Annotated in this window: 53 protein-coding genes (2 of these 53 cut by a window edge); 26 read left to right on the top strand and 27 right to left on the bottom strand. The window is 58.1% G+C overall.

The window, feature by feature from the left end; all coding sequences use genetic code 11:
* A protein-coding gene (gene leuS / locus QPM17_RS13115) for a leucine--tRNA ligase (protein WP_285391462.1) crosses the window boundary here: on the bottom strand, window positions 1-1395 show its 5' portion. Its footprint begins 1191 nt before the window's first position; 1395 of the gene's 2586 nt are visible here — the first part of the coding sequence; it begins with the start codon at window positions 1393-1395; the stop codon falls past the left edge of the window.
* A 250-nt stretch (window positions 1396-1645) separates the two neighbouring features.
* On the opposite strand from leuS, the gene QPM17_RS13110 reads away from it, so the two are divergent.
* Window positions 1646-2194 (top strand): zinc ribbon-containing protein, encoded by a 549-nt coding sequence (locus QPM17_RS13110; RefSeq protein ID WP_285391235.1) that lies wholly within the window; start codon window positions 1646-1648, stop codon window positions 2192-2194.
* A 253-nt stretch (window positions 2195-2447) separates the two neighbouring features.
* Here QPM17_RS13110 and lnt read toward each other — a convergent pair whose 3' ends face one another.
* The 5 genes from lnt to miaB form a co-directional block, all read right to left on the bottom strand.
* Entirely contained in the window at window positions 2448-3998 is a 1551-nt protein-coding gene (gene lnt, locus QPM17_RS13105; RefSeq protein WP_285391234.1) for an apolipoprotein N-acyltransferase, read from the bottom strand.
* Window positions 3988-4839 carry an HlyC/CorC family transporter gene (locus tag QPM17_RS13100; RefSeq protein WP_285391233.1) on the bottom strand — a complete coding sequence of 284 codons (852 nt, stop codon included), beginning with the start codon at window positions 4837-4839 and terminating at the stop codon, window positions 3988-3990. The genes lnt and QPM17_RS13100 overlap by 11 nt, the downstream gene beginning before the upstream one ends.
* The gene (gene ybeY / locus QPM17_RS13095; RefSeq protein WP_285391232.1) at window positions 4836-5309 is read right to left on the bottom strand and encodes an rRNA maturation RNase YbeY; all 474 of its coding nucleotides are present in this window, start codon (window positions 5307-5309) and stop codon (window positions 4836-4838) included. The genes QPM17_RS13100 and ybeY overlap by 4 nt, the downstream gene beginning before the upstream one ends.
* Window positions 5306-6289 carry a PhoH family protein gene (locus QPM17_RS13090; RefSeq protein ID WP_285391230.1) on the bottom strand — a complete coding sequence of 328 codons (984 nt, stop codon included), beginning with the start codon at window positions 6287-6289 and terminating at the stop codon, window positions 5306-5308. The genes ybeY and QPM17_RS13090 overlap by 4 nt, the downstream gene beginning before the upstream one ends.
* Window positions 6290-6784: 495 nt before the next feature.
* A complete protein-coding gene (miaB, locus tag QPM17_RS13085) occupies window positions 6785-8131 on the bottom strand; it encodes a tRNA (N6-isopentenyl adenosine(37)-C2)-methylthiotransferase MiaB (protein ID WP_285391229.1) in 1347 nt (448 codons plus the stop codon).
* 388 nt (window positions 8132-8519) lie between these two features.
* Between miaB and trmH the strand changes: the two genes are divergently transcribed.
* Window positions 8520-9260, top strand: coding sequence for a tRNA (guanosine(18)-2'-O)-methyltransferase TrmH (gene trmH, locus QPM17_RS13080; protein WP_285391227.1), 741 nt, complete (start codon window positions 8520-8522; stop codon window positions 9258-9260).
* Window positions 9261-9414: 154 nt separating this feature from the next.
* Here trmH and QPM17_RS13075 read toward each other — a convergent pair whose 3' ends face one another.
* The 4 genes from QPM17_RS13075 to QPM17_RS13060 all read right to left on the bottom strand — a co-directional run bounded on the left by QPM17_RS13075 (window position 9415) and on the right by QPM17_RS13060 (window position 13903).
* Window positions 9415-10431: a nucleoid-associated protein gene (locus tag QPM17_RS13075; protein WP_285391226.1), complete on the bottom strand. Its 1017-nt coding sequence runs from the start codon at window positions 10429-10431 to the stop codon at window positions 9415-9417.
* A 343-nt stretch (window positions 10432-10774) separates the two neighbouring features.
* On the bottom strand, window positions 10775-12433 hold the full coding sequence (gene cysN / locus QPM17_RS13070; protein ID WP_285391225.1) for a sulfate adenylyltransferase subunit CysN: 1659 nt from the start codon (window positions 12431-12433) through the stop codon (window positions 10775-10777).
* A 1-nt stretch (window position 12434) separates the two neighbouring features.
* Complete coding sequence (gene cysD / locus QPM17_RS13065; RefSeq protein WP_285391224.1) at window positions 12435-13343, bottom strand: sulfate adenylyltransferase subunit CysD; 909 nt, start codon at window positions 13341-13343, stop codon at window positions 12435-12437.
* A 155-nt stretch (window positions 13344-13498) separates the two neighbouring features.
* Window positions 13499-13903, bottom strand: a complete 405-nt coding sequence (locus QPM17_RS13060) for a PilZ domain-containing protein (protein ID WP_285391223.1) — start codon at window positions 13901-13903, stop codon at window positions 13499-13501.
* A 413-nt stretch (window positions 13904-14316) separates the two neighbouring features.
* Between QPM17_RS13060 and rimO the strand changes: the two genes are divergently transcribed.
* Entirely contained in the window at window positions 14317-15660 is a 1344-nt protein-coding gene (rimO, locus tag QPM17_RS13055) for a 30S ribosomal protein S12 methylthiotransferase RimO (protein ID WP_285391221.1), read from the top strand.
* A gap of 477 nt (window positions 15661-16137) precedes the next feature.
* Here the strand turns inward: rimO and gatB are convergent, their stop codons facing one another.
* The 3 genes from gatB to gatC form a co-directional block, all read right to left on the bottom strand.
* A complete protein-coding gene (gatB, locus tag QPM17_RS13050) occupies window positions 16138-17589 on the bottom strand; it encodes an Asp-tRNA(Asn)/Glu-tRNA(Gln) amidotransferase subunit GatB (protein ID WP_285391220.1) in 1452 nt (483 codons plus the stop codon).
* A 21-nt stretch (window positions 17590-17610) separates the two neighbouring features.
* Window positions 17611-19068: an Asp-tRNA(Asn)/Glu-tRNA(Gln) amidotransferase subunit GatA gene (gatA, locus tag QPM17_RS13045; RefSeq protein ID WP_285391219.1), complete on the bottom strand. Its 1458-nt coding sequence runs from the start codon at window positions 19066-19068 to the stop codon at window positions 17611-17613.
* 73 nt (window positions 19069-19141) lie between these two features.
* Window positions 19142-19429: an Asp-tRNA(Asn)/Glu-tRNA(Gln) amidotransferase subunit GatC gene (gene gatC, locus QPM17_RS13040; protein ID WP_285391218.1), complete on the bottom strand. Its 288-nt coding sequence runs from the start codon at window positions 19427-19429 to the stop codon at window positions 19142-19144.
* Between the two features lie 384 nt (window positions 19430-19813).
* On the opposite strand from gatC, the gene QPM17_RS13035 reads away from it, so the two are divergent.
* The 7 genes from QPM17_RS13035 to QPM17_RS13005 all read left to right on the top strand — a co-directional run bounded on the left by QPM17_RS13035 (window position 19814) and on the right by QPM17_RS13005 (window position 29145).
* Window positions 19814-20854 carry a rod shape-determining protein gene (locus QPM17_RS13035; RefSeq protein WP_285391217.1) on the top strand — a complete coding sequence of 347 codons (1041 nt, stop codon included), beginning with the start codon at window positions 19814-19816 and terminating at the stop codon, window positions 20852-20854.
* A gap of 183 nt (window positions 20855-21037) precedes the next feature.
* Window positions 21038-21862 carry a rod shape-determining protein MreC gene (mreC, locus tag QPM17_RS13030; protein ID WP_422732768.1) on the top strand — a complete coding sequence of 275 codons (825 nt, stop codon included), beginning with the start codon at window positions 21038-21040 and terminating at the stop codon, window positions 21860-21862.
* Window positions 21862-22338 (top strand): rod shape-determining protein MreD, encoded by a 477-nt coding sequence (gene mreD, locus QPM17_RS13025; RefSeq protein WP_285391215.1) that lies wholly within the window; start codon window positions 21862-21864, stop codon window positions 22336-22338. The genes mreC and mreD overlap by 1 nt, the downstream gene beginning before the upstream one ends.
* 65 nt (window positions 22339-22403) lie before the next feature.
* On the top strand, window positions 22404-23009 hold the full coding sequence (locus QPM17_RS13020; RefSeq protein WP_285391214.1) for a Maf family protein: 606 nt from the start codon (window positions 22404-22406) through the stop codon (window positions 23007-23009).
* Window positions 23002-24483, top strand: coding sequence for a ribonuclease G (gene rng / locus QPM17_RS13015; protein ID WP_285391212.1), 1482 nt, complete (start codon window positions 23002-23004; stop codon window positions 24481-24483). The genes QPM17_RS13020 and rng overlap by 8 nt, the downstream gene beginning before the upstream one ends.
* Window positions 24484-24538: 55 nt before the next feature.
* Window positions 24539-28261: a YhdP family phospholipid transporter gene (locus QPM17_RS13010; RefSeq protein WP_285391211.1), complete on the top strand. Its 3723-nt coding sequence runs from the start codon at window positions 24539-24541 to the stop codon at window positions 28259-28261.
* Between the two features lie 23 nt (window positions 28262-28284).
* Window positions 28285-29145 carry a carbon-nitrogen hydrolase family protein gene (locus QPM17_RS13005; RefSeq protein WP_285391210.1) on the top strand — a complete coding sequence of 287 codons (861 nt, stop codon included), beginning with the start codon at window positions 28285-28287 and terminating at the stop codon, window positions 29143-29145.
* Window positions 29146-29197: 52 nt separating this feature from the next.
* On the opposite strand, the gene yjgA is transcribed toward QPM17_RS13005, so the two are convergent.
* From yjgA to QPM17_RS12945, 12 genes are all read right to left on the bottom strand, one after another.
* On the bottom strand, window positions 29198-29734 hold the full coding sequence (yjgA, locus tag QPM17_RS13000; RefSeq protein ID WP_285391208.1) for a ribosome biogenesis factor YjgA: 537 nt from the start codon (window positions 29732-29734) through the stop codon (window positions 29198-29200).
* A 227-nt stretch (window positions 29735-29961) separates the two neighbouring features.
* Window positions 29962-31323, bottom strand: coding sequence for a magnesium transporter (gene mgtE, locus QPM17_RS12995; RefSeq protein WP_285391207.1), 1362 nt, complete (start codon window positions 31321-31323; stop codon window positions 29962-29964).
* A gap of 106 nt (window positions 31324-31429) precedes the next feature.
* Complete coding sequence (locus QPM17_RS12990) at window positions 31430-31699, bottom strand: HPr family phosphocarrier protein (protein ID WP_285391206.1); 270 nt, start codon at window positions 31697-31699, stop codon at window positions 31430-31432.
* Window positions 31700-31706: 7 nt separating this feature from the next.
* Entirely contained in the window at window positions 31707-32588 is an 882-nt protein-coding gene (rapZ, locus tag QPM17_RS12985; RefSeq protein ID WP_285391205.1) for an RNase adapter RapZ, read from the bottom strand.
* 28 nt (window positions 32589-32616) lie between these two features.
* The gene (ptsN, locus tag QPM17_RS12980) at window positions 32617-33087 is read right to left on the bottom strand and encodes a PTS IIA-like nitrogen regulatory protein PtsN (protein ID WP_285391204.1); all 471 of its coding nucleotides are present in this window, start codon (window positions 33085-33087) and stop codon (window positions 32617-32619) included.
* A gap of 89 nt (window positions 33088-33176) precedes the next feature.
* Entirely contained in the window at window positions 33177-33485 is a 309-nt protein-coding gene (gene hpf / locus QPM17_RS12975) for a ribosome hibernation promoting factor (protein ID WP_285391203.1), read from the bottom strand.
* A 26-nt stretch (window positions 33486-33511) separates the two neighbouring features.
* A complete protein-coding gene (locus QPM17_RS12970; RefSeq protein ID WP_285391202.1) occupies window positions 33512-35044 on the bottom strand; it encodes an RNA polymerase factor sigma-54 in 1533 nt (510 codons plus the stop codon).
* 109 nt (window positions 35045-35153) lie between these two features.
* Window positions 35154-35879 carry an LPS export ABC transporter ATP-binding protein gene (lptB, locus tag QPM17_RS12965; protein WP_285391201.1) on the bottom strand — a complete coding sequence of 242 codons (726 nt, stop codon included), beginning with the start codon at window positions 35877-35879 and terminating at the stop codon, window positions 35154-35156.
* Window positions 35857-36459, bottom strand: a complete 603-nt coding sequence (lptA, locus tag QPM17_RS12960) for a lipopolysaccharide transport periplasmic protein LptA (RefSeq protein WP_285391200.1) — start codon at window positions 36457-36459, stop codon at window positions 35857-35859. The genes lptB and lptA overlap by 23 nt, the downstream gene beginning before the upstream one ends.
* On the bottom strand, window positions 36443-37033 hold the full coding sequence (lptC, locus tag QPM17_RS12955) for an LPS export ABC transporter periplasmic protein LptC (RefSeq protein WP_285391199.1): 591 nt from the start codon (window positions 37031-37033) through the stop codon (window positions 36443-36445). Before lptC ends, lptA begins: the two co-directional genes overlap by 17 nt.
* The gene (locus QPM17_RS12950) at window positions 37033-37602 is read right to left on the bottom strand and encodes a KdsC family phosphatase (protein WP_285391198.1); all 570 of its coding nucleotides are present in this window, start codon (window positions 37600-37602) and stop codon (window positions 37033-37035) included. Before QPM17_RS12950 ends, lptC begins: the two co-directional genes overlap by 1 nt.
* The gene (locus QPM17_RS12945; protein ID WP_285391197.1) at window positions 37602-38582 is read right to left on the bottom strand and encodes a KpsF/GutQ family sugar-phosphate isomerase; all 981 of its coding nucleotides are present in this window, start codon (window positions 38580-38582) and stop codon (window positions 37602-37604) included. The genes QPM17_RS12950 and QPM17_RS12945 overlap by 1 nt, the downstream gene beginning before the upstream one ends.
* Before the next feature lie 204 nt (window positions 38583-38786).
* Here QPM17_RS12945 and QPM17_RS12940 point away from each other — a divergent pair, with 204 nt between their 5' ends.
* The 11 genes from QPM17_RS12940 (at window position 38787) to QPM17_RS12890 (ending at window position 47689) form a co-directional block, all read left to right on the top strand.
* The gene (locus QPM17_RS12940; RefSeq protein ID WP_285391196.1) at window positions 38787-39599 is read left to right on the top strand and encodes an ATP-binding cassette domain-containing protein; all 813 of its coding nucleotides are present in this window, start codon (window positions 38787-38789) and stop codon (window positions 39597-39599) included.
* On the top strand, window positions 39599-40378 hold the full coding sequence (mlaE, locus tag QPM17_RS12935; RefSeq protein WP_285391195.1) for a lipid asymmetry maintenance ABC transporter permease subunit MlaE: 780 nt from the start codon (window positions 39599-39601) through the stop codon (window positions 40376-40378). Before QPM17_RS12940 ends, mlaE begins: the two co-directional genes overlap by 1 nt.
* A 38-nt stretch (window positions 40379-40416) precedes the next feature.
* A complete protein-coding gene (mlaD, locus tag QPM17_RS12930; RefSeq protein ID WP_285391194.1) occupies window positions 40417-40866 on the top strand; it encodes an outer membrane lipid asymmetry maintenance protein MlaD in 450 nt (149 codons plus the stop codon).
* Window positions 40867-40897: 31 nt separating this feature from the next.
* Window positions 40898-41551, top strand: a complete 654-nt coding sequence (locus QPM17_RS12925; RefSeq protein WP_285391193.1) for an MlaC/ttg2D family ABC transporter substrate-binding protein — start codon at window positions 40898-40900, stop codon at window positions 41549-41551.
* Window positions 41548-41889: an STAS domain-containing protein gene (locus tag QPM17_RS12920; RefSeq protein WP_285391192.1), complete on the top strand. Its 342-nt coding sequence runs from the start codon at window positions 41548-41550 to the stop codon at window positions 41887-41889. The genes QPM17_RS12925 and QPM17_RS12920 overlap by 4 nt, the downstream gene beginning before the upstream one ends.
* A gap of 61 nt (window positions 41890-41950) precedes the next feature.
* Window positions 41951-42193, top strand: a complete 243-nt coding sequence (locus QPM17_RS12915; RefSeq protein WP_285391191.1) for a BolA family protein — start codon at window positions 41951-41953, stop codon at window positions 42191-42193.
* Window positions 42194-42220: 27 nt separating this feature from the next.
* A complete protein-coding gene (gene murA / locus QPM17_RS12910; protein ID WP_285391190.1) occupies window positions 42221-43483 on the top strand; it encodes a UDP-N-acetylglucosamine 1-carboxyvinyltransferase in 1263 nt (420 codons plus the stop codon).
* 22 nt (window positions 43484-43505) lie between these two features.
* The gene (gene hisG / locus QPM17_RS12905; protein ID WP_285391189.1) at window positions 43506-44156 is read left to right on the top strand and encodes an ATP phosphoribosyltransferase; all 651 of its coding nucleotides are present in this window, start codon (window positions 43506-43508) and stop codon (window positions 44154-44156) included.
* Between the two features lie 188 nt (window positions 44157-44344).
* Window positions 44345-45652: a histidinol dehydrogenase gene (gene hisD / locus QPM17_RS12900; protein WP_285391188.1), complete on the top strand. Its 1308-nt coding sequence runs from the start codon at window positions 44345-44347 to the stop codon at window positions 45650-45652.
* 202 nt (window positions 45653-45854) lie between these two features.
* Window positions 45855-46910 (top strand): histidinol-phosphate transaminase, encoded by a 1056-nt coding sequence (gene hisC, locus QPM17_RS12895; protein WP_285391187.1) that lies wholly within the window; start codon window positions 45855-45857, stop codon window positions 46908-46910.
* A gap of 35 nt (window positions 46911-46945) precedes the next feature.
* The gene (locus QPM17_RS12890; protein ID WP_285391186.1) at window positions 46946-47689 is read left to right on the top strand and encodes a Nif3-like dinuclear metal center hexameric protein; all 744 of its coding nucleotides are present in this window, start codon (window positions 46946-46948) and stop codon (window positions 47687-47689) included.
* A 40-nt stretch (window positions 47690-47729) separates the two neighbouring features.
* Here QPM17_RS12890 and QPM17_RS12885 read toward each other — a convergent pair whose 3' ends face one another.
* On the bottom strand, window positions 47730-48170 hold the full coding sequence (locus tag QPM17_RS12885; RefSeq protein ID WP_285391185.1) for a Z-ring associated ZapG family protein: 441 nt from the start codon (window positions 48168-48170) through the stop codon (window positions 47730-47732).
* Between the two features lie 254 nt (window positions 48171-48424).
* On the opposite strand from QPM17_RS12885, the gene zapE reads away from it, so the two are divergent.
* The 5 genes from zapE to QPM17_RS12860 all read left to right on the top strand — a co-directional run bounded on the left by zapE (window position 48425) and on the right by QPM17_RS12860 (window position 57483).
* Window positions 48425-49522: a cell division protein ZapE gene (gene zapE, locus QPM17_RS12880; protein ID WP_285391461.1), complete on the top strand. Its 1098-nt coding sequence runs from the start codon at window positions 48425-48427 to the stop codon at window positions 49520-49522.
* A 194-nt stretch (window positions 49523-49716) separates the two neighbouring features.
* Window positions 49717-50901 (top strand): thiolase family protein, encoded by a 1185-nt coding sequence (locus QPM17_RS12875; protein WP_285391184.1) that lies wholly within the window; start codon window positions 49717-49719, stop codon window positions 50899-50901.
* A 366-nt stretch (window positions 50902-51267) separates the two neighbouring features.
* Complete coding sequence (locus QPM17_RS12870; protein WP_285391183.1) at window positions 51268-53169, top strand: DUF1302 domain-containing protein; 1902 nt, start codon at window positions 51268-51270, stop codon at window positions 53167-53169.
* Between the two features lie 33 nt (window positions 53170-53202).
* Complete coding sequence (locus tag QPM17_RS12865; RefSeq protein ID WP_285391182.1) at window positions 53203-54564, top strand: DUF1329 domain-containing protein; 1362 nt, start codon at window positions 53203-53205, stop codon at window positions 54562-54564.
* 222 nt (window positions 54565-54786) lie between these two features.
* Window positions 54787-57483 (top strand): LuxR C-terminal-related transcriptional regulator, encoded by a 2697-nt coding sequence (locus QPM17_RS12860; protein ID WP_285391181.1) that lies wholly within the window; start codon window positions 54787-54789, stop codon window positions 57481-57483.
* Window positions 57484-57485: 2 nt separating this feature from the next.
* Here QPM17_RS12860 and QPM17_RS12855 read toward each other — a convergent pair whose 3' ends face one another.
* Window positions 57486-57671 carry the final stretch of an acyltransferase gene (locus tag QPM17_RS12855; protein WP_285391179.1) on the bottom strand. Its footprint extends 711 nt past the window's final position, so 186 of the gene's 897 nt are visible here — the last part of the coding sequence; the start codon falls outside the window, past its right edge — the gene reads right to left on this strand; its stop codon occupies window positions 57486-57488.

The following is a 57671-nucleotide window of genomic DNA, read 5'->3' as shown; positions in this document are numbered from 1 at the left end:
CGACTGCACCCCATCCATGGTCACGTCTTCCGGGAGCGTCACCGGCAGCTGGTCGTCGGGTACCGGGCGTTCGGTGCCGTCTTCCAGGGTCATCATCGGGATCGGAGCCCCCCAGTAGCGCTGGCGTGACACGCCCCAGTCGCGGAGGCGGTAGTTGACGGTACGCTTGCCGATGCCATGCTCTTCCAGGTAGTCGGCGATGGCTTCGAAGGCTTCTTCGCTGGTGAGACCGCTATATTTTCCGGACGATACAAGGATGCCTTTCTCGGCGAAGGCTTCTTCCTGAACATCGATTTCGCGACTGTCGGAGGGGGCGATTACCTGCTTGATCGGCAAGCGATACTTGAGCGCAAACTCGTGGTCCCGTTCATCGTGCGCAGGCACGGCCATGAGTGCACCGGTGCCGTATTCCATCAGCACAAAGTTGGCAACGTAAACCGGAATCTCTTCCTGGGTCAGCGGGTGGATGGCCTTGTAGCCGGTATCAATACCCTTTTTTTCCATGGTCGCCATGTCAGCCTCGGCAACCTTGCTGTTGCGGCATTGCTCGACAAATTCAGCGACTTCCCGATAACGTTCTGACGCAGCTTTGGCAATCGGGTGTTCGGCCGCGACGGCCATATAGGTCACACCCATCAGAGTGTCAGGGCGCGTGGTGTAAACGTCCAGGGCATCGTCACGACCCTTGAGGGGGAATGTCAGCTCGGTACCGATGGATTTGCCGATCCAGTTGCGCTGCATGGTCTTGACCTGCTCTGGCCAGTCCTCCAGCTTGTCCAGATCGTTCAGCAGTTCTTCCGCATAGTCCGTAATGCGGATAAACCACTGGGGAATCTTTTTCTGTTCGACCGGGGCGCCGGAGCGCCAGCCTTTACCGTCAACAACCTGCTCATTGGCCAGCACGGTCTGATCCACCGGATCCCAGTTGACGGTGGACATCTTCTTGTAAACCAGTCCTCTTTCATACAGGCGGGCGAAGAACCACTGCTCCCAGCGATAGTAGTCCGGTTTGCAGGTAGCCAGTTCGCGGTTCCAGTCGTACCCGAAGCCCAACTGTTTGAGCTGGTTTTTCATGTAGGCAATATTGGCGTGTGTCCACTTCGCCGGGGCCGTCTTGTTGGCAATGGCGGCATTCTCAGCCGGCAGGCCAAAGGCGTCCCAGCCCATGGGCTGCATGACATTCTTGCCCTGCATACGCTGGTAGCGGGAGATCACGTCGCCGATGGTGTAGTTGCGCACGTGCCCCATGTGCAGTTTGCCGCTGGGGTAGGGGAACATGGACAGGCAGTAGTATTTGGGCTTGCCCGGTTCTTCCTTCACCGTGAAGGTGTTATTTTCTTCCCAGTAGGTGCGGGCTTGCTGTTCAACATCGCGGGGATTGTATTGCTGGTCCATTCCTGCCATTACCAAAGTTACCCTGTATCAAAAAGATGTGCGAAGCGGCCGGACATTCTAACGCACACAAGGCTTAACAGGTAGTCTGCCAATTTGCCGATACTGTGCCATGCTTGAGGTGAAGGCGGGCAGGTACGGCTGACCGGGACACGCCGTGAATACGTCCCTGTAGGCTCGTAAAAAACATCCCTGTTTTTTACGGTCCCGATCAGCCATACCCACTCTGCCCGTACACCAATAGGGAGCGGCCATGACCGAACCGGAACGCAATCACCTCTCAGGCAAGGCTCTTGAAGCCTACGACCGCATGCTGGAAAGGGTCCAGGCCCGACTCAGTGAAATGAAGGAAACCACCCGCGATACACTGGAAGAAGAAATCCAGCGGGCGGTGGAGTTCGAGTATGAACTGGAAGAAATGACCCGTGAAGAAGCGGACCTGCTGGGCGCTTATCTGCAGCGGGATCTGGAACACCTGCTGCACTTTGTGGGGGAAACCGGAGAAGGCCTGAAGGAATGGTTGCAACTGGACATCTCCCTGCTGGAGCACCAGTTGGCAGATATGCTGTTCTCGGTAGCGGACAAGACCAGGGTGGACACCCTGGAACTGACACAGAAACTGGAGAAGCACGCACCCAGCCAGTACATCAGCGGTGAAGTGGCAACCGCCGGCATGTTCAAGTGCCTCAACTGCGGTCACATGCGCTGCCTGACGGCAACGAGCCACCTGGAACCCTGCGAGGCCTGCGGCTCCCACTACTACGAACGCGTCACCAGCCGCTGGCCCCATAAATCGGAGTAAGCGTAGGTTTGAGTAGGTCGGATTAGCGAAGCGTAATCCGACATCCAGCCAGAGGCGGACACCATTTGTCGGATTACGCTTCGCTAATCCGACCTACGGGAGTTAACACCAGAGCCGGAACGGCCATGGGGTGGGGGTGCCTTTTCTGCCAGAAAAAGGTGTCCGAGCGCAGCGAGTTCTTTTTCCAAAGAAAAGGCACCCCCACCCCATGGCCAGGCACCAATCTGGCAGGCTACCCGGACGAGAACCGGGATCAGTTCTTCGGAATCACCCGCACCCGACCAAACACAATAAGAATCGCAGCCAGCGTCAGCACAGGCCACGAGCCGGAGAGCATGTAAGGCGTATTGCCCTCGGCGGCATAGACTTCACCAGTCATCACCCCCCGTTCAAACTGAGGAATGGTTTCAGTGATCTGGCCCTTGTGGTCGATGATGGCCGTCACGCCATTGTTGGTGCCACGCAGCATGTACCGACCGGTTTCCAGCGCCCGCATGCGAGCGATCTGCAGATGCTGTAACGGCCCGACGGAGTCGCCAAACCAGCCATCGTTGCTGATGGTCAGTAGCAGGCCGGCATTACGGGCGTTGCGGGCGACGAAGTCAGGGTAGGCCACTTCGTAGCAGATGAAGGGCATGATGTTGGTGCCGTTGGCATCGAGGGGCGACTGGTTGGCGGGCCCACGGCTGAAGCTTGACATGGGCAGGTCAAAAAAGCCGATCAGACCGCGGAGCCACTGCTGCAGCGGGACGTACTCACCGAAAGGCACCAGTTTCTGCTTATGGTAGATGCCGCCGCCATTGCCGATGGCCATGATGCTGTTGTGGAAGGTGAAGTCTTCAATGCGGTCACTGAAGCCATACCAGGGAATGCCGGTAATCAGTGTACTGGTTTCCCCCAGCTCTTCATCAATGTGGTCAATGATTTTGCCGGCCTGGTCCTGGGTAATGGGGATGGCGGTTTCCGGCCACAGGATCAGGTCGGTATCCCAGTGGTCTTCCGTCAGCTCCAGGTACGCGACGATCTGGTCCCGGAGGAAATCCGGGTCCCACTTGATCTGTTGGGGAATATTGCCCTGCATGGACGCGAACGTAGTGGGTTCTTCCTCAAGCGTTGTCCACTGCGCATTCGATACAGCCGGCCCGGTGACCCAGGGTAGCAATGCGACAATGCCTACAACGGCGGCACTGGCATAGCGGGTGTTTCTGATCAACCACCAACAGGCGATAACCGCACCACCTGTCACAGTGACCCAGAAGGTCACGCCGTGGACACCAACCAGCGGTGCGAACCCACCCATCGGACCGTCGACATGGGCGGTGCCCAGATAGAGCCACGGAAAGCCGGTCAGCAGCCAGCCCCGAATCCAGTCACCGAGGATCCAGACTGCCGGGAACAGGAGCAGACGCCTGATGGTGCTGTCCTTCGACAATTTGCCCCAGGCCCAGAAAGCCAGGCCATGGAACAGCGCCAGCCCGGCTACAAAGATAACGGTGAGAATAACAGCCAGGGGGATGGAGGTGTTGCCGTGTTCACTAATGCTGATATAAACCCAGCTGGCGCCGGTACCAAACAATCCCAGCCCCACAAGCCAGCCGGCCCGGAACAGCTTCTGCGGCGCCAGAGGTAAGCAGCAGAGCAGGACCAGTGCAATGGACAGGGGGCCCAACAACCACCAGTTAAACGGCGAGAACGTCAGGGTCTGCATTGCCCCGGCAATCAGCAGGGCAGCAGCTCGTAGCCATGGCTGTTCCGAAAGGGCTGAGGTGGGCAGGTTGGCCTGGGATGTTGTGTTACTGGTCATCACCACGCGTAACCTGCAGCAGACGGATGACACGGTTATCGGCATTGGCAATGGTAAACTGCAGACCGCCAAACGCCACTGATTCGCCCCGTCTGGGCAGGTGTCCGAACTCCTTGAGAACAACACCACCGATGGTGTCGAACTCCTCTTCATCCAGATCGGTATTGAAGAATTCGTTGAAGTCGTCCACCGGTGTCACAGCCTTGACGGCGTAGGTTCCGTCGCCTCTGGCCTTGATGTGGGTTTCTTCATCGAAATCGTGCTCGTCTTCAATCTCGCCCACAATCTGCTCCAGCACATCCTCGATGGTGATCAGGCCGGCGGTCCCCCCATACTCATCCACCACGATGGCCATGTGATTGCGGGTTTCCTTGAACTCTTTCAGCAACTGGTTGAGACGCTTGCTTTCCGGCACGAAGGTGGGCGGGCGCAGGATCTCGCGTATCCGGTTCCAGTTGAGGTCGTTGTTCAGTGCCAGGGGAAGCAGGTCTTTGGCAAGCAGCACGCCGATTACATCGTCCTGGCTGTCGCCAATCACGGGGAAACGGCTGTGGGCAGAAGAAATGATTTCACCCAGGAACTCTTTCGGTTCCTGGGATGCCTTGACGGTGACCATCTGTGACCGGGGGATCATGATTTCATCCACCCGCATGTCGATCACCTGCATGGCACCTTCGATGATGCTCATGGCATCGGCATCGATGATGTTCTGGGACTCGGCGTCCCGCAGGATTTCCAGCACGTCCTCAACGGACTCAGGCCCGCTGGAGAAGGCCTGTGATATGCGCTCCAGCCAGGACTTGTTGCTGCCCTGACTGCGACTCGACTGATCGTCGTTCATGAGTCTTTTTCCGTTTCCTCTGTCTCGTAAGGATTGCTGAACCCGAGTTGCGCGAGCAACCGGATCTCAAGGGCTTCCATGACCTCGGCATCGTCATCGTCAATATGATCGTAGCCCTGAAGGTGCAACATGCCATGCACCACCATATGGGCCCAGTGTTCCGTCAGGGTCTTCTGTTGCTCGGCGGATTCTTTTTCAACCACCGGGGCGCATATGACCAGATCACCGGCTAACGGAACCGTTATACCGGCTGGCGACTCAAATGGGAAGGACAGGACATTGGTTGGCCCTGATTTCCCACGATACTGGCTGTTGAGGTCGGCGCTCTCATCGCTGGCAACGATACGGATCGTCACCTCCGATGGATCCTTCCCCAGCCAGGCAGCGCCCGCCCAGCGTTCAAAATCGGCATCCAAAGGCACGCCTGGCGCCTCGATCGTCCGCTGCAGATCCACTGTCAGTTCACTCACTGGCCCGTGGCGCTCCCATCATCAAATGAATCATAGGCTTCGACAATCCGCTGGACCAGCGGGTGACGAACCACATCCCTGGCTTCAAAGCGCGTGAAACCGATCCCTGAAACCTTGCTCAGCACCCCTGCGGCATGAATCAGGCCGGAATTCTGGCCCCGGGGCAGGTCCACCTGGGTGGTGTCCCCGGTAATCACAGCGGTAGAGCCAAATCCGATCCGCGTGAGGAACATCTTCATCTGCTCGCGGGTGGTGTTCTGGCTCTCATCCAGAATAATAAACGAGTTATTCAGGGTGCGGCCGCGCATGAACGCCAGTGGCGCGATCTCGATCACGCTTTTCTCGATCAGCCGGGTGACATGATCGAAGCCCAGCATTTCATAGAGGGCGTCGTACAGCGGCCGAAGATAGGGGTCCACCTTCTGCGCCAGGTCACCAGGCAGAAAGCCGAGCTTCTCGCCGGCTTCCACTGCGGGCCGGACCAGCAGAATGCGCTTCACCTGTTCGTCTTTCAGCGCCTCGACAGCACAGGCCACCGCCAGCCAGGTCTTACCCGTACCGGCCGGACCGATACCAAAGTTCACATCATGGGTGCGGATGTTGTGCACATACTTCTGCTGGTTTTCACCCCGGGGTTTGGCCTGCAGTTTCGGCGTTTTGATAACAGTGACCGCGCCGTTGTATGGCACGTCGTCCGGAAGCCGCTCGAAGCCGGTCTCGCGGATAAACAGATGAACCATGTCCGGCGAAATGTCGTCATTGGCCTCGGTTTCCCGGTACAGGTGCCGGATAACCTCTGTGGCCGCGGCCACATGCTCGGTTTCGCCTTCCACACGGAAATGGTGGCCGCGGCGGCCAATCTTGACGTTCATGCGCCGCTCGATGTGCTTAAGGTGCTCATCGAACTGGCCGCATAGAGTGGTCAGCCGGTGCTGGTCTACCGGGTGTAGGTCGAATTGTCTGTGATCGTTGGCGTTCAAAAGTGCTCCGTTTTAATGACTCCCAAGGCTTCAGGGAGTAGGCATTTCATGGGTGGTGCTGTCGGACGCTGGCCGGAGGGTCTTTCCAGAAAACGCCCGTAAACCCATCCATGGGGGGCTCGGTCGCGCCATCCCTGGCGCTCCACGTTTTTGGAAAGACCCTCCGGCCAGCGCCCTTTTCAGTCTATTTGCAGGCCCGCATGCACAAATACAAGTAGGTCGGATTAGACGAAGTCGTAATCCGACAGATATCGGGCCATTTGCGTGTTCTCAGCCATTGTTGGATTGCGCTTCGCTTAATCCAACCTACGTTTATCCCGTTTGGACCGCAGACACGGAAAGGGTTCGCGGAGAGTGGTGGGCACTGCCTCCCAAAAATGTGCGGAGCCATGGATGGCGGAGCCCAAGCGCACAGGGAAGTGCTTGTAGCGTTTTTTGGGAGGCGGTGCCCACCACTCGGCAACCACCAAGCCTTAAACCCATGGGAGCCCAGGTTTAATGCATCTCCGAGCCCACAGGCACACCGCGCAGAGAGTTGGGCATAGCCTCCCGAATCTCCACGTCGATAAAGTGCCCAACCACCTCCGGATTCTCATGCCGGAAGTTTACAATACGGTTGTTCTCGGTACGGCCCGCGTATTCACCGGGGTCTTTCTTGGACAGGCCCGTGACCAGAATACGCTGGGTTGTACCCACCATCTTGCGGCTGATGTCCATGGCCTGCTGGTTGATCCGCTCCTGGAGTATGCTCAGGCGCTTCTTCTTCACCTCCATCGGCGTGTCATCCGGCAGATCCGCCGCCGGTGTGCCGGGGCGGGCGCTATAGATGAAGCTGAAGGACACATCAAAGCCGATATCGTTGATCAGCTTCATGGTGTCTTCAAAGTCCTTCTCAGTCTCTCCCGGGAAGCCGATGATAAAGTCCGAAGAGAAACTGATATCCGGGCGGATCTTGCGCAGGCGGCGGAGTTTGGATTTGTACTCCAGTGCCGTATGGCCACGTTTCATGGCCGCCAGGATGCGGTCGGAGCCACTCTGGACCGGCAGGTGCAGGTGGCTGACCAGCTCTGGTACCTGCTCATAGGCTTCGATCAGCGAGTCCGAGAACTCCACTGGATGCGAGGTGGTGTAGCGGATACGGTCGATACCGTCGATAGTGGCAATCAGGGCCACCAGTTCGGCCATGTCCATTACGTCGCCATCGTGGGTCTCACCACGGTAGGCGTTCACATTCTGGCCCAGAAGGTTCACCTCACGCACACCCTGACCGGCCAGGTGTGCCACTTCCGCAATCACATCGTCCACCGGACGGCTGACCTCTTCGCCGCGGGTGTAGGGTACCACGCAGAAAGTGCAGTATTTGCTGCAGCCTTCCATGATGGAAACAAACGCGGAAGGGCCATCGGCGCCGGGGTCGGGCAGGTTGTCGAACTTTTCGATTTCCGGGAAGCTGACGTCCACCACGCCGACACCATTACCCTTGGCGCGTACTTGAGTGATCATCTCCGGCAGGCGGTGCAGGGTCTGCGGACCGAAGACCATGTCCACATAGGGTGCCCGGTCAATGATGGCCTGGCCTTCCTGACTGGCCACGCAGCCACCCACGCCGATAATCAGGTCCGGTTTGCTGTTTTTCAGTTTTTTCCAGCGACCCAGCTGGTGGAACACCTTCTCCTGGGCTTTTTCCCGGATGGAGCAGGTGTTCAGTAACAGAATGTCGGCGTCGTCCGGAGAATCCGTCATTTCCACGGTTTCACCGGTCTTTAGCAGATCTGCCATTCTGGATGAATCGTATTCGTTCATCTGGCAGCCGTGGGTCTTGATGTACAGCTTCTTGGCCATGTGTCTCAACGTATTTGGTATATGGTGGTGTATGGTTCGCGCCGGAAGGTCAGCATTGGCGCTCGAAAAAGTTAGCTGGTCATTATAACGGGGTGATCAATCCGCAACCACCTCTGTCTCGGCAATCCTCTAAATCGCTTGTGGTATTATTAGCTTTCCTGGGCTCGGGAGTTGAAGCGGTTGGGGCGAGGCTTTCCAAAAAACGCCCGTGAATACGTCCCTGTAGGGCTCGGTCGCGCCATCCCTGGCGCTCCACGTTTTTGGAAAGCCTCGCCCCAACCACTTCCCCGGCTGACGTGCAAAACCTCATCCACGTAGGTCGGATTAGGCAAAGCCGTAATCCGACAACCGAAGCCTGAAACACCACTAACCACTAACCAAAATTCCAATGACCCCCGAACGCCTAGCCCGAATCCAACAAACCCTCAACACCCGCCAACCAGACCTCAGCGTCCTCACCGACCAGGTCCACAAACCCCGCAACCTATCCGCCATCATCCGCTCCTGCGACGCCTTCGGCCTGGCCAACATGCACGTGGTCTGGCCGCGGGAAGGCTTCCGCGCATTCCGCAAAACCGCCGGCGGCAGCTACAACTGGGTCACCACTCACACCCACCCAACCATGGATGAGGCGGTGTCGGTGTTAAAAGGGCAGGGCCACAAACTCTACGCCGCGCAACTGTCAGACCGCGCAATCGACTACCGGGAAGCAGACTTCACCGTGCCCTGCACAGTGATCATGGGCAACGAAGTGGACGGAGTCAGCGACAGCGCCGCCGAACAGGCCGACGAACACATAGTGATACCCATGATGGGCATGGTGGAGTCCCTGAACGTGTCCTCCGCCTGCGCCATCATCCTTTCCGAGGCACAACGCCAGCGGAAACTGGCGGGATTGTTCGATTCTCGGCGACTGCCGGACGACGAGTACAGCCGCCTGCTGTTCTGCTGGTGCCAGCCGGTAGTAAAACGCTACTGCGACGACCGCAACCTGCCGTACCCACCCATCGACCCGGAAACCGGAGAACTGGTCGACGGCGTAGGCTGGATGCAGGAAGTCAGGAAACTACGCGCAAACCGCCCAAGATGGACCGATAAAAACCCGGTCACTACAATCGAGACGGAATAAAGGATGAACCGTGATAGCTTTATCGGTCACGGGGTGGGGGTACCTTTTCTGCCGGAAAAAGGTGTCCGAGCGCAGCGAGTTCTTTTTCCAGAAGAAAAGGTACCCCCGCCGCGGGACCAGCCCCCTAAACTACCAGGCTAGACGATCAGCAACCTCAATCCTCACGGCCTTCCAAATAGCGCTGCAACTGCTCCCGCAAAGCCTTAGGCAGCTTCGTGATCGTCAACGCATCATTGTCACGATCGTAGTAGACCGCCTGGTTAACCAGGTCCGAAGAAAACGACACACTCATGCCACCACCAGAACCCGCAATCCTCACCAACTTCTTAACCTTGCGATGATCCGGATGCAACACCCCGCTCTCCGGAAGCTCCGCCGTCTCACTGGCAAACTCCTTGAACCGCTGCGGCTGGTCCTCATCCAGATAACCCGACAGCGCCTCAATAGCCACCGGCTCACCCAGAGCATGCTGCTCTTTGGAAAATTCATAGGCCCGCGCCCGAATCTTGCCCGCTTCCTCCGGCTCGGACGACTTGGCGAAGGCTTCCACCGCATCCATGAAAGTCAGCGTTTCCTTCTCAACATCCACCTGATTGGTAAAGCCGCACAGCCGGATAAACAACTCCCCCGGCTCCCCGCTGCCACGGGCATGCACCAGCGTCAGGTAATTCTCCCCGGCGTTCTCACCCTGCCAGTCCTCCAGCTCAATACGCACCGCCAGATTCAGCCGCGACAGGCTGAGCACATCCGTGGTATCCAGCGACTGCTGGCCGTCAAACCGCAAGGCACTGTCGGTTTCCAGCACCAGCAGGTACATTACCTCGCCATCCGCCAGAGCCTCGTGCACCAGCATCAGATGGCCCTGATGCTCCTCCTGACTGCCGTTCAGCAGCTCCTGCCACTGGCCAAAAATGCGGTCGGTCAGGGAAACGAAGCTCTGTCTGTCCTCCAGATAGTCCTTCAGCCAGGCGCTGAACGGAGACTCACCAATGTCTTCGGAAAAACGACCGTACTTCTTGCCCGGCTTGCTGTTGAACAGACGCTTCATCTGCTTGTGGAGAGCCTCATAGTCGCCGCCTGGCTCGGACAGGGCCTCGCCAGGGCGAACCTGCGCCGGTTGTCCGGGTTGAAGCTGACTGGCGAAGAGGGTGCGGAGCTGTTTGATGGCCATGGAGATTTCGGGTCCTTGCTTGGCAATACATGAGAGGTTCTGAGGGTAAACCTTCAGGGGGTGGGATTGTAATGGATTTTTTGGGGTTTTGGGGGAATGGGGGAGAGCATAACTGGTTTGTCGGATTACGGCCTTTCGGGCCTAATCCGACCTACGGGAGGATATTCAAAGCAGGTGTGATCGGTCACGGGGTGGGGGTGCCTTTTCTGCCGGAAAAAGGTGTCCGAGCGCAGCGAGTTCTTTTTCCAGAAGAAAAGGCACCCCCGCCGCGGGACCAGCCCCCAAAACGAACCAGCCCCCAAGTCTTCAGACCAGAGGGGCATCTCAAGGTCGGGCCGCCGGACTAAACCCGTTTGTGCCGCATCAGATCCTGAACCAGCGAATTGACCGCATCAGTGATTTCCTGATCGTCATCCGCAGAAACAGACGCCGAAGCCACATCCGTACCCAGGTTCACCGCAATGGCCACCAGGCCATGGGCGCTGATGACCTGAGCAGCGCGGCGGCGGTCGTCCACATTGCCGGCATTGTCCTCGGTCAGCACCACAGACGTCTTGCCCTGGTCGAACAGCGCACGCTCGAGCGCCAGCGCCAACGCCGCAGCTTTCTTGCCGTTACAGGCAATGATGGCGGGCTTCTGGGCCAGACGACGCTCACGCTCCTCGCTGGTCACCGGATCCAGTGACTCAATCGTACCTGCAGTGCCGGCAATCATGCCCGCGCCGATGGTCACATTGGTCAACCGGTCGATGACGATGAAGCTGCCCGTGGCGTGATTGCGCGGGTACGCATCAAACGCGATGGGCTGGCTCAGGGTCAGCTCGCAGAGGCCGATCTCATTCAGCTGCAACGCAGAAGGATTGTCGTTCTTTTCCAGCGTGTTCACGTCGGTCTGGTGATGAATGGTCTTCACCGTACCGGAAGTAAACGTAGGGCCAAGCTTGATGTCATACAGTCGGCCGGTTTCCAGCGGGCCGTCGGTCATCCAGACGATATTGGCGGTAAAGCGGTTACCCACTTCTGGCTCATCCTCGGCCTTCACCAGCATATCGCCACGGCTGACATCAATTTCATCGGTAAGCGTCAGCGTGACCGCCTGATCGATGTAGGCCTCTTCCAGATTGCCATCAAACGTCACTATGTCCTTGATGGTGCTGGTGCGCCGGGAGGGCAGGGCCATCACCCTGTCGCCGGGGCGGACAACACCGGAAGCGACAGTGCCGCAGAAACCACGGAAGTTCAGGTTTGGACGGTTAACGTACTGCACCGGGAAGCGGAAATGCTCCAGGTTCTTGTCATGGGAGACTTCTACCGTCTCAAGAATGTCCATCAACGGCTGGCCGGTAAACCAGGGCGTGTGCTCGCTCTTGTTGACGACATTGTCGCCTTCAAGGGCGGAAATCGGCACAAAACGGATGTCCTTCAGGCCCAGCTTGTTGGCAAAGGCCAGGTAGTCATCCTTGATTTCGTTGAAGCGTTCCTCGCTGTAATCCACCAGGTCCATCTTGTTGATGGCCACCACAATATGACGAATTCCCAACAGTGAAGCGATGTAGGAATGGCGACGGGTCTGGGTCAGCACACCGTGGCGGGCGTCGATCATCAGAATCGCCACTTGCGCGGTGGAAGCACCGGTGGCCATGTTGCGGGTGTACTGCTCGTGGCCCGGGGTGTCGGCGATGATGAATTTGCGCTTGTCGGTGGAAAAATACCGGTAGGCCACATCAATGGTGATGCCCTGTTCACGCTCTGCCTGAAGGCCGTCCACCAGCAGGGCCAGGTCCAGCTTCTCGCCGGTGGTGCCCATCTTGGCGCTGTCGGTTTTCAGGCTCGCCATGTGATCTTCGTAGATCATCTTGGTGTCGTGCAGCAGGCGACCAATCAGGGTGCTTTTGCCATCGTCCACGCTGCCGCAGGTCAGTAGGCGCAGAAGTTCCTTGTTCTCGTGTTGCTTCAGGTAGGCCTGAATATCTTCGGCAATCAGATCAGACTGGTGTGACATCTTAGAAGTACCCTTCCCGCTTTTTCTGTTCCATGGAGCCGGCCGAATCGTGGTCGATTACACGGCCCTGACGTTCGGAGCTGGTGGCCAGCAGCATTTCCTGGATGATCTCCGGCAGGGTGTCTGCCTCGGATTCAATGGCGCCAGTCAGCGGGTAGCAACCCAGGGTGCGGAAGCGGATGTATTTCATCATCGGTTTCTCGCCTTCCTTGAGCGGCATACGGTCGTCGTCCACCATGATCAGCGTGCCGTCACGCTCCACCACCGGGCGTTTGGCGGCATAGTACAGGGGCACAATCTCGATATTTTCAAGGTAGATGTACTGCCAGATGTCCAGCTCGGTCCAGTTGGACAGTGGGAAAACCCGGATGCTCTCGCCTTTGTTGATCTTGCCGTTGTAGATGTTCCACAGCTCCGGGCGCTGGTTTTTCGGATCCCAGCGGTGGTATTCGTCACGGAAGGAATACACACGTTCCTTGGCACGGGATTTTTCTTCGTCCCGGCGGGCTCCGCCAAAGGCCGCATCGAACTTGTACTTGTCCAGTGCCTGTTTCAGGGCCTGGGTTTTCATCACGTCCGTGTGCTTGGCGCTACCGTGGGTAAAGGGGCCGATGCCCTGTTTGATACCGTCTTCATTTTTATGGACGATCAGATCCAGACCATACTCTTTTGCTTTGCGGTCCCGGAATTCAATCATTTCCCTGAATTTCCAGGTGGTGTCCACGTGCAAAAGCGGGAAGGGCAGTTTGCCCGGATGGAAGGCCTTGCGAGCCAGATGCAGCATCACCGCGGAGTCCTTGCCGATGGAATAGAGCATGACCGGATTGTCGAACTCCGCTGCGACTTCCCGGATGATGTGGATGCTTTCAGCTTCCAGCTGTTTGAGGTGCGTCAGGTTATAAGTGGTCATCGTATCCTGTTACCGCGTTTGCGTGCCTTTAAAGGCTGGGCGTGTGAATGCGGTAATGATACCAGATCAGGTCATGGCATAAGAAGGCAGGCAACTAGAGTTTGCTGCTATAACAATATAGCGGTGGAGCCGTATGCCGGAGAGGAATTACGCGTTCAGTCTGTCGAAGAAGAGAGCAGTTTGCTGACGTAGTTATTGACGTATTCATACCCGTTACCTTCGAATTCAGAAAACTGAATGCCAAGCTGGAACTGGTCACGGGCAATTCGGCGCATGTGGACAATATTGCCTCCGGCAATCACAGACACCGGCTGCTGGGCAACAACGGGCACCGAAAAGGTGGTGGTGACGGAGATCCAGTTGCCGGGAGCAGGCGTTTTCTGGCCGGGGATCAGTTCCCTGACGGCTTCCTGATCGCACAGGATCATGATGCCGGTTCGTGAAATATTGGAAACCTCACAGGTAAGGCAGCTGCCATCAGTTTTCTCGATTCGGACTTCGGTGGCAACGTCAACACGCTGCTGGTTGCGAAGGTTTGGCTTGGCGGCAACTGGTTTCATAGTGACTCTTCTGGCATCTCTGGTTTTAAAGGAGGCTGCCTTACCCATAGTTCAGTCCCTTTATATACTTGCACTCGTTCTTTGATATACCCACAAGAAACCCCCGGCAAATGTCACAGGTTTCATGTGACAGGTGCAGGGATGCGGCAAGCGCTTTATTGTTTTGCGTGTAACGAACTCTTTAACTTCCTGAAAGTCTAGTTGTTTGTTTAGTGATCAGCAAGTTGCCTGTCGCCAGACCTGTCAGATTTGTGAACTGAATATGAACACGGCGTCATCAAGGTTGATGCCTGTCAATTTCTGTTCGTCTGAATTCGCTGTCCACAGTGGCTTACGGCAGCAGGTCGGCTGAGGTAAACTACACGCCAACATTCACCTGGGGCCGAATACGGCGCCATGATTCCGTGCAGGTTATGACAGACAAGAGTTCATCCGTTTCCCCAGGCAATGGCAAAGTCGGCTTTATCAGTCTTGGCTGCCCCAAGGCGCTTGTAGACTCCGAGCGCATCCTCACCCAACTCCGGCTCGATGGTTATGACGTCGTGCCAACCTACAACGACGCTGACATCGTGGTCGTCAACACCTGCGGCTTCATCGATGCTGCCAAGCAGGAATCACTGGATGCCATTGGTGAGGCCATCAGTGAAAACGGCAAGGTCATCGTTACCGGCTGTATGGGCGTGGAAGCCGACAGGATTCGCGAGACCCATCCCGGCGTTCTCGCTGTCTCCGGCCCCCACGCCTATGAGGAAGTCGTCGGTGCAGTGCACCAGTTCGTGCCGCCGAACAGACAACACGACCCCTTCACCGATCTGGTTCCACCCCAGGGCATCAAACTGACGCCCCGGCATTACGCCTATCTGAAAATCTCCGAAGGCTGCAATCACCGCTGTACTTTCTGCATCATTCCCTCGATGCGTGGCGACCTGGTAAGCAGGCCCATCGGTGATGTGATGGACGAGGCCCAGCGGCTGGTGGATGCCGGGGTGAAGGAGCTTCTGGTGATTTCCCAGGATACCTCCGCCTATGGTGTGGACACCAAATACCGCACCGGTTTCTGGCAGGGCCGCCCGTTGAAAACGAAAATGCAGTCACTTTGCGAGGCGCTGGGAGAGATGGGTGTGTGGGTCCGCCTGCATTACGTTTACCCATACCCCCATGTGGACGACATCATCCCCCTGATGGCCGAAGGCAAAATCCTGCCGTACCTGGACATCCCCTTCCAGCACGCCAGCCCGAAAGTGCTCAAGGCCATGAAGCGCCCGGCCCATGACAGCAAGACCCTGGAGCGCATCCGCAAATGGCGGGAGATCTGTCCGGAGTTGACCATCCGTTCCACCTTTATTGTCGGTTTCCCGGGTGAGACCGAAGAGGATTTCCAGTACCTGCTGGACTGGCTGGATGAGGCGCAACTCGACCGGGTTGGCGCTTTCAAGTACAGCCCGGTGGAAGGTGCCAGGGCCAACGAGCTGGAAGGCGCAGTGCCGGAAGAAGTAAAGGAAGAGCGCCTGGCCCGTTTCATGGAAAAACAGGCACAGATCTCAGGTGCCCGCCTGCAGGCGAAGATTGGCCGGACGATTGATGTGCTGATCGACGAAGTCGATGAGGAAGGTGCCATCGGCCGCTCCAAGGCGGATGCGCCGGAGATTGATGGCATGGTTTACCTCAATGAAGAGACTGACCTGGTGCCGGGGCAGATGGTTCAGGCCGTGGTTGAGCATGCGGATGAGCATGATCTTTGGGGTCGGCTGGTGTGATTGGCCTCGAGCTGGCTTATTAGCCTGCTCGGGCTGGAGTTGACGCACGGCTGGGGACGGCTTTCCAAAACACGCTCCTTCGGCACGTCCATGTGACGCTTGAGCTCCGCCATCCATGGCTCCGCACATTTTTGGGAGAAGGCACCCACCAACGCCATCTATCACCGGGACACCGCCAAAAACGTCAAACCGTAGGTCGGATTAGGCGAAGCCGTAATCCGACAAATGGGATCGGCCGTTAACATGGTGTCGGATTACGCTTCGCTAATCCGACCTACGGATACCGTCGGAAGCCAGACAGGCGCGGGGCAGGAAGGGGGCTCCAAAACTGTGCGGAGCCATGGATGGCGGAGCCCAAGCGTCACATGGATGTGCCGAAGGAGCATGTTTTGGAGCCCCCTTCCTGCCACGTGCCGTTAACTCCGAATCCAGGCAGGCTGGGGCCGCAGCAAAACGCCACGCCCCAGTGTCAAAAGACTACCCCCCAAGCTTCTTAACAAGAATCTCATTAAACAGCTTCGGATTCCCCTGGCCCTTGGAGGCCTTCATCAGCGGCCCCATGAACCCGCCGAGCATCTTCTTCTGCTTCTTGGGGTCAGACTCCTGTTGATACTGGGCAACCTGATCCGGCATGGAAGCCAGAACCTCGTCCACCATCTTCTCAAGCTCACCCGTATCAGACACCTGCTTCAGGCCCTTGGCATCAATGATGGCATCCACATTGTCGTTTTCGCCGGTCCAGAGGGCCTCGAATACCTTCTTGGCGCCAGCCGAGGAAATGGTGTTATCGGCAATACGCACCACCAGGTCGCCCAGCTGGGCACCCGTGATTGGCGAGTCGGCAACGGACTTTTCCTCAGCATTCAGGCGCGCGGAGAACTCGCCCTGGACCCAGTTGGAAGCCAGCTTGGCATCCTTGCCGCGCTCGGCGGCGGCTTCGAAGAAGGTGGCCAGTTTCGAATCACTGGCAAGCAGGCTGGCATCATAGTCGTTCAGGCCATACTGCTCCATGAAGCGGGCCTTGCGGGCGTCCGGAAGCTCAGGAAGGCTGTTACGGGCCTCGTCGATGAAAGCGTCGTCGATCACAACCGGCAGCAGATCCGGGCAGGGGAAGTAGCGGTAATCGTTGGCCTCTTCCTTGGTGCGCATGGAGCGGGACTCGTTCCGGTCGCCGTTGTACAGGCGGGTTTCCTGGATGATCGTTCCGCCGTCTTCCAGAATATCCATCTGCCGCTCAACTTCGTGGGCAATGGCCTGTTCCATGAACCGGAAGGAGTTCAGGTTCTTGGTTTCTGTGCGGGTGCCCAGTACATCGGACCCTTTGGGTTTGAGCGAGATGTTCACATCAAAACGCATGGAGCCCTGGGACATGTCGCCGTCGCAGATGCCCAGCGAGGTGACAATGCCGTGGAGCTTTCTTGCACAGGCCACCGCCTCGTCCGCGTTATTCATGTCCGGCTCGGTAACCACCTCGATCAGCGGCGTGCCGGCGCGGTTCAGGTCGATGCCGGTCATGCCATGGAAGTCTTCATGCAGAGACTTGCCGGCGTCTTCTTCCAGGTGGGCGTGATGAATACGTACCCGCTTGGTTTCACCGTTCGCCAGATCAATATCCACGTAGCCGGGGCCCACAATCGGCCGCTCCAGCTGGGTGGTCTGGTAGCCCTTGGGCAGGTCCGGGTAAAAGTAGTTCTTTCTTTCGAACACCGAGCGGCGCTCGATTTCGGCGTTGACGGCCAGGCCGAACATCACCGCGTATCGGAACGCCTGCTCGTTGGGCACGGGCAGGGTGCCCGGCATCGCCAGATCAACAGCGTTGGCCTGGGTGTTGGGCTCGGCACCGTAGGCGGTACTGGAGCCGGAAAAAATCTTGGTTCTGGTGGCGAGCTGAACGTGAATTTCCAGCCCGATCACAATGTCCCACTGCATAGTCATTCTCCTGTCCCGGGCTTATTGCGGTTCACGCTGGTGCCAGTCGGTCACCTGCTGGAATTGATGGGCGGCATTCAACAGGCGGGCCTCGGAGAAATAATCTCCGATAATCTGCAAGCCCACCGGCAGGCCGTCAACGAACCCTGCAGGCACTGACATGGCCGGAATGCCCGCCAGGTTGATGGCGATGGTAAACACGTCCTCAAGGTACATGGTCACCGGATCGCTGGTTTTTTCACCCTGCACGAACGCCGGGGACGGTGTAGTGGGGCTCATCAGCACGTCCACTTCCTTGAAGGCGTTAATGAAATCCTGCTGGATCAGACGGCGGACCTTCTGGGCCTTCAGGTAATAAGCGTCGAAGTAACCGGCTGACAATGCATAGGTGCCCACCAGGATCCGGCGTTTCACCTCATCGCCAAAACCTTCGGCGCGGGTGCGGGTGTACATGTCCAGCAGATCTTTCGGGTCCTCGCAGCGATAACCGTAGCGAGCGCCGTCGAAACGCGACAGATTGGCGGAAGCCTCGGCCGGCGCAATCACGTAATAGGCGGCGATTGCGAGGTTGGCGTGAGGCAGGGACACCTCCTTCACCGTGGCTCCGAGCTTTTCATATTCCCGGATGGCGCTGCGAACCTGCTCCTCCATTGCAGCACTGAGGCTGCCGGTAAAGTATTCTTTCGGTAACCCGATGCGCAGGCCTTTCAATGGTTCGTCAAGGGTCGCGGTATAGTCCGGAACCTCCCGGTCAATGGACGTGGAATCCTTCGGATCAAACCCGGCCATCACGTTCAGCATCAACGCATTGTCTTCCGCCGTGCGGGCCATGGTGCCGCCCTGGTCCAGGCTGGAGGCAAAGGCAACCATCCCGTAGCGGGATACCCGGCCATAGGTCGGTTTCAGCCCGGTGACACCGCACAGCGCCGCCGGCTGGCGTATTGAGCCGCCGGTATCCGTGGCAGTCGCCGCCGGCACCAGCCGCGCAGCAACGGCCGCTGCCGAACCACCGGAAGAACCGCCCGGAACCCGTTTTTCACCCCGGCTCAGACCCCACGGGTTAGTAGTGGCGCCGAAATAGCTGGACTCGGTGGACGACCCCATGGCGAACTCGTCCATGTTGGTCTTGCCCAGACACACCGCCCCGGCTTTGCGGAAATTGGCGGTGACCGTAGCGTCGTAGGGCGGCACAAAATTCGCCAGCATCTTCGAGCCGCAGGTTGTGGCAACACCATTGGTGCAGAAAATATCCTTGTGGGCGAAGGGAACACCGGTCCAGGGCGTGGCTTTGCCGGCAGCCCGTTGTTCGTCTGCGGCGTGGGCATCCGCCAGGGCCTGCTCTTCGGTAATGGTAATAAAGCTGTTGAGCTGCTCGTCCTCTGTCTTCAGACGGCCCAGGTAGTCGCGGATCAGCTCCACGCTGGAAATCTTGCCGCTTTCCAGTTCACGGGAAAGCTCTGCTACGGATTTGTTATGCATGACACTTCCTGATTACGTCGCTGTTCGTCAGTTCACTCGATTCATTCGGAGCCTTCTGTTTACGCAGTGCCCGTTATTCAATCACTCGGGGCACAAGGTAAAGGCCATTCTCGGTAGCTGGCGCAATCGCCTGGAAAGCCTCCCGCTGATTGGTTTCCGTTACCTCATCCGGGCGCAGGCGCTGAACCGCGTTCAAGGGATGGGCCATGGGTTCAACCGACTCGGTATCCGCCGCGCCCAGCTGGTCCACCAGATCCAGAATGTTGCCCAGATCCTTCTCCAGCGCCGAAACCTGCTCTTCCTCCACCCGAATGCGGGCAAGAACAGCGACTTTTTCAATGTCCTCACGGGAAATGGTCACATTGCCTCCCAGTAATATGAAGTTTGGGTAATTTATAAGCCCGGCTAACCGGTAGCCAGTAGTTGGAACTCGCACGAGGTATGGGGGCACCTGGGAGACTGCTTTCCAAAACTGTGCGGAGCCAAGGATGGCGGAGCTCAAGCGCCACATGGATGTGCTTGAGCGTGTTTTGGAAAGCAGTCTCCCAGGTGCCCCTGCACCCAGATAATGAACAAAACAGCTATGGTAACAGATTCGAACAATCGCGGGAGGGGCCAAAACAAAGGCGAAAAGCGTGAAAGGCCCCACGGGAGCCCCGATGGTGCCTTGCCTGCAGGGGTGCTCACTGCTAAAGTTGCCGCATCATTTCTCTGCGACTGCAACTCTCAGGTTGAAACTACACGAATGTTGAAAAGACTCCGAGGATTATTCTCCAGCGACCTGTCCATCGACCTGGGCACCGCCAACACCCTTATTTACGTGCGCGAGCGAGGTATTGTACTCAACGAGCCTTCAGTTGTGGCTATCCGCACCAGTGGCTCCCAGAAAATGGTCGCAGCCGTGGGCGCCGAAGCCAAGCGCATGCTGGGCCGCACGCCGGGCAACATCACCGCTATCCGCCCCATGAAAGATGGCGTGATCGCCGATTTTGTGGTCACCGAAAAGATGCTCCAGCACTTCATTCACAAAGTGCATGAGAACAGCTTCATTACACCCAGCCCCCGGGTACTGGTCTGTGTACCCAGCAAGTCCACCCAGGTGGAAAAAAAGGCGATCCGTGAATCCGCCCTGGGTGCCGGCGCACGGGAAGTCTTCCTGATCGAAGAACCCATGGCCGCCGCCATCGGTGCCGGCCTGCCGGTGGAAGAAGCCAGCGGCTCCATGATTGTTGACATAGGTGGGGGCACCACGGAAATCGCCATCATCTCCCTGAACGGCATCGTTTACGCCGAATCCGTTCGCACGGGCGGTGACAAGTTCGACGAGGCCATCGTGACCTATGTGCGCCGCAACTACGGCAGCCTGATTGGTGATTCCACCGCCGAGCGCATCAAGCATGAAATCGGCTGCGCCTACGAAGGCCTGGATATCCGCGAAATCGACGTTCGTGGCCGCAACCTGGCAGAGGGCGTGCCCCGTGCCTTCACCCTGAACAGCGAGGAAATCCTCGACGCCCTCCAGGAGTCCCTGGCGCAGATCGTCCAGACTGTGAAAAGCGCTCTGGAACAGTCACCGCCGGAGCTGGCGTCTGACATTGCCGAGCGTGGCATCGTGCTGACTGGCGGTGGTGCGCTGCTGCGGGGCCTGGACAAGCTGATCAGCGAAGAAACCGGCCTGCCGGTGATTATTGCGGAAGACCCGCTGACCTGCGTCGCCCGCGGTGGCGGCAAGGCGCTGGAAGTGATTGACCGTGGCGGAATCGGAATGTTCTCCCAGGAGGGCTGACCTTGACCCCGGCTTTACGCCCCGATACTGCCTTGACCCGGCCGCCGCTCGTGAAACATCACGGCGGCGGTTGTCGTATGGCCCCCTGCAGCTGCTGCGGGAGGGTTCGCCATTAAAACCATCTTCGTGCAGGGCCCTGTTCCCGGCTTCAGGCTGTTACTGGTTTTCGTGCTCTCGGCAGTCATGATCGTGGCGGATGCACGCTTTGACAAGCTGACGCCGGTGCGGAGTGCGATCGGCACTGGCCTTGCCCCTGTCCACTGGCTGGGCAATGCCCCATCGGAATTCAGCGACTGGGTTGCCAGCCTGTTCACCACCCGCGAGGATCTCCGGGAAGAGAACGAAGCGCTGCGCGCCCGCCTGCTGATCCTTGAGCGTCGTGCCCTCAAATACGCCGCACTGGCTTCTGAAAACAATGAGTTGCGCAAACTGATGAATTCGTCCGAAGTCCTGGATGATCGCGTTATCGTTGCCGAAGTGGTAGCCGTCTCTCCGGATCCGTTTTCCCACGAAATTGTCATCAACAAAGGCAGTCGTGACGGGGTTGAGGTTGGCCAGGCTATCCTGGATGCCAATGGCCTGATGGGGCAGGTCCAGCAGACAAGCAGCTTTACCTCCAGGGTGTTGCTGGTTTCCGACAGCAGTCATGCCGTGCCGGTGGAAGTGGTTCGCAATGGCCTGCGGGCGATTCTGCTGGGCAATGGCAATACCAGTGCACTGGAGCTGGTTCATGTTCCGGATACCGCTGATATCCGGGAAGGGGATCTGTTGGTGAGTTCAGGCCTCGGTGGACGCTTTCCCAAGGGTTACCCGGTGGCTGAAGTGGACCAGATTACCAAGGAGGCGGGGGAGCCGTTTGTCAAAATCCGCGCCACGCCTATGGCGGAGCTGAACCGAAGCCGGCTGGTACTGGTGGTGTTTTCCCCGGAGCAGGATGTCACAGAAGAAGCCCGGAGCGAGTCCGGCGCTGTCGAGCCGGCACCTTCGGAACAGGGCGAGGTGCGCTGATGCTGTCGGTAATCAGTTATCCCGTTTTTGCCCTGAGCGTGCTGTTTGCCCTGGTCCTCAGCAGTTCCCTGTTCCCGGTAGGCTGGTTCGAGTTCCGGCCGGAATGGCTGGGTCTTGTGGTGTTCTACTGGACGTTCCGGGCTCCGGCCCAGTTCGGCATTCTTCTGGCCTGGTGCCTGGGCCTGCTGCTGGATGTACTGGAAGCCACGCCGCTGGGCGTCAATGCCCTGGCCATGGGCGTGATTGCGTTTCTGGTGCTGACCATTCATCAGCGCCTGAGAATGTACCCTTTACCGCAGCAGTGCCTGATGGTCTTCCTGTTGCTCGGTATTAACCAGATGCTGGTGCACTTTATCAAACAGACCCTGGGGGCCGACGAGTCGGGGTTCAGCTATTTGTGGCCAGCGGTGACCAGTGCCGTTGTCTGGCCAGTCCTTTGTGTTTTGCTCGACAACCTGAACCGTAAGCTGGGCTAGGATTCGAATCCGGTCGGGGGCTGAAGTGGCTCAGGGCTGGCGTCATTTTTGGGTAGGAGAGTCCCATGCATTCTATCGTTCTTGCTTCGGCCTCTCCGCGAAGAGCCGAACTGTTAGAGCAGATCGGTCTGTCGTTTTTGGTTCGGCCGGCGGATATTGATGAAACCCCCGCTGTTGGCGAGCCAGCAGAACATTACGTGGAAAGGCTGGCGCGGGAGAAGGCCCTTGCAGGGAGTGCGTTCGGGCCCGGTAGCGTGGTGATTGGTTCCGATACATCAGTGGTTCTCAATGGCCGGATTCTGGGCAAGCCCGCCACTGCCGAAGAGGCAATAGGTATGTTGAAGGAGCTGTCCGGACAGACCCACCAGGTGATGACGGCAGTGGCCATTGCCTGCAAGGGCTCCTGCGAATCCCGCCTGACGGTGACCGATGTGCGTTTCCGTGAGCTGTTCACCGGGGAGATAGAGGCTTACGTTGCCACCGGAGAGCCCATGGACAAGGCCGGCAGCTATGGTATTCAGGGTCGGGGTGGTATTTTTGTAGAGGAACTCCGGGGCAGTTACAGCGCCGTGGTCGGTTTGCCACTGCACGAGACCGCTGAGTTACTGGCTAATGCCGGATACCCGGTCTGGGAAACCTGGAACAGCAGGCAGGAGAGCCATAATGAGTGAAGAAATACTGATCAATGTAACCCCGGTGGAAACCCGGGTGGCTCTCGTGGAGAACGGTATGCTCCAGGAAGCCTACATTGAGCGTACAAGTCGAAAAGGGATTGTCGGCAATATCTACAAGGGCAAAGTGGTTCGCGTGCTGCCAGGCATGGAAGCGGCATTTGTGGATATCGGTCTTGAGCGGGCCGCCTTTATCCATGCCTCCGATGTGGTTCCCAGCCAGCAACCGCCCAATGAAGCCCCCGACGGTCCCAAGACAATCCCGGACATTCGCACCCTGCTGCGGGAAGGGCAATCGCTGGTGGTGCAGGTCACCAAAGACCCCATCGGCACCAAGGGTGCACGGTTGACCACCCAGCTCTCCATCCCGTCCCGTTACCTGGTATTCATGCCGGGTGTCAGTCACGTGGGCATTTCCCAGCGGATCGAGGATGAAAATGAGCGATTGCGGCTGAAAACCCTGGTGGAAGAGGGCGCGGCGAACGATCCGGACGTCAGCGGAGGGTACATTATCCGCACCGCCGCAGAAGCGGCCGCCGCGGAAGACCTCCTTGGTGATATGACCTACCTGCACCGGCTCAACCAGGCAATCGAAGAGCGTATTACCCGCAGTCAGGCGCCGGCCGCAGTCTATCAGGACCTGCCATTGTTCATTCGCACGATCCGTGATCTGATCCGGCCCCAGACCGAGAAGGTCCGTATCGACAGCCGTGAAAGTCACCAGCGGGTGATGGAGTTTGTGAATGAATTCGTGACGGAGTTTGCCGACAAGGTTGAATATTACCCCGGCGAACGGCCCATCTTTGACCTCTATTCGGTTGAAGATGAAATCCAGAAGGCGCTGAGCCGCAAGGTACAGCTGAAGTCCGGCGGATATGTGATCATTGACCAGACCGAGGCAATGACCACCATTGATATCAATACCGGTGCTTTTGTGGGGCATCGAAACCTCGAGGAAACCATCTTCAAGACCAACCTCGAGGCGGCCCGTGCAATCAGCCGTCAGCTTCGGTTGCGTAATCTCGGCGGCATTATCATCATTGATTTCATTGATATGGACGACTCCGAGCACCAGCGCCAGGTCCACAGGATGCTGGAGAAGATGCTGGAGCGGGATCACGCCAAGACCAAGATTACCGGTGTTTCGGAGCTGGGCCTTGTGGAGATGACACGCAAGCGCACCACTGAGAGCCTGGGGCAGATCCTCTGTGAACCCTGCCCGATCTGTGACGGGCGCGGTTTCCTGAAAACCAGTGAAACCGTCTGTTACGAGGTGTTCCGCGAGATTCTGCGGGTAAACCGCGCCTATGACGCGGAAAGTTACCTGGTCATGGCCTCCCAGAGCGTGGTGGATCGCCTGCTGGATGAAGAATCCGATAACGTTGCAGATCTTGAGACGTTCATCGGCAAAGCCATCCGCTTCCAGGTTGAGCCATTCTACAGTCAGGAGCAGTATGATGTGGTGCTGCTTTAACGCCAGAACGGCAGGTATTGGATAGGCATGGCGGCTTCCCCTGATGGCACCCACTGTGGCTGAGCAAGAACCCAGGCATATCCTTGTCCGATCAGTGTCAGGCATTGCCAGCCTGATCTGGTGGTTGCTGCTGGTGGTTATCGTCCTGCTCGCCCTGTATGCCGGCCTGGGCCGGCAGTTGACCCAGAACATCAATGATTACCGCCCCAATATTGAGCAGTTATTGTCTTCCAGGCTTGGCCAGGATGTTCGAATTGGCTCCCTCTCCTCCAGTTGGAACTGGCTTAACCCGACCATTGTTGCCCGTGACATTTTCGTGCTGTCAGATGGTGAAGGCGATGATGTGGCAGGCTCCCTGCAGAGCGTTCGCATTGGCCTGGACTTTCTGGCGTCGCTGGGTCGCTTGCGCATAGTGTTTACCAATTTCGAGGCGGACGGTCTGGAGTTAACGGTCAACCAGACCCGGCGTGGTGAAGTGATGGTCGAGGGGATGGATATCCCCGAACCGGTGGCCAACGACATCGAGCTCTGGCTTGACCTTGCAGGTACCTGGCTTTCCGATCCCTCGGTAAAGATAACCCGCCTTGATCTTGGCGTCCGCGATAACAATGATCAGTTGCGGCATGTGGAAATCCCCCAGCTGGACTTGGTATACCAGCGGGGGCTCTTTCATGCGTCGGGTCGTGCCATGCGTCCCGGCACCACAGAGCAGCTGGCCAGTTTCGGACTGGTTGGCCGTCATTTCTTCCGCGGCGACTTTACCGGCCAGATCTACGCCGATATCAACTCCGGGCGGCTGTTCGACGGCCTTATTGAAGAATATGCCTGGAGAGATATCCGGGTGGAAGGGTTTGACCTGGGCGGCCAGTTGTGGATGACGTTTCGTGATGGTTTCATGGACCAGATCAGCGGTACCCTGGCCACGCCTTACCTGCAGATTGGCGCGGGCGGCGAATCCCTGGCGCCACTGGAGGACATCAGCGCACGGTTTGGCTGGCGCAGGCGACAGGATGTTCCGCGATCAGAACCACCGGATCGGCCCTGGTACAGCACCGGTGAGTTCCATCTCAAGGGGCTGGAGTGGCAGTGGCGTGGCGACCGGGTGACACCCTTCAGCGTTCGATTCAGGCATCAGGATAATGGCCCCCAGATCATCGCCGATGGGTTGCCATTACGGCCGCTCCGGCGGCTGGTGACCAGTCTTGGCCTGCTGCCCGAGATGGCCACAAGGGCACTTGAAAACTACCGGCCAACCGGAACACTTAACCAGTTGATGCTCAACCTGCCGCGCGAGGGAAACCGACGTTTTGAGCTGGCCGCGTTAATGAAGCAGATGAGCATCCGGGCCTATGGTGGTGCACCAGCAGTGTCGGGCCTGGACGGTAAACTGGTCATGGACAACGACGGGGGCTACGTTGATGCCCGGAGTGACGAGCTGACATTGGGCTTTCCCAAGCTGTACAGCGGGTTCTGGGATCTGGAGGGTGTCCGGGCCGGTGTGGCCTGGCGCCTCGAGGGAGATATTACCCGGGTCTACTCTGATGATATCCGGATGGTTCATGGCAGTGGCGCCGGGCTGACCGGCGCATTCGACTTGCGGATGGATCGTCACGGCGAAGACAGCCTGGGCCTCAGGGTTGGTGTCCGCGACGGAACAGCCGATATGCTTGCGGAGTTTGTACCGGTAAAAGCCGTCAGCCCCGGGCTGTATGAGTGGCTGACAACGGCAATAACAGAGGTGAATGTCACCAAAGGTGAGTACTTCGGTCACGGTTTGATCAATCGTGATGCTCCGCCGGGCTCCTTTGTCTCTTCCATGGTTTACCATTTCCAGGACGCAACCGTGCGTTACGATGAGCTCTGGCCAGAGGTCACCGATGCGTCCGGCACGGTTTACGTTCAGAATGGCCGCACCCGGGTTGATGTGGATTCCGGCCGCACCGGTGGGCTTGAGCTTGAACCGGGCCAGGTGAGAGTGGAGCCCGGGGATGATGTCCGTGTCTTCGTTGATGCTGCGGCGCCGGTTCCCGGTGACGTGGTGGCTTACTGGATGGATAGCAGCCCCCTGGGCGATATGGCCGGGGAAGCTGGCAAGAGTATCCGGCTTGACGGTAACTATCATCTGGACCTTGGCCTTGAATTGCCGCTGAGTTCCGAATCCCCGCCCGCTGTTCGCGCCACGGTGCGGGCGGACGCAGGCACGCTGACCTATCCCCCGGCGAATCTGCAATGGACGCAGATCAGCGGAGAGCTGAACTACAGTACCTCGGAGGGTTTCTCGGATGAGCCTTTACGGGCCCGTTTCATGGGAGCGCCGGTGACGGTGCTGTTGCGAGAGGCCGAAACCGGTGGAATGCTCGGCATTCGCCAGTACGGCCGCCTTGACGTAGGCACGCTGTTGGCTGAGACCGCGCTGCCAGAGGGGACCAGACTGGGGCTGAGCGGGGAGTTTGGCTACCAGGCAACGCTGGAGGTTTCCCCGGATACGGCTTCTGCCGTGAAACTCTACTCGGACCTGTCCGGACTTGCGGTCAGCTGGCCGGAACCATTAGCCAAGGAAGCCGGGGAAGAAGCGCCGCTGAGCGCAACCATCGCACCCGGCGACAAGGGTGGTGTGAGTGTTTCCGTTGACTGGCCGGACCGCCTTGGTCTGGACCTGTCCTGGCAAGCGGATAGTCTGGATATTGCGGTGAATAGCCTGTTTCTGGGTGAGCGGCAACTGACCGATATCGATATATCTGCGCGACAGGACAACGGACAGTGGGTTATTGACGCTGAATCCGAGTGGCTTGCCGGCAGTGTGTTCTGGCCGGGCGATGACAGCCCGGTTACTGTCGATCTTGAGCGGCTGAAGCTGGCTCGTAGTGATGACGCTCCGGACGATGAAACCCCTCCGCTGCCAGAGCCGGAAGAACAGCTCCGTGCCTTCCGTGAACTATCGATGGAAAACTGGCCGGATATCGATCTTCATATTGCCGGTCTCCAGCTTGGTGAGGATGATGCCGGCGCCTGGTCCCTGGGGCTTCGCCCGGAAGCAACACGGCTCCGCATCCAGGACATAGCAGGTAACCTGAAGTCGTTGACTCTGGGTGGGGAACTGGTCTGGAGTATCGCAGGAGGCCGCGAGACCACCCGCTTCACCGGTGACATAACCGGACAGTCCCTGGCGGACCTGGGCAACCTGTTTGGCACCGAAATCCCGTTTCGCAGTGAGAGCACTGCAGTGAATATGGATATCGACTGGCAGGGCGGTCCCAACGAGTTCGACCTGTCGAGACTCAGCGGGTCAGTGAGCGCGCGCTTCGATGATGGTGTCATCCTGGAGGGTAACAATACGGCGCAGTTGTTCCGTATATTCAATCTGCTGAACTCCGACACGCTGTGGCGTCGCCTGCAGCTGGATTTTTCCGATCTTTACGAGGCTGGTGTGGCATTTGATGCCATTTCCGGAAAGGCAAGCATGATCAATGGGCTGCTGACGCTCGATCCGGAACTCCAGGTGGTTGGCCCCTCCGGTGCGTTCAAACTCACCGGTACAACTGACATGATTGAAGAAACCCTCGATATGAAAATGGTGGTGGTGCTTCCGCTGACCCAGAATCTGCCGCTGGCTGCATTGTTGATGGGGGCCGGCGCTCCCATTGGCGGAGCCCTGTTTGTTCTGGATAAAGTATTGGGCGATCCATTGAGTAAACTGACCAGTGCAACCTATAGTGTGAGTGGGAGTTGGGACGAACCGGATGTTCGGCTCAGGCGGGTCTTCGATACCGGCCAGTAATGATTTTACCCGGAGGGCAGTCAATGTCAGCACAGGCACAACAGGCAGAGAACGGACAGAAAACCAGGGTGGCGGCTATTCAGATGGTCAGCACCCACGACATCGCTGCAAACCTGAAGGAAGCAGAGCGCCTGCTGGCTGAGGCTGCAGCATCAGGTGCCGGCATAGCGGTCCTGCCGGAAAACTTCGCCGTGCTGGCAACCCGGCAGATGATTGGTTGCGGCCGCCGCGAGGCCGACCCGGATAACCTGATACGGCACTTCCTGGCAGAGCAGGCCGCTGGACTGGGGATCTGGATTGTCGGCGGCTCGCTGCCGATAGCGTCACGCCCGGACGGTTCCACAGTAAAGGATCGGGTCCGGGCCTGTTGCCTTGTCTACAACAGCCATGGCGAGGAAGTCGCCCGTTACGACAAGATTCACCTGTTTGATGCCATGGTGGAGGACGCCCAGGGGCAGTACCGGGAATCGGATACCTTTGAGCCCGGCGAAGACGTGGTTGTGATCGACACCCCCGCAGGACGGCTCGGGCTGGCCATCTGCTACGACCTTCGTTTCCCGGAGCTCTTCCGCAAGTTGCGGGAGCAGGGCGCCGAATGGGTATCACTGCCCAGCGCCTTTACCTGGAACACAGGCGATGCCCACTGGCATGCCCTGTTACGGGCGAGAGCCATTGAAAACCAGGTCTGGATGGTGGCACCCGGGCAGGGCGGCCAGAACAGTGAGCGCCGGCACACCTATGGCCACAGTATGATCGTCGACCCCTGGGGGCGTGTGCTGTCCGAGATTGGCGAGGGGCCGGGAATAGTCACTGCAGACCTGGACCCGGAGCGGCTTCGCGGGATACGCACCCGTATGCCCGTCTGGGAGCACCGCAGGCTCTAGTGTCCCGTCTGGTTAATTCGTTGACCTACTGAGCCGCAGAGGGCCTTGAGAGCTAGGCCTGGTTGTCAGCCGATTCCACATCGTCAATACATTCACGCAGGTAGCGAAAGAGCTTTCTTGGCTGGCCGGTGTTTTTCTCTTTCTGTACGTCCCGGCGGGCATTTCGCGCCAGGTTGCGTAGGTGCTGGATATCGGCCGTTGTGCAGTAATCCAGGAACTCCCCCACAGCAGAGTCGCCTTCTTCGATCATCCGGTCGCGCCAGCGCTCAGCCAGATGGTGTCGGCGAGTGTGCTCCTCGCTACCAGCGTCGAATGCATCAATGGCACGGGTGAGACCCTCGGGATCATCCTCCTGACGAATGATCTTGCCGATGTACTGCAGGTGGCGCCGGCGCGCTTCGTTCTGGCGAATACGGCGGGATTCCTCGATGGCTGCACGCAGGGTACCGCTGATGGGCAGAGTGTCGAGCTGGTCGTTACTCAGATCCAGCATACGCTTGCCCAGCCCCTGCAGACGGTGCATGTCCCGTTTGAGCTGTGATTTGCTGGGGCCCGAGTATTCGGGGTAGTCGTCTTGAGTATCGTTCATCAGGAGTCCGTGCTGTTGTATTGGTGCAGTTCTGTCGGATTACGCCTTCGGCTAATCCGACCTACATAAACTCAGGCGCCCCGTAGGTCGGATTAGCGCAGCGTAATCCGACACCAGGCGACCGATAAAGCCCCCCGTAGGTCGGATTAGCGCAGCGTAATCCGACACCAGGCGACCGATAAAGCCTCCCGTAGGTCGGATTAGCGCAGCGTAATCCGACAAACCCGTCACCCATAAAATATCGTGGCCAGGCCAAGGAACGCCATAAAACCGACCACGTCGGTCACGGTCGTCAGTATAACGCTTCCCGCCAGCGCGGGATCAATGTTGCGGGATTTCAGGAACAGGGGCAACACAGTACCCACAAGGGCGGCGGCAATCAGATTGATGATCAGAGCGGCGGCGATAATAGCGCCAATCATGATGTCCTTGAACCAGAGAGTGGCGGCGGAGGCCACGACAACGGCCCAAAGCAGCCCGTTAAGGGCGCCTGCGACAAACTCGCGGTTCAGCAGCCAGCCCACGTTGGCGCCGCTGATCTGGCCCACTGCCATGCCGCGAATCACCAGCGTGAGGGTCTGGCTGCCGGCAATGCCGCCCATGGAGGCCACGATGGGCATCAACACGGCCAGTGCTACCACTTTCTCGATGGTGGCTTCGAAAAGCCCGATCACGGCGGATGCGGTAAAGGCGGTGATCAGGTTAATGCCCAGCCAGACAGCCCTGCGCCGGGTAGTCTTGAAAATCGGCGCGAAGGTATCCTCATCCTCATCCAGGCCAGCCATGCTCATCAGAGAGTGATCGGCATCCTCACGGATAACGTCTACCACGTCATCGATGGTGATCCGGCCCAGGAGTTTGCCTTCCTCACTGACTACCGGCGCCGATATCAGGTCGTAGCGCTCGAACAGGGTAGCCACTTTGGTGTCAGACAGGGTCACCGGGATCGGCTCGATGTCCGTGTCCATGACTTCCCGAACGGTTGCTGCCGGGTTGGATACCAGCATTTTGGTAATCGGCAGCATGCCGATGAATTCATCCCGCCGGCTCACCACAATCAGGCTGTCAGTCATGGGGGGCAGGTTACGGTGACGGCGCAGGTAACGCAGAACCACGTCAATACTGATGTCCGGGCGCACTGTAATAGTGTCCGTATTCATCAGACCGCCGGCGGTGTCCTCCGGGTAGGAGAGCACTTCCTCCACGCGCTGACGGTCCTGTTCGTCCATGGTGTCCAGGACTTCCTGGATCACCGTATCCGGCAGCTGCTGCAGCAAGTCGGCAAGGTCATCCGACTCGAAGTCTTCAATGATGTCGGCGAGTTCCTGGGCGTTAAGCTGGCTCAGGAAATAGCCACGAATATCATCACCGAGGTACTGGAGAACTTCGCCTTCCAGTTGTTTGTCGACAAGGTTCCACAGCAGCGCCCGCTGACGGGGCGGGGAGGATTCCAGCAGGTGGGCAATATCACTGGGGCTCAGGCCGCCATTGAGGATGCGGGCCACCTGTTTCAGGGCGCCACTATCCAGCGCTTCGCTCAGGGAACGAAGGCGTTGGCGAGCCTGGCTTTTCTCCAGAATATCGGTCATGGATCACCCACAGTCAGAAAACCTCCGCATTATAGCGGAGTTAGGTCGCATAGGTGAGAAAGAGTTATAAGTGAATGCCGTGGTTGGACCAGCTGCAGGCTGTCGGTTATTCACCTTCGCCGAAGTAGTCGGCAATCAGCGCTACCAGTCCATCAATGGCTTCGGCTTCATCCGGTCCGTCTGCAATCAGTTCAACCTCTGTTCCCTGGCTGGCGGCCAGCATCATCACAGGCATGATGCTCTTGGCGTCAACCTGGCGCCCGTTACGGCTGATCTGCACGCTGCATTCGAATTCGGATGCCTTGGCCACAAGTTTGGCTGCGGCGCGGGCATGGAGACCGAGTTTGTTGATGATGGTTACAGGGCGGCGGATCATAAACAGTTCAGTTTTCCCGGCTCTGCAAGTGAGGCAGTTCCGTATGTCGAACCTGCACGTTGCTGTACTTGTCCGAGAAATGCCGGCCCAGCTGTTCGCAGATGTAGACCGACCGATGCTGGCCGCCGGTACAGCCGATGGAAATGGTCATGTAGCTGCGGTTACTGTCGGCAAATGAGGGAAGCCAGTTTTCCAGGAAGCCGGTCAGGTCATCGACCATTTTACGGCTCAGCGGTTCCTTCTCCAGGAAATCGATGACCGGCTGGTCGGTGCCTATGAACTGTCGGAGGCTGGTGTCCCAGTACGGATTGGGTAGGCAACGAACATCGAAGACATAGTCTGAATCCAGCGGCACACCGTGCTTGAAGCCGAACGACTGGAACAGTAACGCCAGTTCCTGGTGACGGCGTCCGGCCACCCGCTGCTTGACCATGTCCCTCAGCTCGTACATGGAGAGCCCGGTGGTGTCGATGTAAAGATCAGCCAGTCTGGAAAGGGGCTCCAGCAACTTCTTCTCGTTGCCAATGGCTTCGCGCAGTGATGTCTTGTCGTCGCTCAGGGGATGCTTGCGACGCGTAGCGTGGAATCGTTGCAGCAGGGACTGTTCGTCGGCATCCAGATAGATGATTTCAATGGTGACGCCGGTATCCTGCAGGCTTCGGTAGATATCTTCAAAGTTACTGAGCTCACCGGACAGATTGCGGGCGTCAATGCTCACCGCCATCTTTCCCAGGCGGCCCGGCGAATTCTGGTTGGCGGCTTCCCTCGTCAGGGGGAACAGCAACCCTATGGGCAGATTGTCGATGCAATAGAAACCCAGGTCTTCCAGTACATGCAGGGCCGTACTTTTACCGGAGCCTGACCGGCCGCTGACAATGATCAGTTTCATAGCCCATTCACCTCGAATCCGGAGTGGTTCAGCTTCCCTTTGCGGTCATCCGGCGATAGAGAGAGTCCGCATCGGTACACTGGCGGAGCTGATTGCAGAACGCCCTTTCGTTGAACTTTTCGGCCAGCTGGCTCAGCAGCTCAAGGTGTTCGCTGGTCGCTTCCTTGGGAACGATCAGGGTGAAAATCAGGTCCACTGGCTGGTTATCAATGGCGTCAAAGGCCACCCCTTCTTCCAGCGTCATCAGTACGCCCACAACGTGATCCAGCCCTTCAAGCCGGCAGTGGGGGATGGCGATGCCCTGGCCAATACCGGTACTTCCCAGCCGCTCCCGGGCGACCAGATTATTGAATATCTGGGTTTCGCTGAGCGTAGCGTCGTGTTGCTGGATCTGCTCGGCAATGGTTTCCATAACCCGCTTTTTGCTGGAGGCAGGCACCCGGCAAAGGGTCAGCTCCGGCGCGAGAATATTCTCGATTGTCAGGGATGTGTCGGTCATGAATCGACTGCAGTTCCGTAAAAAATGCTGCGGTGCCTGTAGCAAGCCGGCGCCGCAGCTCGATTAACTGTCATGCAGGAGGTGGTGTCCTAGCGGGCACCGTTGCCGTGCATCCGGTCTACGTTCTTCTCTTTGTGCTTCAGGATCTGCCTGTCCAGCTTATCCACCAGCGCATCAATGGCTGCGTACATATCGCTGTTTTCGGCCTTTGCGTGAATCTCACCGCCGACCACGTGGAGCGTAGCTTCCGCCATTTGGCGCACTTTTTCCACCTCAAGGGTGACCTGGCAATTACTGATGTGGTCAAAGTGCCGTTCAAGCTTTTCAAATTTGCTTGATACGTAATCTTTCAGTGTAGGGGTCAGTTCTACGTGATGGCCTGAAATATTGAGTTGCATAGGCGTCTCCTGTTTTTGAATGTTTCCTAGACCAGTCGCTTTCTCTCATTGGACGGCGGAATGTGCATTGCCTCACGGTACTTGGCCACGGTTCTTCTCGCTACCTTGATACCCTGTTCTCCTAGCATGGCTGCAATTTTGCTGTCGCTCAATGGCTTTTTCGGAGTTTCAGCTGCAATAAGCTTCTTGATCATTGCCCGGATTGCAGTGGAGGAACACTCTCCTCCTTCGTCGGTACTGACGTGGCTCGAGAAAAAGTACTTGAGTTCAAATATGCCGCGCGGTGTGTGCATATACTTCTGGGTGGTCACCCTGGAAATGGTCGACTCATGCATTTCCACGGCCTGCGCAATATCCGACAGGATCAATGGCTTCATGTGCTCCTCACCATGATCCAGGAACCCCTGCTGATGCTCGACAATGCGCGTGGCTACCTTGAGCAGGGTCTCGTTGCGGCTCTGAAGGCTTTTAATGAACCACTTCGCCTCCTGCAACTGGTCCCGCAGGTAGGTGTTGTCGGCACTGCTGTCCGCGCGTTTGATCAATGAAGCATAGCTTGCATTGACGCGAATGCGCGGCGCAATTTCCGGATTCAGTTCCACCCGCCAGCGTTCGTTGTGTTTGCGAACGATGACATCGGGGATGACGTAGTCCGGTTCGGCCTGATCAAGGGTATCGCCCGGACGGGGATTCAGGCCGGTAATGAGGGCGAGCACGTCACGCAACTGGTCTTCCTTGAGGCGGCTGCGGCGCAGCAACTGGGCGTAATCGCGATTGCCCAGCAGGTTGATGTAGTGAGTAATCACCAACCGCGCCTGGGCAAGCCAGGGTGTATCCGGGGGCAACTGGTTGAGCTGGATAAGCAGGCATTCCTGCAGATCCCGGGCGAAGACGCCTGGTGGGTCGAAATGCTGCAGCCGATGGAGCACCGCTTCCACTTCGTCCAGTTCCAGTGGGTCTTCATCGGAGTCGTCCATCATCCCCGAGTGGATTTCCTCAAGCGGAGAGGTCAGATATCCCTGATTATTGACTGCATCCAGAAGGGCGTGGGCGATGGCCTGGTCCCGCTCGCTCAGCGGTGTCAGGTTCAGTTGCCATTCCAGGTGGTCGTGCAGGGTTTCCGTAGGGGAGTTGCGGGTTTCGAAATCGTTGTCGTTTTCATCGTCGTTTCTGGCTGCTGAAGCCGGGGCGGACTGATAGATGTCGTCCCAGGCAGTATCAACAGGAAGGTCATCTGGAATGTTGTCCGGGCTGTCAGTTTCCGATGACCAGTCTGGCCCGTTTTCAGTTTCGTCCCAGTCCTGGGAAGATTCCGCAGCAGTGCTTGCTTCTTCGGCCGACGATGTTTCTGCGGCGTCATTCTGACTGTCCGCAGTCTCAGGTTCGGGATTCTGGTTGTCGTCGTCTTCCGAGGTCTCCAGCATGGGGTTGGATTCCAGCGCCTGCTGGATTTCCTGCTGAAGATCGAGGGTGGAGAGCTGCAGAAGCCTGATTGCCTGTTGCAGCTGGGGCGTCATGGTCAGGCTTTGACCCAGCTTTAACTGTAATGAGGCTTTCATAACCATGGTCCAGAATCCGTCACTCGGTCTCTCTCAGGCGTTTGGGTTGCACGAAAACTCTTTGTATGCTGGCTACTTGCCGTGCCAAGCAAGTTCTTTGCCGAGTGTACTACAGGCGAAACTCATTGCCCAGATACACTTCCTTCACCTGCTGGTTGGCCAGTATATCGTCCGAGCTTCCGGAGGCAATGATATGGCCTCCGCTGACAATGTAGGCATTCTCACAGATATCGAGGGTTTCCCGCACGTTATGGTCGGTGATCAGCACGCCAATACCCTTGTCCCGCAGGTGGCGGATGATCTGCTTGATATCGCTTACCGATATCGGATCGACACCGGCAAAGGGTTCATCCAGCAGAATGAAAGCCGGTTCCATCGCCAGGGCCCGGGCAATTTCCACACGCCGGCGTTCACCGCCGGATAGCGCCATGCCGACACTGTCGCGAATATGAGTGATATGAAACTCCTCCAGCAGTCCTTCCAGTTTGGCGTTCCGGTCGTTGCGGTTGAGTTCGCGGCGGGTCTCCAGTATGGCCATGATGTTGTCGCGTACAGTGAGTTTGCGGAACACCGAGGCTTCCTGAGGCAGGTAGCCGATGCCCTTGCGAGCCCGGCCGTGCATTGGCAGCGGGGTAATATCCTGGTTGTCGATGGTGATCCGGCCATTATCCGCGGGAACCAGGCCCACGATCATGTAAAAGCAGGTGGTCTTGCCGGCACCGTTGGGGCCCAGCAGCCCAACGATTTCTCCGCTGCGGATTTCCAGGGAGACGTCGATGACGACTTTCTTCTGCTTGTAGCTTTTTGCCAGGTTACTGGCCCTGAGAACTGCCATCGGTATCCTGTCCGTCGGGGGTGGTGTTTGAGCTCTTGCGTGGTTGTATCACCATTTCAACACGGCCGCCGCCATCGCCCTGGTCAGCGGAGCCTTCCGCGGTAACGACTCGCTCGGCGCTGTCGTAGTGAATAACATCACCCCGGAACAGGTTGCCATCCTGTTCGATAATAGCCTCCCGCTCAAAGGTGACCCGGTTGTCCGCTGCCGACCAGGTAATGGTAAGGGCGCGCGCGTCGGTTTCGCCCTGTCCTTCCATGGCGGGCTGGCGGTAGCGTGCCGGCTGGCCAGTCGCCTCAATGCGGCTGACGCCGTTCTCGTCCCGGTAAAGCACGACCTTGTCGGCGGTCAGATTGGCATCGCCCTGGGACATTTTTACAGAGCCCGTGTAGGTGGCAACACCCTGGCGGTCATCCAGCCGTGCACTGTCCGCATTGACCCTGATAGGTTCATCCGATTCCAGGTCAAACGCCAGGGCTGCCGGGGCTCCCAGTGCCAGAAACACCACAGCCAGGATCAGGGAACTCCGGGCAGCCGCGTGGCGTTTGCTGTGGGGCAGGAATTTATTGGCCAGTCTCATAGCGTCCTTCCACCTGCGAGTTGAGTTCGAGAATGCGGTCATCGATCCAGGCCTTCATGCCGGTAGCTCTGGTGAGGCTGACAGCATCGGTCAGTTCCACCGGTTTGTCCGTGTAGACTGTGCGATTCCGGTTATTCACCGTCAGCGCAGTGGTGGTCAGGATCAGCGGCCGGCCACCCTCGGCTTCTCTGGTGACCTTCACATTACCCGTCAGATGCACCAGCTCCTGCGCCTCGAGAAAACGCCCCTTTGTGGCCTGAACCTGCCAGGGCGCGTTGCCTTCTTCGCCATACAGTGTCGCCCGTGGAGACTCCATTATGGTTTCGTTGCGGGATTCGAACTGTTCAATTCTCGGGCTCTGGAACCGTGTTGTCAGTCTTCCCGTTTCGTCGTACGAGAGAAACTGACCGTTGACCACAAAGCCGTCAGGTTCAGACTCGCCCCGCAGTGATGCAGCGTCTGTCGGCACCGTTGGTTCGTCACTTTGCCAGAGCAGGAAAAACAGTGCCACTATCGTGCCTGCCAGGCCCAGGGTTCTTACCCATGGGCGATGAAGAAAGGGCAGTGCCGCCATCACTCCTGCTCCAGATAGGGTTGCAGGCTGGCCTCGAGATATCCGCTGGCGCTCAACAGCAATTCACAGGCTTCCCTGACGGCTCCGCTGCCGCCCGGGGCAACCGTACAGACATCCGCATGCTGGCGTACAAGCCAATAACCATTGGGCACGGTAACGCCAAGCCCGGCATAGCGAATGGCCGGAAGGTCTGGCAGGTCATCCCCCATGTAGGCAATCTGCCGGGGCGAGAGGCCCAGTCTGCCGGCCAGTTCCGCAAGCGCAACCTTCTTGTCTTCCCGGCCCTGCATCAGATGGGCAACGCCCAGGTCGTTCATGCGCTTCTCGTTCAGCGGTGAGCGCCGTCCGGTAATGACAGCGACCTCAATGCCAGCCGCCATCACCTGTTTGATGCCCAGGCCGTCGAGGATATTGAACCCCTTCAATTCATCCCCGGAGGCACTGAAAAACAGTTTGCCGTCGGTCATGATGCCGTCGACATCCAGCGCCAGCAGGCGGATGGCGGCGGCTTTTTCCATCACCTCTGCCGACCATTGTGGGGGCTGGTGGTCTGTCATCGGATCATCCATCAGATCACCCCGGCCCGCAGCAGGTCGTGCATGTTGATGGCGCCGATCAGTCTGTCGTTGCGGTCGATGACCGGCAGGGCGTTGATCTTGAGCTCCTCCATCATGTTCAGGGCTTCCGCTGCCAGCTGATCCTCGTGGATCACGCGGCCATTTCGGGTCATGACGTCGGCAATTGGTGTGTTGTGGATATCCACGGACCGGTCCAGGGTGCGGCGAAGATCACCATCAGTAAACACCCCGACAAGGTCACCCCGGGTGTTGACGACGGTCGTCATGCCCAGGCCCTTGCGGGAAATTTCCAGCAGGGCGCCGCTGAGCGTGGTGGTGTCTTCCACCCGGGGAATGCGATCACCGGTATGCATGATGTCGGAAACCCGCAGCAGCAGGCGGCGACCGAGGCTGCCGCCAGGGTGCGAGAGCGCAAAATCTTCGGTGCTGAAGCCACGGGCCTCAAGCAGCGCAACGGCCAGGGCGTCCCCCATTACCAGGGTGGCTGTTGTGCTGGAGGTGGGCGCAAGCCCGAGTGGGCAGGCCTCAAGGGCTACACTGACATCCAGATTGGCGACGGCTTCCCGCGCCAGTATCGAGTTTTCGTTGCCGGTCATGCTGATCAGGGGCGCGCCCATGCGTTTGATCAGTGGCAGTATGGTGAGCACCTCACTGGTGTTGCCGCTGTTGGAAATGCCCAGTACAACGTCCTGACTGGTGATCATGCCCAGGTCGCCATGGCTGGCTTCGCCCGGGTGCACGAAAAAAGAGGGCGTGCCGGTACTGGCCAGCGTGGCCGCAATCTTGTTGCCGATGTGGCCGGATTTGCCCATCCCGGTTACCACCACGCGGCCCTTGCAGGCCATGATAACCTCGCAGGCGCGAACGAAGTGGTCATCAATACGGTCGGCCAGGGCCTGAATGGCTTCGCGCTCGATCTCAATGGCCCGCAGGGCGGAATCTTTGAACTTCTGACTGATCTCGGTGTTCATCTGGCATCCGGGTTCAAAATGTTAATGCTTTTCATCGTGGCGAGAGTATATCACTTCAATGGCTTTGGCTGCCTTTCTGACAAGACGTTCAGCAAATCTGATCATTGACATCCGTTCATTTTGCGAAGGATGGATTGAGGTTGTCAGCAGGTTCGCATAATGTAGCCAACTATTTTGACACCAAGGCGGCTGCTGGAAACAGGTATGGATACATCCCCGTACATCGAACTGAGAGACGTGGTTTTTACCCGCGGTGATCGCCGTATCTTCGATGGGGTCAGCCTGGATATTCCCCGCGGCAAAATAACCGCCATCATGGGCCCGAGTGGCACCGGCAAGACCACGCTGCTCAGGCTTATTGGCGGTCAGCTGCGGCCCGACTCCGGCACCATCAGCGTCGCAGGAGAGAATGTTCCCCGGCTCAAGCGCAAGGATCTGTACCGCCTGCGGGAGAAAATGGGCATGCTGTTCCAGAGCGGCGCTCTTTTTACAGACCTCAGCGTGTTCGAGAACGTGGCGTTTCCGCTTCGCGTTCACACCGCCCTGCCGGAAGACATGATCCGTGACATCGTACTGATGAAATTGGAGGCAGTCGGTCTGCGGGGAGCCCGCGAGCTGATGCCGGCAGAACTGTCCGGGGGGATGACGCGCAGGGTGGCCCTGGCTCGCAGCATCGCGCTGGACCCGGAGCTGATCATGTACGATGAACCTTTTACCGGTCAGGACCCGATTGCCATGGGTGTACTGATCAAACTGATCCGGGATCTCAACAGCTCCATGGGGCTGACCAGCGTGATGGTCTCCCATGATGTCCAGGAGTCCCTGAGCATCTGCCACTACGCCTGCATTGTCGCTGACGGGCAGGTTATCGGTGATGGCACGCCGGAAGAACTCCGGGAGCACCCATCGCAGCGGGTCCAGCAGTTTCTGCACGGCCATCCGGATGGCCCGGTACCATTCCACTACCCGGCTGCGGACGCCGGCCAGGACTGGGGTATAGCCGGGAGGGGTGATTGATGGAAAAGCTGGCGAGTTTCGGTCGGCGGGGGCTCGACATTCTTGCTTCATTGGGGCGTTCAGGACGCTTCCTGGCGGGGGTTGTGGGCGGTGTCCCAAAACCGTCGGTCGGCTTCCCGCTGTTGCTCAGGCAGTTGTATTCCATTGGCGTGCTGTCCCTGGCGATCATTGTGGTTTCCGGCCTGTTCATCGGCATGGTGCTGGGGCTGCAGGGGTACACCATTCTCAGTGATTACGGCTCGGAAGCGGCGATTGGTCAGATGATTGCCCTGACGCTGGTGCGTGAGCTGGGGCCGGTGGTGACGGCCCTGCTGTTCGCCGGTCGCGCAGGATCGGCCCTGACCGCTGAAATTGGCCTGATGAAAACCACCGAACAGCTCTCCAGCATGGAAATGATGGGGGTGGATCCACTTCGCCGGGTGATTGCTCCAAGACTCTGGGCCGGGTTCATTGCGGTTCCCGTATTGGCGGCAGTGTTCTCGGTGGTGGGAATCTGGGGCGGCATGATGGTGGGCGTCGAATGGCTGGGCGTCTTCGAAGGCTCGTTCTGGGGTAATATGCAGTCTTCGGTAAGCTTCACCTCTGACGTTCTGAACGGGGTTATCAAGAGTATCGTCTTCGGGTTTGTCTGCACCTGGATTGCGGTCTACCAGGGTTATGACTGTGTGCCCACCTCGGCCGGCATCAGTTCCGCGACCACCAAAACGGTGGTGTATTCGTCGCTGGCCGTACTCGGGCTGGATTTTGTGCTTACCGCCGTCATGTTTGGTGACTTCTGATCGCGGTATACTGATACATCAGGAAACAGGGGGCCGTAATGGCACAGAGAACAGTAGAAGTCATTGTGGGGCTTTTCATGGTCGCCGGCATTGCCGCCATGATGGTCCTGGCCTTGCAGGTCAGCGGACTCACCCTGAAAGCGCCGGAAAGTTCCTACACGCTCTACGCAAACTTCAATGATGCCGGTGGCCTGACGCCCCGGGCGAAGGTCTCCATGGCCGGCGTGACAGTTGGCAAGATCAGGGAGATCACGCTGAACCGGGAGACCTTCCAGGCACGGGTGGTTATCGACGTGGATGCAAGCGTGGATAACATTCCCGCTGACAGCGCTGCAGTAATACGTACATCCGGCCTGCTCGGGGAACAGTACATTGATATATCGGTGGGCGGCGACATGGAATCCCTCGGTGATGGGGACACCTTTTACTCCACTCAGTCCGCCATGAACCTTGAGCGAATGATATCCAACTTTGCCTCCGGGCAGTAAAACGAAAGCAAGTGGTTTACAGGAGATAACCATGGTTCTGATAAGACACAGCCTGCTGTTTTTTGCATTGCTGATGACCGTTCTGGCGCTCCCGGCACACGCCGGCCCGGAGGAGGAACTGCGCGAGTACGTCGATAAAAACACCCAGCGGCTGGTCGACAAGCTCCACGACGAGAAAGGCCTGTATGAAGAGGACCCGCAAGCTTTCTATCAGAGCATGGACGAAGAACTGAAAAACTTCGTTGATTTCCGCCGGATTGCTGCCCGGGTGATGGGGCGCTACGCGCGGCAGACGACTCCCGAGCAGCGCGACGAGTTCGTGGAAAAGTTCAAGCGCAGCCTGTTTGACAGCTATGCCCAGGCACTGGTCAGCACCGAGGACTTCACCATCGAGGTCAAGGACGCCGTTATCAATCCGAACAATGACGGGCGTGCGTCTGTGCGCATGGAAGTAATCAGTGCCTCGGGCAACCGGTATCCGGTGGCCTATTCCATGTACAAGACCGAGGAGGGGCGCTGGATGATGGAAAATGTGATTGTTGAGGGCGTGAACATCGGGCTGGCGTTCCGTGACCGCTTCAGTCAGGAAATGGAGAAAAATGGCGGTGAAATCCAGGCCGTGATCGACGGCTGGGGAGATGCCGTTGACTCCCTGAATCTGGAAGACGAAGTCGACAAGTCATGACGCCGGCTCAGGCAACCGTCACCCTTGAAGAGGACCGGCTGGTGGTCAGTGGTCATATTGACCCGCTGACCGTGGTTACGCTCAGGAAAGAGGGCGAAGCGCTTATCAGGGACAGCGCAGCGGACCTGGTTGTGGATCTGTCTGAAATGAGCACCGCCCATAGCGTTGTGCTCTCCCTTTTGCTTTGTTGGCAGCGACTGGCCCGCAGTCGCAACCAGACGCTTCGCTTTGCAGGTGTCGGTGACAGGCTGGGCTCGCTCGCGGCGTTGTGCGGTCTTGATGGCCAGTTGCCGGGCTTCCCGCTGCAGGACCCCTCTGAAAACCAGCACCAGAGCTGACCCGGACGCCATAATTGGTTACAATCTCGCCCCTGATTTAAAAACGCCCGAGGATTTATTTATGGAAGCCACCGAAGTTGCCGAACTGGTTAAAGAGGCACTGCCCGATTGTGAGGTTCAGGTGCAGGTTGACGGCAACCATTACATGGTCGTTGTGGTTGGTGATGTTTTTGAAGGCTTGCCGACGATCAAGCGGCAACAGCTGATCAACAAGGCGCTTTTCCAGCATATTGTCGACGGCACCATTCACGCCCTGCACCCGAAAGCCTTTACCCCGGCTGAGTGGGCCGCGCGCCAGGGCTGATATGCCCGCAAACAACAGGACTTAATTGTGGATAAACTTCTGATCAGGGGCCGTAAGCCTCTTGATGGCGAAATCCGGATTTCCGGCGCCAAGAACGCTGCGCTCCCGATTCTGGCAGCGACCCTGCTGGCGGACGAACCGGTGACCGTGGGCAACCTGCCGCACCTGAACGACGTTACCACCATGATCGAGCTGCTTGGTCGCATGGGTGTGGAACTGATGATCGACGAGAAGATGAGCGTCGAAGTCCACGCCAACACCATCAAGCAGTTTCATGCCCCCTATGAGCTGGTGAAAACCATGCGCGCCTCCATCCTGGTGCTGGGCCCGCTGGTGGCGCACTTTGGCGAGGCGGAAGTGTCCCTGCCTGGTGGTTGTGCCATTGGCAGCCGGCCGGTGAACCTGCATATCCACGGCCTGGAAATGATGGGTGCCGAGATCAAGGTGGAAAACGGCTATATCAAGGCAAAAACCAACGGTCGCCTGAAAGGCGCCCACATTTTCCTGGATACCGTCACCGTGACCGGTACCGAGAACCTGATGATGGCCGCGGCGCTGGCGGACGGTAAAACCATTCTCGAAAACGCCGCGCGTGAACCGGAAGTGGTGGACCTGGCCGAGTGTCTGATTGCCATGGGTGCCGACATCAAGGGGCATGGCTCCGCGACGATTGAAATCAATGGCGTTGAGCGGCTTCACGGCTGTCATTACGACGTGCTGCCGGACCGTGTCGAAACCGGCACCTACCTGGTTGCAGCCGCCGCTTCCCGGGGCCGGGTAAAGCTCAAGGATACCCGTGAGGACCTGCTGGAAGCTGTCCTGCTGAAGCTCGAAGAAGCGGGCGCCCATATCGACACCGGCAAGGACTGGATTTCCCTGGACATGAAAGGGAACCAGCCCAGGGCGGTGAATATCCGGACTGCGCCATACCCTGCGTTTCCCACGGACATGCAGGCTCAGTTTGCGGCTATGAACGCTGTGGGCGAAGGCACAGGTACCATCGTGGAAACGGTTTTTGAGAACCGGTTCATGCACCTGCAGGAGCTGATCCGCATGGGTGCGGACATAACCCTCGAAGGCAATGCGGCCATCATCAAGGGCGTGGACCATCTCACCGGGGCTCCGGTAATGGCGACCGACCTGCGGGCCTCCGCAAGCCTGGTGATTGCCGGGCTGGTAGCTGACGGCGACACCATCGTGGACCGTATCTATCATATTGACCGCGGTTACGAGTGTATCGAAGAAAAACTGCAGCTGCTGGGCGCCAGTATCCGCCGCCTGCCAGGCTGAACCCATTGAACCGGAAGGACGCATGACTGACTCCATCACCATCGCACTGTCGAAGGGGCGAATCCTCGACGAGACCCTGCCGCTGCTCAAAGAAGCCGGCATTGAGCTGGTCGACGACGTAAAAAAGTCCCGGAAACTGGTGTTTCCCACCACGGACCCGAACGTGCGCGTGTTGATTCTCCGCGCAACCGACGTGCCCACCTATGTTCAATATGGCGGGGCCGATCTGGGCGTTACCGGCAAGGATGTGTTGATGGAGCATGGTGGAGACGGCCTTTACGAGCCGCTGGATCTGAACATCTCGCGGTGTCGGTTGATGACCGCTGGCAAGAAAGACACCGAGGCTCCGGAAGGCCGCCTGCGGGTTGCCACCAAGTTTGTGAATCTGGCGCGCCGTTATTATTCCGCTCAGGGGCGGCAGGCCGATATCATCAAACTGTACGGTGCTATGGAGCTTGCACCGATTCTCGGCCTTGCCGATGAGATTGTCGACATTGTTGATACGGGCAACACTCTTAAGGCAAACGGTCTCGAGCCCCGCGAGCTCATTGAGCACATCAGTAGTCGTCTGGTTGTTAATCGTGCGTCCATGAAGATGAAACACGCGGGTATTAACCCCATAATTGAGAAGATGTCTGCGGCTGTTGAAAAACGCCGGCAGATTTCGGAGTAAGAACGGCTCAGGAAGGGCTTTCCAAAACACGCTCAAGCACATCCATGTGGCGCTTGGGCTCCGCCATCCCTGGCTCCGCACAGTTTTGGAAAGCCCTTCCTGACCCGTTCCCGGGCCTTTTCCGTATCCTCAGGCCAATAACACGTTTCAAACCGCGGATAGATTCTTCGCACAGCAGGAAAGATGAAATGACCGATATCAGCATCAAACGATTAGACGCTTCCCAAGGAGACTTTGACAATGCGCTGGCCGCGTTGCTGGCGTGGGAAGACAGTGTTGATCATCAGGTGAATGAGTCGGTTCGTCATATCCTGCATCAGGTTAAAACCCGTGGTGATGCGGCGGTTCTGGAATTTACCGAGAAGTTTGACCGTTTGAAGGTTGACTCAGTAGCTGAGCTGGAAATAGGTCAGGACAGGCTGCGGCAGGCCTTGGAGGCTATTCCCCAGGGTCAGCGTGTTGCGCTTGAGAAAGCCGCCGAGCGGGTTCGGGACTACCACGAGCGTCAGAACCAGAAGTCCTGGCAGTACAAAGATGAAGACGGCACGGTCCTAGGGCAGAAGGTGACGCCGCTGGATCGGGCTGGTTTGTATGTGCCTGGTGGCAAGGCCGCCTATCCATCCTCCGTGCTGATGAACGCCATCCCGGCAAAAGTTGCCGGAGTCGGTGAGGTGATCATGGTTGTTCCTACTCCGGATGGTGTGGTGAACGATATGGTCCTGGCCTCCGCTGCAATTGCTGGCGTGGACCGTGTGTTCTGTGTGGGCGGAGCCCAGGCGGTTGGCGCGCTTGCATACGGTACGGAGACTATCCCCGCCGTTGATAAAATCGTCGGTCCCGGCAATATTTTTGTCGCCACCGCCAAGCGTGAAGTGTTTGGCACCGTCGGCATCGACATGATTGCCGGACCGTCGGAAATCCTGGTGATCTGCGATGGCAAGACCGACCCGGACTGGATCGCCATGGACCTGTTCTCCCAGGCCGAGCACGACGAGCAGGCGCAATCCATTCTGATCAGCCCGGATGCAGAGTTTCTCGACGCGGTGGAAGCCAGCATCAACAAACTGCTGCCCACCATGGAGCGTTCCGAGATTATTGCCACCTCCATGACCGACCGCGCCGCATTGATTCAGGTGGCGGATCTGTCTGAGGCCGCCCGGGTTTCCAACCGCATTGCGCCGGAGCACCTTGAGCTCTCCGTGGAAAACCCGGAGGCCCTGGTGGAAGAAATTCGCCATGCCGGCGCTATCTTTATGGGCCGGTATACGGCTGAGGCGCTGGGCGATTACTGCGCCGGGCCTAACCACGTATTGCCGACTTCCGGTACAGCACGCTTCTCCTCGCCGCTTGGCGTATACGATTTCCAGAAGCGCTCATCCATTATCGGATTTTCTGCGGCTGGTGCCGACCGGATGGGACGAGTGGCGTCGGTGTTGGCCCGGGGTGAGGGGCTTACAGCGCATGCACGGTCAGCGGAGTACAGGATCAAGGAGTAGGAGTAGGTCGGATTAGCGCAGCGTAATCCGACAGGCAGATTTTGTCGGCAAGTGCTGGGTTTGACCTGGCTTGTTGCCGGCTGGGTTGTCGGATTACGGCCCTTTGGGCCTAATCCGACCTACGTTTTGAGAAGGCCGCTGCCAAAGACTGCGAGGGCGGGAGGGTAGCCCCGCCGCCCGTTTCCACGGAGTAGACATCAAGATGAGCAAGTTCTGGAGTCCACTGGTTGCGAAGCTGACCCCCTATGTTCCGGGGGAGCAGCCGAAAATGGCCAATCTGGTGAAGCTGAATACCAACGAGAACCCCTTCGGCCCCTCGCCGAAGGTCGTCGAGGCCATTACCGCTGAGCTCAACGACAACCTCAGGCTCTACCCGGACCCCGAAGGGGAGGCGCTGAAAAGCACGATCGCCCAGTACTATGGCGTCCAGAGCGATCAGGTCTTCCTTGGCAACGGCTCCGACGAAGTGCTGGCCCACATCTTCTATGGCCTGTTCCAGCATGACCAGCCGGTCCTCTACCCGGACATTACCTACAGCTTCTACCCGGTGTACTGCGGCCTCTACAACATCGAAGGCAAAGCCGTACCGCTGACCGACAGCTTCGAAATTGACCCCGAAGACTACAAGCAGTCTAACGGTGGCATCATCTTTCCCAACCCCAACGCACCAACCGGCCGATACCTGGCACTGGAAAAGGTTGAAGCCATTGTGGCCGCCAACCCGGATCGCGTTGTGGTTGTGGACGAGGCCTACGTGGACTTCGGTGGCGAAAGCGCGATTAAACTTGTGGGAAAGTATCCCAACCTGCTGGTCAGCCAGACCCTGTCCAAGGCGCGCTCCCTGGCCGGATTGCGGGTAGGCTTTGCCATTGGCAGCGCCGAGCTCATCGAAGCCCTGAACCGGGTAAAGAACAGCTTCAACTCCTACCCGCTTGACCGCCTTGCGCAGGCAGGCGCCATCGCTGCATTTAATGATGAAGCCTGGTTCCGCGCCACCTGTGAGGGTGTGATCGGTGAGCGGGAATGGGTCACGTCAAAGCTTGAGTCCCTGGGGTTCGAAGTTCTGCCCTCCAGGGCCAACTTCATCTTTGCCCGTCACCCCCACCATGCTGGAGAGGCGCTCGCCAGAGGGTTGCGAGAGCAGGGCGTGATTGTTCGGCACTTTAACAAACCCAGAATTTCAGAGTTCCTGCGTATCACCACCGGCACGGCAGACCAGAACAAACGGCTGATCGAATGCCTGAAGGCACTGGTGTAGTGCGATAAATTCCAGATACTGAAAACGGAGACCCCATGGCATCGCGCAACGAGATCCTCCGCACTCTGAATGAATGGCTCGCCCCTGAAAATTTCCAGGACTACTGCCCCAATGGCCTGCAGGTCGAGGGAAGGGAAGAGGTGAACACCATCATCAGTGGCGTAACCGCCTCGCAGGCCCTGGTTGACGCAGCTGTCGAAGCCGGTGCCGACATGATCCTGGTGCACCATGGTTACTTCTGGAAAGGTGAGGACCAGGCCATCCGTGGCATGAAGCGCGAGCGCATCAAGCGCCTGCTGGATCACGACATCAATCTGGTGGCCTACCATCTGCCGCTGGATGATCATCCGGACTACGGCAATAACCGCCAGTTGGCCGATGTGCTCGGTATTCGTAACCCCCGGCCACTGGGCGGCCTGGTCTGGCAGGGCGAGCTGGACAGGCCGATGGCGCCCGCGGCCTTTGCAGAGCTGATTGGCAGCCAGCTCGCCCGCACCCCCATGTGGGTGGGGGATGGTCCGGCCCAGATATCACGGGTTGGCTGGTGTACCGGTGCGGCCCAGGGCTTCATCGATAAGGCCTTGGATGCCGGGCTGGATGCCTACATTAGTGGTGAGATTTCAGAACCTACGACGCATACCGCCCGCGAGTGCGGCATTCACTACTACGCGGCCGGGCATCACGCCACAGAGCGTTACGGCGTTCAGGCCCTGGGGCGGGCCCTGGAGAAAACATTCGGGGTAAGCCACCGGTTTATCGACTGCGATAACCCTGTTTGATTAGCCCGTCTGACAAACCCCGTCTGATGGTCAGGAATCGTCAGGCTTTCTGCTGCTTCTCAGCCAACCCGAAATCCTCGGCCAGCGTGCCCTTTTCCTTCGGGTCGCTCTTGGGAGCATAGTCCCTCGGCGGCTCTACACCCTCCTTGTCGCCGGAACCTTCTTCCAGGCGGGCGCGGGCATTATCCTTTTCCAGCTCCAGCAGCCAGTCCTCGTCGTTGCACAGACGATTGGCCCCGCGGGCCATATGCTGGTTCACGTCGCGATAGGTGTCGTTGAAACGGCGCAGCAGATGAGCAGACTCCATGAAGTGCTCGTTGACCTGGGCCTGATAGCGGGTGTACTCGTTCCTCAGCTCTTCAATCTGCTGTTCAGCCCGGCGCTGCCGCAATGTGGAGCCCTGACCGGAGCGGCCAACCAGTACCCCGATGACAATGCCAACAATCAATGCGGCGATAGCTGCCAGAATCAGGTTTGTCATAAGCTGTGTCGTCCCTTTTGATGAATCGGCCATGCCGTTAATAAGAGTATAACGCCCGAAAGCCTCTGCGCACACGAGTCACTCGTGCGCCAATCGTCGTATTGCAACGTATCTCACGCCTGCCGCTACTGTTCGCGCGGTGCCGGAAAGCTCTGGAACGTGGCGAAAAAAGCCAAAATCGGCCACAATACGCCGCCGTTATGAATGACCATACTTCGGGAAACGCCTTAATGACACCCCAAAAGTGCATCCATATGACCCCATGGGAACGATACCAGCAAGACCTTGAGCGGCCGGAATTCCAGCACGACTCCGCCCAGGAAGACGCAGTGCGCCGCTTGCAGTCACTGTACGACAAACTGGTGGCGGCGGAAAGGGATCGGGAAAAACCGATGGTCAAACTCCGGCTGAAGCTGAAAAAGGGCAGAGAGGAGCCGATCAAGGGCCTGTACTTCTGGGGTGGGGTTGGTCGCGGCAAGACCTACCTGATGGATACCTTCTACGAATCACTGCCATTTGATCGCAAGATGCGGGTGCACTTCCACCGCTTCATGCAGCGGGTGCACAAGGAGCTGAAAGGTCTGAAGGGCGAGAAAAATCCGCTGGAACTGGTGGCAAGGCAGTTTGCCGATGAGACCCGGGTCATCTGCTTCGACGAGTTTTTTGTTTCGGACATTGGCGACGCCATGATTCTGGCTACCCTGATGGATGGCCTTTTCAGCCGTGGCGTCACCCTGGTCTGTACCTCCAATATTGTGCCGGACGGTCTCTACAAGGACGGCCTGCAACGTGCGAGGTTCCTGCCCGCCATCGAGCTGGTCAAGAAACATACCGATGTCGTGAACGTGGACGGAGGCGTTGACTATCGCCTCAGAAGCCTTGAGCAGGCGGAACTCTATCACTATCCCCTGGACGGGGATGCCGACAGTAGCCTGCAGAAAAGCTATGACAGTCTTGCGCTGGAAGCCGGCAGCCATAGCCTGGAGCTGGACATCAATGGTCGCAAGCTCAGGGCCATCTGCCACGCCGACGACGTGGTCTGGTTTGACTTCAAAGCCCTTTGCGACGGCCCCCGGAGCCAGAACGACTACATCGAACTGGCCCGCGAATTTCATGCGGTAATCATCAGCAACGTACCGATCCTCGGAAAGGACAAGGATGATCAGGCGCGGCGGTTTATCAACCTGATCGACGAGTTCTACGACCGCAACGTGAAAGTCATTATTTCCGCAGAGGCGCCAATTACCGACCTTTACGCCGGCGGACGGCTCGGGTTCGAGTTTGAGCGTACCGAATCGCGGTTATTGGAGATGCAGTCCAGGGAGTATCTTGAGGCACCGCACAGAGCCTGAAATAAGTCGGATTACGGCTTCGCCTAATCCGACCTACAAAAGTACTCAGCCCGTGACACCAAACCCGTAGGTCGGATTAGCGAAGCGTAATCCGACATTACGAAAGTACTCGGCCCTTGACATCGAACCCGTAGGTCGGATTAGCCGAAGGCGTAATCCGACACCCAAACAACATTGATACGAGAGACCCAATCATGACCACAGACAACGTCGTAATCGTAAGCGGTGTACGCACCCCCATGGGCGGCTTCCAGGGAAGTCTGGCCGCAGTTTCCGCGCCGGAGCTGGGCGCCATCAGCATTGCAGAGGCCATCCGCCGTGCCGGGCTGCAGCCGGCGGACGTGCAGGAAGTCATTATGGGCAATGTCCTGCCCGCCGGCCTCAAGCAGGGTCCGGCCCGCCAGGCCATGCGCCAGGCAGGCCTTCCGGACAGCACCGGCGCCACCACCATCAACAAGCTTTGCGGTTCCGGCATGAAGGCCGCCATGTTCGCTCACGATGTGATCAAGGCCGGCAGCAATGACATCATGGTTGCCGGTGGTATGGAGAGCATGTCCAACGCTCCCTATATCCTTCAGGGGGTCCGTAGTGGCTATCGGATGGGGCCCGGGCAGGCGCCTCAGGATCACATGTTCCTTGATGGCCTGGAAGACGCAGAAACCGGCCGCCTGATGGGCGCGTTCGCACAGGAAATGGCGGACAAGAAGGGCTATACCCGCGAGGAAATGGACGAATACGCCATCACCTCGCTCACCCGCGCGAAGAAAGCCATCGAAGAGGGATTGCTCAAAGATGAGATCATCCCCGTGACCGTGAAAACCCGCAAAGGCGAGGTGGTTGTAGAAGATGATGAGCAGCCCCACAACGCCAATATCGACAAGATCCCGAGCCTGCGTCCGGCCTTCAGCAAGGACGGCACGGTCACGGCTGCCAACGCTTCTTCCATCTCCGATGGAGCGTCAGCCCTGGTGCTGATGCGTGAATCCGAAGCAGAAAAACGCGGCCTCAAACCTCTGGCCAGAATCGTTGCCCACAGCACCCAGTCCCAGCACCCGTCCGAGTTCACCTGTGCGCCTGTCGGCGCCATCGAAACCCTGTTCGGTAAAACTGGCTGGACCAAAGACGACGTGGATCTGTTCGAAATCAACGAAGCCTTCGCCATGGTCGCAATGATGCCCATTCGCGAGCTCGGCCTGGACCCTGAGAAGGTCAACATCCACGGCGGTGCCTGCGCCCAGGGCCACCCCGTCGGCTCCACCGGCTCCCGTCTGCTGGTAACGTTGATGCACTCCCTGAAGCATTATGGCAAGAAGAAAGGTGTTGCAGCGCTTTGTATCGGTGGTGGTGAGGCCACGGCCATGGCTATCGAAATGCTGTGATCCCCGTCCTGCTATAACCGTAGGTCGGATTAGCGAAGCGTAATCCGACAAATCCGGCAGCGCAGTACTCCCCATGTCGGATTACGCCTTTGGCTAATCCGACCTACATTCTCGCCGTTCCGCCGAAGTTAAATCCCTTATCAGCCCAACTGGTTGCATCCTGAAATGTTGACTATAGTGACTCAGTGCGAGGGAAGCCTGCCGCGGAGAGGGGTGTAATCGTAAAATCATACTTTTGACTGATCAAAGCGTCCGATGGCGTTAGCTATAGTGCGAACATCACGAGCACTGTGCATGAAGCCTCCAAACATCGTGAACACCAATAATCAGAGCAGCGACTCAGAACAACAATGGAGTAGCCTTCCAATGACAAGAAAAACACAGCAATGGCAGCAGTGGACCAAATTGCCGCTGGCCGTAGCAGTTGCAGCCGGACTATCCGGGCAGGCAGCAGCCTATTCGTTTTATGTGGGGGATGTGGAAGCCTCTTTAGACACCACGTTGTCAGCTGGCGCCACCTGGCGGACTCAGGACCGCGACAGAAGGCTGATTGCCCAGGGCAACCTCGGCCCGGAATATGCCCCCGGCGGGTCAATGGAAAACATCGGCGCCTCCACCAATAACTACGACGACGGTAACCTCAACTTCGAAAAAGGGGATACCGTTTCCAAGATCGTAAAGGGCAACACCTCGTTGTTCCTGAACTACAACGTTGGCGGCGATTACCTTGACCGTGTGGGAGCCTTTACCCGCGGCCGCTACTGGTATGACTTCGAGCTGAAAGACGAGAACAGGGCGGTGGACCCGGTCGGTCAGCGCCGTGAACTGAATGAACAGGCCAAAGACAATGCCTCCGGCGGCGAAATTCTTGACGCCTACGTTTTCTCTGACTGGTGGCTCGGCAACACGCCGGTGAGTCTGCGTTATGGCAAACAGGTGCTGAGCTGGGGTGAGAGCACGTTCATTCAGGGCGGCATAAACACCATCAACCCTATCGATGTACAGGCTTTCCGGGCTCCAGGCTCAGAGCTGAAAGACGCGCTGCTGCCCGTTGAGATGTTCTACACCTCCGTGGGTCTTACCGAGAACGTGACCGTTGAAGCCTTCGTCCAGGCAGACTGGGAGCCGGTGCGTCCTGATGACTGTGGTACCTTCTTCTCCACCAATGACTTCGCCGCAGACGGCTGTGGCCCGGTATTGCTGGCAGGTACTTTGCCGGATTCACAGGCCCTCGCCCAGGGTTTCGTGGCACCACGCCTGGCAGACGAGGAGGCAGATTCCAAAGACCAGTTCGGTGTCGCTATGCGCTGGTTCGTGCCGGAACTGAACAATTCGGAAATCGGTTTCTACTACATCAAGTACAACAGCCGCCTGCCTTACGTCAGCGGCCTGGTGAACAACCCCTCCTCACCGAGTGGCACTCAGCAGAACGATCCGAACGAGCCGTTTTCATCGTTCCCCAGCTACTTCATCGAGTATCCGGAGAACATCAACCTCTACGGTATCAGTATCAATACCACCACTCCGGGTGGCTGGTCTCTGGGTGCGGAATACAGCTTCCGGGACAATATGCCGCTTCAGTGGAACGCATTTGAGCTGATCTTCGGCGGCCTGCAGCAGCGTGGCCCGAACGGCGAGACCCTCAGTAAGCTGGAAGCGCAGCGCCTTGAAGAGAATCCGGGTGCGAACCTGGCCGGCAAGCCAGTTGACGGCTACGACAGGTTTAACGTATCCCAGGCCCAGTTCACGCTGATCAAGTTCTTCGACCAGGTCATGGGCGCAAGCCGTCTGTCCCTGATCACGGAATTTGGTGCTACCTACGTGCACGACCTTCCCGATGAAGACGAAGCCCGTTATGGTCGCTCCGGTACCTTCGGTATTGGCACGCTGCCGGTCGAAGGCTCCAATTTCACCGGTGATTTCTGTGCGGCTGGCGCCAACATCAACACCAATTACTGTAACAACGAAGGCTTTACCACGTCCTTCTCGTGGGGCTACCGTACCCGTCTGGTGTGGGACTATCCCAGTGCGATTGCAGGCATCAACCTGTCACCCCAGTTGGCCTGGAGTCATGACGTCCAGGGTTACGCGCCGCAGCCAGGTGGTAACTTCAATGAAGGTAACAAGGCCATTGGTCTCTCACTGCAGGCTGTTTACCAGAACCGCATAACCGGTAATATCGGTTATACAAACTTTTTCGGTGGCAAGCCGTATAACGAGTTGACCGACCGTGATTTTGTGAGTGCAAGTGTTTCCTACTCATTCTGATTCGGCCCGAATTCGTTTAACGAGGTAATTTAAATGAAACTGAACAAGAAGCTACTGGCCACTGGCATTCTGTCCGCATCCCTGTTTGCGGGCAGTGCCTTTGGCGCCGTTTCCGCAGAGGAAGCGGCCAAGCTGGGTGACTCACTCACGCCGATTGGCGCAGAGAAGGCTGGCAATGGCGATGAAATCCCGGCTTGGGATGGTGGTTTGACCACACCACCAGCAGGCTACAAGGGCGATGGCATCTATGTGAATCCGTTCCCGGATGAAAAACCGATCTTTACCATTGATCAAAGCAACGTTGACCAGTACGCAGACAAACTGTCGCCGGGCCAGGTTGCCATGATCAACCGTTACGATGATTACAAGATACCGGTGTATGAGACCCATCGTACGGCCGCCTATCCTGATCACGTGATGGAAGAAACGGTGGAGAACGCCACCGAAGTGGAGCTGATCAAGGATGGCAACGGACTGGGCAACTACCAGACCGCGACACCTTTCCCCATTCCCCAGAATGGTCTGGAAGTGATCTGGAACCACATCACACGTTACCGTGGCGGCTCTGTCATGCGTAATGTTGGTCAGGTTACACCGACCGAAGGTGGTGCCTTCAGCGTTGTAAAATTCCAGGACGAACTGACCTGGAGGACTTACCTGACCGACTACGAGCCGGGCGAAGATCCGAACGTCCTGTTCTATTTCAAGCAGGCAATCACCGCGCCAGCCCGTCTGGCAGGTAACGTACTGCTGGTTCACGAGACCATTGACCAGGTGGCCGAGCCCCGTCGTGCGTGGGTATACAACGCCGGTCAGCGCCGTGTACGCCGCGCCCCTCAGGTAGCTTATGACGGCCCGGGTACTGCCGCCGACGGTATGCGTACCTCTGATAACTTCGACATGTTCAACGGCGCACCTGACCGTTACAACTGGGAGCTGTTAGGCAAGAAGGAAATGTACATTCCGTACAACTCCTACAAGTTGGTGGACCGTGACCTGGACTATGACGACATCATCAAGGCTGGTCACATCAATCAGGATCTCACCCGTTACGAATTGCACCGTGTATGGCATGTGCGCGCTACCCTGAAGGATGGCGAGCGCCACATCTACGCGCGGCGTGACTTCTATATCGATGAGGATTCCTGGCAGGCAACAGTGATCGACCATTACGACGGCCGTGGTGAGCTGTGGCGTGTCGCGGAAGCGCACAGCATGCAGTTCTACGATCAGAACGTACCCTGGTACGCCATCGAAACCCTGTACGATCTGTTGTCTGGCCGCTACCTGGTGCTGGGCCTGACCAACGAGGAATCCGACCCCTATACATTTGGTGTTGAGCGCTCTTCCCGTGAGTACACCCCGGCAGCACTGCGCAGGGCTGGTACACGCTAGAGTACAGATTTACCGGAGTCATTCCGGGTTGTGAAAACGGCGGGCCATGGCCCGCCGTTTTTTTTGTTTTTGCAGCCCACCCCCGCTTTGGTTTAACCTCTCTCTACTCATACTAAAGGCGTACCCGATGCAGGTCGCCATGATAACGACAAGGCAGAGATCACATTTGCCGGATAACGGGCCGCCAGGTTCGAACAGTCCGGGTTTTCAACGGGGCAGAGAGTGAAACCATTTGATGATGGCTGTGCGGCCAACGATGAGTTCCAGTCGGCACTGAGTGGGGCACATCGTGGCGAGTTGATCAGGGATTTACTGCGTCAGCGGGTGCGGATGCCGGAGCCCGTTCCCAACTACCTGAAAAGACCAGCGCTTACTGAAAAGCTCACGTCGGCGATCAGGCCGGGAGAGGTGCTGTTCGTTGAAGCGCCGTCGGGTTTCGGTAAAACCCATGCTGTGAGTGTCGCCTTTCGTGAAACAGGCCGCAGCGCGGAATCCCTCAGGTGGCTGGGGCTGACCGGACAGGAGAACGATGCCGGCCGGCTGATGGCCCTTCTGGACATTGCACTGACGCCCCCCGGTGCGGCTTCCCAGGCCTCTGGCCAGCAAAAAGCCGCGAGCTACAGCGATGCGCTGGCCCTGATGCTGTCTGATGCCCACTGGAACAATCGGGAATCAGACAGTGTGCTGGTCATCGACAACATCGGCACCCTTGCCAATCCGGCCGCCATTACCCTGTTGCAGCAACTGGTGGCCAATACGCCGGATGGTCTGGCGCTGGTGCTGGTGTCGAGAAAGCCGCTGCCGTTTGAAACCCACGCCTATGAACTGGAAGGCCGGTTCAACCGGATCAGTACTGAGTTCCTGGAGCTGACACGCTCCGAAACCTTTGCTTTTTTTCAGACCGCCGTCAGCCGCAACCAGCTCACCACGGTAGCTGTGGAGCACCTGTATTCACTGACCGAAGGCTGGATAACGCCTCTGGCGCTTTACCAGCGGGAACTGCAGTCTGCCGCAGAGGTCCGGCTGCCGATTCAGGAAACCTTCAGCGTTGAGCGTTTTCTGAGGGATGCGGTGCTGGTCCATCTTACACCCGGGCAGCAGCGCTCCCTGCGCATCATGGCCGAGATGGAAATTGTCTCCGATGATCTTTTTCTGGGGCTTGCGGATGCCGGTTGTGACCATGCTTTCCGTCCCTCCGCCGCTGCGGAAACGGGCATACCGCTTCGTCCTCTCCCTGGCAGGGGGCGCTGGTTCCGGCTGAACCCGTTGTTGCACGACTGGTTGCAGACGCCTGCGCTGGAAAGTCCCCGGGAAAGGGCACTCAAGGCCAGCCGCTGGTTCAGTGAGCGTAACCAGTTCCCTGAGGCGTTGCGGTACGCGCTGCAAAGCGGTGATGTGGATGAATCCGTGCGTATCGCCTCGGAAGGCTCGGAAGCTCTGCTGATTGGCCAGGATACCGCCTCACTGCTGCGGCTTCGCCGTTCCCTGCCACCCGGACTTCTGGAAAAGAGTGCCCGTTTGAAAATCGTGTACGGCTGGGTTCACGCTATCGGCGGCCAGTTCAGCCAGGCGCGGCTGCTGATCAACGACCTGGACGATGGAACCCATCCGGAACTGCTGGGTCGTATCGACGCTCTGAGGGCCTTTATTCTGCGAGGTGAAGGCAGCGTCACTGAAGCGCTGGAAGTGGCGGACAGGGCCCTACAGGCGGAAGAACTGTCCACCCAGGGCCAGCTGGTGACTCAACTGGTCCGTTCCAGTGCACTGTGTGCCGCGGGTAAATTCGGTGCCGCGCGGGAAGCCAACCGCATTGCCGCCAGGCTGGCCAGGGAAGCCGGGGACAGTGGCTCGGAGATCCTGGCGGTGTATGCCCATGCGCGCATCGAACTGGGCAAAGGCTCGTTGAAACATGCCGAGCAGCTGCTGAGAACGGGCCTGGATACCGCCATGAATGAATCCGCCCGCCCGGCCCGGGTTGGCGAAACCCGACTCCAGCTCAATCTGGTGATGGTGCTATGGCATCAGGGCAGGGAGGCAGAAGCGGACCGCTTGCTGGTTACCTGCATACGGCATGCGGAGCAGACCCGTGATCTTGGCCTGCTGTTGGCAATGGCTCTGAGGGTGCTCATCTGCCGCACCCAGAACCGAATGGACGATGCCTTTGCCTGGATTGGTCGTGCTGAACGTACCATGCAGTCCTGGCAGGTGGATCAGGCTGTGTATGTCCCGGTCCTCGAGGCACTCAAGATCAGCGGCTGGCTGTCACTGGCGCAGGCAGATACCGCAGCCCAGGCCATGGACCGCCTGGCCCCGTGGCGGGAAGTGAATTGCGTGCCGGAAATGTTTCCGATGATGCCAGGTATGCTGAACTGCCTGCAGGCCCGGATCGAGCTGGCGCGGGGCGATGACGTCAAGGCCGCGGAAACAGTGAAGGGCATTCGAAACAACGGCGGAGAAACACTTCCGTTCGGTCTGGATATCCACTCAAGATTGCTGGAAAGCGTAGTCAGTTGGCGCCAGAAAGGCTCCGCCGCTGCCCAGAAGATCCTGGCCACAGCCATTGCCATGGCCGGGGACGAACACTACATCAGCCCCTTTGCCGAGCTGAAGAATGAGCTTCAGGAACTGATGGAGAAAACCTGGTCACAGCTGCCGGACACGCCCTTTACCGAGTCGGTAGGCCGGCTGTATGGCCTGTCCGACATGAAGGAGCAAGTGCCTCTGGCCGAACCCATCAGTGATCGTGAGCAGGGGGTTCTGGAGCTCATTGCCCAGGGTCTGTCGAACCAGGATATTGCCGACCGCCTGCACATCTCGCTGCATACGGTCAAGACCCACGCCCGCCGTATCAATGCCAAGCTTGAGGTGAAATCCCGCACCCAGGCCATCGTCCGCGCCCGGGAACTGGGACTGCTATAGCGTCAGGCCTGCTGTTTCAGTTCTTCAATCCGGGCGTCCTTGTCTGCCCACAGCTGGCTTACCCAGCGCTGGAAGTCCACCCGGACGTCGCGGTCGTTCTGGTAATCCATGCCCAGGAACCGCTCTGGTATCTCCCTGGTTCGAATATCAATGACAATCCTGTGCACTCGCCCGCAGAGGTAGTCCCA

It is taken from the genome of Marinobacter azerbaijanicus, from assembly GCF_030250645.1.
Lineage (GTDB): Bacteria > Pseudomonadota > Gammaproteobacteria > Pseudomonadales > Oleiphilaceae > Marinobacter > Marinobacter azerbaijanicus.
The sequence above is the reverse complement of the archived record's forward strand: the minus strand, read 5'-3'. Positions and strand labels throughout refer to the sequence as shown.

Coding starts and splice junctions, on each gene's coding strand:
- QPM17_RS12890 (WP_285391186.1), top strand. CDS start 46,946: ATGGCATCGCGCAACGAGATCCTCCGCACTCTGAATGAATGGCTCGCC.
- QPM17_RS12920 (WP_285391192.1), top strand. CDS start 41,548: ATGACGCCGGCTCAGGCAACCGTCACCCTTGAAGAGGACCGGCTGGTG.
- QPM17_RS13035 (WP_285391217.1), top strand. CDS start 19,814: ATGTTGAAAAGACTCCGAGGATTATTCTCCAGCGACCTGTCCATCGAC.
- QPM17_RS12885 (WP_285391185.1), bottom strand. CDS start 48,170: ATGACAAACCTGATTCTGGCAGCTATCGCCGCATTGATTGTTGGCATT.
- cysN (WP_285391225.1), bottom strand. CDS start 12,433: ATGTCACACCAGTCTGATCTGATTGCCGAAGATATTCAGGCCTACCTG.
- yjgA (WP_285391208.1), bottom strand. CDS start 29,734: ATGAACGATACTCAAGACGACTACCCCGAATACTCGGGCCCCAGCAAA.
- rng (WP_285391212.1), top strand. CDS start 23,002: ATGAGTGAAGAAATACTGATCAATGTAACCCCGGTGGAAACCCGGGTG.
- miaB (WP_285391229.1), bottom strand. CDS start 8,131: ATGGCCAAGAAGCTGTACATCAAGACCCACGGCTGCCAGATGAACGAA.
- QPM17_RS12865 (WP_285391182.1), top strand. CDS start 53,203: ATGAAACTGAACAAGAAGCTACTGGCCACTGGCATTCTGTCCGCATCC.
- mreC (WP_422732768.1), top strand. CDS start 21,038: ATGATCGTGGCGGATGCACGCTTTGACAAGCTGACGCCGGTGCGGAGT.
- mgtE (WP_285391207.1), bottom strand. CDS start 31,323: ATGACCGATATTCTGGAGAAAAGCCAGGCTCGCCAACGCCTTCGTTCC.
- QPM17_RS13005 (WP_285391210.1), top strand. CDS start 28,285: ATGTCAGCACAGGCACAACAGGCAGAGAACGGACAGAAAACCAGGGTG.
- QPM17_RS12915 (WP_285391191.1), top strand. CDS start 41,951: ATGGAAGCCACCGAAGTTGCCGAACTGGTTAAAGAGGCACTGCCCGAT.
- rapZ (WP_285391205.1), bottom strand. CDS start 32,588: ATGAAACTGATCATTGTCAGCGGCCGGTCAGGCTCCGGTAAAAGTACG.
- lptB (WP_285391201.1), bottom strand. CDS start 35,879: ATGGCAGTTCTCAGGGCCAGTAACCTGGCAAAAAGCTACAAGCAGAAG.
- lptA (WP_285391200.1), bottom strand. CDS start 36,459: ATGAGACTGGCCAATAAATTCCTGCCCCACAGCAAACGCCACGCGGCT.
- QPM17_RS12970 (WP_285391202.1), bottom strand. CDS start 35,044: ATGAAAGCCTCATTACAGTTAAAGCTGGGTCAAAGCCTGACCATGACG.
- mlaD (WP_285391194.1), top strand. CDS start 40,417: ATGGCACAGAGAACAGTAGAAGTCATTGTGGGGCTTTTCATGGTCGCC.
- QPM17_RS12950 (WP_285391198.1), bottom strand. CDS start 37,602: ATGGATGATCCGATGACAGACCACCAGCCCCCACAATGGTCGGCAGAG.
- mreD (WP_285391215.1), top strand. CDS start 21,862: ATGCTGTCGGTAATCAGTTATCCCGTTTTTGCCCTGAGCGTGCTGTTT.
- mlaE (WP_285391195.1), top strand. CDS start 39,599: ATGGAAAAGCTGGCGAGTTTCGGTCGGCGGGGGCTCGACATTCTTGCT.
- lptC (WP_285391199.1), bottom strand. CDS start 37,033: ATGGCGGCACTGCCCTTTCTTCATCGCCCATGGGTAAGAACCCTGGGC.
- ptsN (WP_285391204.1), bottom strand. CDS start 33,087: ATGACCGACACATCCCTGACAATCGAGAATATTCTCGCGCCGGAGCTG.
- cysD (WP_285391224.1), bottom strand. CDS start 13,343: ATGACCACTTATAACCTGACGCACCTCAAACAGCTGGAAGCTGAAAGC.
- rimO (WP_285391221.1), top strand. CDS start 14,317: ATGACAGACAAGAGTTCATCCGTTTCCCCAGGCAATGGCAAAGTCGGC.
- hisG (WP_285391189.1), top strand. CDS start 43,506: ATGACTGACTCCATCACCATCGCACTGTCGAAGGGGCGAATCCTCGAC.
- trmH (WP_285391227.1), top strand. CDS start 8,520: ATGACCCCCGAACGCCTAGCCCGAATCCAACAAACCCTCAACACCCGC.
- hpf (WP_285391203.1), bottom strand. CDS start 33,485: ATGCAACTCAATATTTCAGGCCATCACGTAGAACTGACCCCTACACTG.
- hisD (WP_285391188.1), top strand. CDS start 44,345: ATGACCGATATCAGCATCAAACGATTAGACGCTTCCCAAGGAGACTTT.
- QPM17_RS12945 (WP_285391197.1), bottom strand. CDS start 38,582: ATGAACACCGAGATCAGTCAGAAGTTCAAAGATTCCGCCCTGCGGGCC.
- QPM17_RS12925 (WP_285391193.1), top strand. CDS start 40,898: ATGGTTCTGATAAGACACAGCCTGCTGTTTTTTGCATTGCTGATGACC.
- gatA (WP_285391219.1), bottom strand. CDS start 19,068: ATGCATAACAAATCCGTAGCAGAGCTTTCCCGTGAACTGGAAAGCGGC.
- QPM17_RS13110 (WP_285391235.1), top strand. CDS start 1,646: ATGACCGAACCGGAACGCAATCACCTCTCAGGCAAGGCTCTTGAAGCC.
- QPM17_RS12990 (WP_285391206.1), bottom strand. CDS start 31,699: ATGATCCGCCGCCCTGTAACCATCATCAACAAACTCGGTCTCCATGCC.
- gatB (WP_285391220.1), bottom strand. CDS start 17,589: ATGCAGTGGGACATTGTGATCGGGCTGGAAATTCACGTTCAGCTCGCC.
- QPM17_RS12870 (WP_285391183.1), top strand. CDS start 51,268: ATGACAAGAAAAACACAGCAATGGCAGCAGTGGACCAAATTGCCGCTG.
- QPM17_RS13100 (WP_285391233.1), bottom strand. CDS start 4,839: ATGAACGACGATCAGTCGAGTCGCAGTCAGGGCAGCAACAAGTCCTGG.
- hisC (WP_285391187.1), top strand. CDS start 45,855: ATGAGCAAGTTCTGGAGTCCACTGGTTGCGAAGCTGACCCCCTATGTT.
- QPM17_RS13060 (WP_285391223.1), bottom strand. CDS start 13,903: ATGAAACCAGTTGCCGCCAAGCCAAACCTTCGCAACCAGCAGCGTGTT.
- zapE (WP_285391461.1), top strand. CDS start 48,425: ATGACCCCATGGGAACGATACCAGCAAGACCTTGAGCGGCCGGAATTC.
- QPM17_RS12875 (WP_285391184.1), top strand. CDS start 49,717: ATGACCACAGACAACGTCGTAATCGTAAGCGGTGTACGCACCCCCATG.
- lnt (WP_285391234.1), bottom strand. CDS start 3,998: ATGACCAGTAACACAACATCCCAGGCCAACCTGCCCACCTCAGCCCTT.
- QPM17_RS13020 (WP_285391214.1), top strand. CDS start 22,404: ATGCATTCTATCGTTCTTGCTTCGGCCTCTCCGCGAAGAGCCGAACTG.
- QPM17_RS13075 (WP_285391226.1), bottom strand. CDS start 10,431: ATGGCCATCAAACAGCTCCGCACCCTCTTCGCCAGTCAGCTTCAACCC.
- QPM17_RS12940 (WP_285391196.1), top strand. CDS start 38,787: ATGGATACATCCCCGTACATCGAACTGAGAGACGTGGTTTTTACCCGC.